At 53.6% G+C, this 54,091-nt stretch carries 63 protein-coding genes, 1 tRNA gene and 2 pseudogenes (1 of these 66 cut by a window edge); 10 read left to right on the plus strand and 56 right to left on the minus strand.

Annotated elements, in window-relative coordinates; translation table 11 throughout:
* A partial coding sequence (locus ACTQ3R_RS13220) for a hypothetical protein (protein WP_441779677.1) occupies positions 1–302 on the plus strand: 302 nt, incomplete at its 5' end.
* Between the two features lie 101 nt (positions 303–403).
* Here ACTQ3R_RS13220 and ACTQ3R_RS13225 read toward each other — a convergent pair.
* From ACTQ3R_RS13225 to ACTQ3R_RS13245, 5 genes and pseudogenes are all read right to left on the minus strand, one after another.
* Positions 404–1,975, minus strand: a complete 1,572-nt coding sequence (locus ACTQ3R_RS13225; RefSeq protein ID WP_441779678.1) for an ATP-dependent nuclease — start codon at positions 1,973–1,975, stop codon at positions 404–406.
* Between the two features lie 247 nt (positions 1,976–2,222).
* Positions 2,223–2,537 (minus strand): KilA-N domain-containing protein, encoded by a 315-nt coding sequence (locus ACTQ3R_RS13230; RefSeq protein ID WP_441779679.1) that lies wholly within the window; start codon positions 2,535–2,537, stop codon positions 2,223–2,225.
* A 4-nt stretch (positions 2,538–2,541) separates the two neighbouring features.
* Complete coding sequence (locus ACTQ3R_RS13235; protein WP_441779680.1) at positions 2,542–3,000, minus strand: low molecular weight protein-tyrosine-phosphatase; 459 nt, start codon at positions 2,998–3,000, stop codon at positions 2,542–2,544.
* Between the two features lie 88 nt (positions 3,001–3,088).
* Positions 3,089–3,481 (minus strand): annotated as a pseudogene (locus tag ACTQ3R_RS13240) (DUF1016 N-terminal domain-containing protein); the annotation flags it as partial.
* Between the two features lie 140 nt (positions 3,482–3,621).
* Positions 3,622–4,131, minus strand: a complete 510-nt coding sequence (locus ACTQ3R_RS13245) for an SLOG family protein (protein ID WP_441779681.1) — start codon at positions 4,129–4,131, stop codon at positions 3,622–3,624.
* A gap of 131 nt (positions 4,132–4,262) precedes the next feature.
* On the opposite strand from ACTQ3R_RS13245, the gene ACTQ3R_RS13250 reads away from it, so the two are divergent.
* Entirely contained in the window at positions 4,263–4,577 is a 315-nt protein-coding gene (locus tag ACTQ3R_RS13250) for a helix-turn-helix domain-containing protein (protein ID WP_441779682.1), read from the plus strand.
* A 107-nt stretch (positions 4,578–4,684) separates the two neighbouring features.
* Here ACTQ3R_RS13250 and ACTQ3R_RS13255 read toward each other — a convergent pair whose 3' ends face one another.
* From ACTQ3R_RS13255 to ACTQ3R_RS13430, 36 genes are all read right to left on the minus strand, one after another.
* A complete protein-coding gene (locus tag ACTQ3R_RS13255) occupies positions 4,685–5,431 on the minus strand; it encodes a metallophosphoesterase family protein (protein WP_441779683.1) in 747 nt (248 codons plus the stop codon).
* Positions 5,432–5,454: 23 nt separating this feature from the next.
* Positions 5,455–7,080, minus strand: a complete 1,626-nt coding sequence (locus ACTQ3R_RS13260; protein WP_441779684.1) for a recombinase family protein — start codon at positions 7,078–7,080, stop codon at positions 5,455–5,457.
* Positions 7,077–7,790, minus strand: a complete 714-nt coding sequence (locus tag ACTQ3R_RS13265) for a recombinase family protein (protein WP_441779685.1) — start codon at positions 7,788–7,790, stop codon at positions 7,077–7,079. Before ACTQ3R_RS13265 ends, ACTQ3R_RS13260 begins: the two co-directional genes overlap by 4 nt.
* Positions 7,791–7,828: 38 nt before the next feature.
* Entirely contained in the window at positions 7,829–9,430 is a 1,602-nt protein-coding gene (locus ACTQ3R_RS13270; RefSeq protein ID WP_441779686.1) for a recombinase family protein, read from the minus strand.
* Positions 9,431–9,503: 73 nt separating this feature from the next.
* Entirely contained in the window at positions 9,504–9,647 is a 144-nt protein-coding gene (locus ACTQ3R_RS13275) for a hypothetical protein (protein WP_441779687.1), read from the minus strand.
* 1,055 nt (positions 9,648–10,702) lie between these two features.
* Positions 10,703–11,347, minus strand: a complete 645-nt coding sequence (locus tag ACTQ3R_RS13280; RefSeq protein WP_441779688.1) for a hypothetical protein — start codon at positions 11,345–11,347, stop codon at positions 10,703–10,705.
* A gap of 160 nt (positions 11,348–11,507) precedes the next feature.
* A complete protein-coding gene (locus tag ACTQ3R_RS13285) occupies positions 11,508–12,704 on the minus strand; it encodes an antirestriction protein ArdA (protein WP_441779689.1) in 1,197 nt (398 codons plus the stop codon).
* 3 nt (positions 12,705–12,707) lie between these two features.
* On the minus strand, positions 12,708–13,397 hold the full coding sequence (locus ACTQ3R_RS13290; RefSeq protein WP_441779690.1) for a hypothetical protein: 690 nt from the start codon (positions 13,395–13,397) through the stop codon (positions 12,708–12,710).
* A gap of 72 nt (positions 13,398–13,469) precedes the next feature.
* Positions 13,470–14,144: a hypothetical protein gene (locus ACTQ3R_RS13295; protein WP_441779691.1), complete on the minus strand. Its 675-nt coding sequence runs from the start codon at positions 14,142–14,144 to the stop codon at positions 13,470–13,472.
* Between the two features lie 533 nt (positions 14,145–14,677).
* Positions 14,678–15,466, minus strand: a complete 789-nt coding sequence (locus tag ACTQ3R_RS13300) for an N-acetylmuramoyl-L-alanine amidase (RefSeq protein ID WP_441779692.1) — start codon at positions 15,464–15,466, stop codon at positions 14,678–14,680.
* Positions 15,467–15,469: 3 nt separating this feature from the next.
* Positions 15,470–15,826: a hypothetical protein gene (locus ACTQ3R_RS13305; protein ID WP_441779693.1), complete on the minus strand. Its 357-nt coding sequence runs from the start codon at positions 15,824–15,826 to the stop codon at positions 15,470–15,472.
* A gap of 47 nt (positions 15,827–15,873) precedes the next feature.
* A complete protein-coding gene (locus tag ACTQ3R_RS13310) occupies positions 15,874–16,353 on the minus strand; it encodes a phage holin family protein (RefSeq protein WP_441779694.1) in 480 nt (159 codons plus the stop codon).
* Positions 16,350–16,499: a hypothetical protein gene (locus tag ACTQ3R_RS13315; RefSeq protein ID WP_441779695.1), complete on the minus strand. Its 150-nt coding sequence runs from the start codon at positions 16,497–16,499 to the stop codon at positions 16,350–16,352. The genes ACTQ3R_RS13310 and ACTQ3R_RS13315 overlap by 4 nt, the downstream gene beginning before the upstream one ends.
* 366 nt (positions 16,500–16,865) lie before the next feature.
* Entirely contained in the window at positions 16,866–17,804 is a 939-nt protein-coding gene (locus tag ACTQ3R_RS13320) for an XkdQ/YqbQ family protein (protein WP_441779696.1), read from the minus strand.
* A complete protein-coding gene (locus ACTQ3R_RS13325) occupies positions 17,801–18,463 on the minus strand; it encodes a LysM peptidoglycan-binding domain-containing protein (RefSeq protein WP_441779697.1) in 663 nt (220 codons plus the stop codon). Before ACTQ3R_RS13325 ends, ACTQ3R_RS13320 begins: the two co-directional genes overlap by 4 nt.
* Entirely contained in the window at positions 18,460–20,526 is a 2,067-nt protein-coding gene (locus ACTQ3R_RS13330; protein WP_441779698.1) for a tape measure protein, read from the minus strand. Before ACTQ3R_RS13330 ends, ACTQ3R_RS13325 begins: the two co-directional genes overlap by 4 nt.
* Positions 20,527–20,718: 192 nt before the next feature.
* Positions 20,719–21,138, minus strand: coding sequence for a phage tail assembly chaperone (locus ACTQ3R_RS13335; RefSeq protein WP_441779699.1), 420 nt, complete (start codon positions 21,136–21,138; stop codon positions 20,719–20,721).
* A 12-nt stretch (positions 21,139–21,150) separates the two neighbouring features.
* A complete protein-coding gene (locus tag ACTQ3R_RS13340) occupies positions 21,151–21,582 on the minus strand; it encodes a phage tail tube protein (protein ID WP_441779700.1) in 432 nt (143 codons plus the stop codon).
* Entirely contained in the window at positions 21,579–22,661 is a 1,083-nt protein-coding gene (locus tag ACTQ3R_RS13345; RefSeq protein WP_441779701.1) for a phage tail sheath subtilisin-like domain-containing protein, read from the minus strand. The genes ACTQ3R_RS13340 and ACTQ3R_RS13345 overlap by 4 nt, the downstream gene beginning before the upstream one ends.
* A gap of 2 nt (positions 22,662–22,663) precedes the next feature.
* Complete coding sequence (locus ACTQ3R_RS13350; protein ID WP_441779702.1) at positions 22,664–23,128, minus strand: phage tail terminator family protein; 465 nt, start codon at positions 23,126–23,128, stop codon at positions 22,664–22,666.
* 3 nt (positions 23,129–23,131) lie between these two features.
* A complete protein-coding gene (locus ACTQ3R_RS13355; protein ID WP_441779703.1) occupies positions 23,132–23,587 on the minus strand; it encodes a hypothetical protein in 456 nt (151 codons plus the stop codon).
* On the minus strand, positions 23,587–24,150 hold the full coding sequence (locus ACTQ3R_RS13360; RefSeq protein WP_441779704.1) for a hypothetical protein: 564 nt from the start codon (positions 24,148–24,150) through the stop codon (positions 23,587–23,589). The genes ACTQ3R_RS13355 and ACTQ3R_RS13360 overlap by 1 nt, the downstream gene beginning before the upstream one ends.
* On the minus strand, positions 24,147–24,497 hold the full coding sequence (locus ACTQ3R_RS13365; RefSeq protein WP_441779705.1) for a head-tail connector protein: 351 nt from the start codon (positions 24,495–24,497) through the stop codon (positions 24,147–24,149). The genes ACTQ3R_RS13360 and ACTQ3R_RS13365 overlap by 4 nt, the downstream gene beginning before the upstream one ends.
* 2 nt (positions 24,498–24,499) lie before the next feature.
* The gene (locus ACTQ3R_RS13370) at positions 24,500–24,865 is read right to left on the minus strand and encodes an SH3 domain-containing protein (RefSeq protein WP_441779706.1); all 366 of its coding nucleotides are present in this window, start codon (positions 24,863–24,865) and stop codon (positions 24,500–24,502) included.
* 22 nt (positions 24,866–24,887) lie between these two features.
* Entirely contained in the window at positions 24,888–26,123 is a 1,236-nt protein-coding gene (locus ACTQ3R_RS13375) for a phage major capsid protein (RefSeq protein WP_441779707.1), read from the minus strand.
* The gene (locus tag ACTQ3R_RS13380; protein ID WP_441779708.1) at positions 26,120–26,812 is read right to left on the minus strand and encodes a hypothetical protein; all 693 of its coding nucleotides are present in this window, start codon (positions 26,810–26,812) and stop codon (positions 26,120–26,122) included. Before ACTQ3R_RS13380 ends, ACTQ3R_RS13375 begins: the two co-directional genes overlap by 4 nt.
* Positions 26,805–28,196, minus strand: coding sequence for a phage portal protein (locus ACTQ3R_RS13385; protein WP_441779709.1), 1,392 nt, complete (start codon positions 28,194–28,196; stop codon positions 26,805–26,807). The genes ACTQ3R_RS13380 and ACTQ3R_RS13385 overlap by 8 nt, the downstream gene beginning before the upstream one ends.
* Positions 28,193–28,372 carry a hypothetical protein gene (locus tag ACTQ3R_RS13390; protein ID WP_441779710.1) on the minus strand — a complete coding sequence of 60 codons (180 nt, stop codon included), beginning with the start codon at positions 28,370–28,372 and terminating at the stop codon, positions 28,193–28,195. Before ACTQ3R_RS13390 ends, ACTQ3R_RS13385 begins: the two co-directional genes overlap by 4 nt.
* A gap of 24 nt (positions 28,373–28,396) precedes the next feature.
* Positions 28,397–29,671, minus strand: coding sequence for a terminase TerL endonuclease subunit (locus ACTQ3R_RS13395; RefSeq protein ID WP_441779711.1), 1,275 nt, complete (start codon positions 29,669–29,671; stop codon positions 28,397–28,399).
* Positions 29,658–30,443: a ParA family protein gene (locus ACTQ3R_RS13400; RefSeq protein WP_441779712.1), complete on the minus strand. Its 786-nt coding sequence runs from the start codon at positions 30,441–30,443 to the stop codon at positions 29,658–29,660. The genes ACTQ3R_RS13395 and ACTQ3R_RS13400 overlap by 14 nt, the downstream gene beginning before the upstream one ends.
* Positions 30,444–30,460: 17 nt before the next feature.
* On the minus strand, positions 30,461–31,783 hold the full coding sequence (locus ACTQ3R_RS13405; protein ID WP_441779713.1) for a replicative DNA helicase: 1,323 nt from the start codon (positions 31,781–31,783) through the stop codon (positions 30,461–30,463).
* Positions 31,780–32,607, minus strand: a complete 828-nt coding sequence (locus ACTQ3R_RS13410; protein WP_441779714.1) for a helix-turn-helix domain-containing protein — start codon at positions 32,605–32,607, stop codon at positions 31,780–31,782. The genes ACTQ3R_RS13405 and ACTQ3R_RS13410 overlap by 4 nt, the downstream gene beginning before the upstream one ends.
* A gap of 213 nt (positions 32,608–32,820) precedes the next feature.
* Positions 32,821–33,090 carry a hypothetical protein gene (locus ACTQ3R_RS13415; RefSeq protein ID WP_441779715.1) on the minus strand — a complete coding sequence of 90 codons (270 nt, stop codon included), beginning with the start codon at positions 33,088–33,090 and terminating at the stop codon, positions 32,821–32,823.
* Between the two features lie 290 nt (positions 33,091–33,380).
* On the minus strand, positions 33,381–33,821 hold the full coding sequence (locus ACTQ3R_RS13420; protein WP_441779716.1) for a helix-turn-helix domain-containing protein: 441 nt from the start codon (positions 33,819–33,821) through the stop codon (positions 33,381–33,383).
* A gap of 21 nt (positions 33,822–33,842) precedes the next feature.
* Positions 33,843–34,283 carry a helix-turn-helix domain-containing protein gene (locus ACTQ3R_RS13425; RefSeq protein WP_441779717.1) on the minus strand — a complete coding sequence of 147 codons (441 nt, stop codon included), beginning with the start codon at positions 34,281–34,283 and terminating at the stop codon, positions 33,843–33,845.
* Between the two features lie 31 nt (positions 34,284–34,314).
* The gene (locus ACTQ3R_RS13430; protein ID WP_441779718.1) at positions 34,315–34,524 is read right to left on the minus strand and encodes a helix-turn-helix domain-containing protein; all 210 of its coding nucleotides are present in this window, start codon (positions 34,522–34,524) and stop codon (positions 34,315–34,317) included.
* 396 nt (positions 34,525–34,920) lie between these two features.
* Here ACTQ3R_RS13430 and ACTQ3R_RS13435 point away from each other — a divergent pair, with 396 nt between their 5' ends.
* The 6 genes from ACTQ3R_RS13435 to ACTQ3R_RS13460 all read left to right on the plus strand — a co-directional run bounded on the left by ACTQ3R_RS13435 (position 34,921) and on the right by ACTQ3R_RS13460 (position 40,310).
* On the plus strand, positions 34,921–35,259 hold the full coding sequence (locus ACTQ3R_RS13435) for a helix-turn-helix domain-containing protein (RefSeq protein WP_441779719.1): 339 nt from the start codon (positions 34,921–34,923) through the stop codon (positions 35,257–35,259).
* A 3-nt stretch (positions 35,260–35,262) separates the two neighbouring features.
* Positions 35,263–35,439, plus strand: a complete 177-nt coding sequence (locus ACTQ3R_RS13440; protein ID WP_441779720.1) for a hypothetical protein — start codon at positions 35,263–35,265, stop codon at positions 35,437–35,439.
* Between the two features lie 18 nt (positions 35,440–35,457).
* Positions 35,458–36,549, plus strand: a complete 1,092-nt coding sequence (locus ACTQ3R_RS13445; protein WP_441779721.1) for a 3'-5' exonuclease — start codon at positions 35,458–35,460, stop codon at positions 36,547–36,549.
* 1,406 nt (positions 36,550–37,955) lie between these two features.
* The gene (locus tag ACTQ3R_RS13450) at positions 37,956–38,849 is read left to right on the plus strand and encodes a tyrosine-type recombinase/integrase (RefSeq protein WP_441779722.1); all 894 of its coding nucleotides are present in this window, start codon (positions 37,956–37,958) and stop codon (positions 38,847–38,849) included.
* Complete coding sequence (locus ACTQ3R_RS13455; protein ID WP_441779723.1) at positions 38,842–39,063, plus strand: helix-turn-helix domain-containing protein; 222 nt, start codon at positions 38,842–38,844, stop codon at positions 39,061–39,063. Before ACTQ3R_RS13450 ends, ACTQ3R_RS13455 begins: the two co-directional genes overlap by 8 nt.
* A 56-nt stretch (positions 39,064–39,119) precedes the next feature.
* Positions 39,120–40,310, plus strand: coding sequence for a tyrosine-type recombinase/integrase (locus tag ACTQ3R_RS13460; RefSeq protein ID WP_441779724.1), 1,191 nt, complete (start codon positions 39,120–39,122; stop codon positions 40,308–40,310).
* Positions 40,311–40,397: 87 nt separating this feature from the next.
* On the opposite strand, the gene ACTQ3R_RS13465 is transcribed toward ACTQ3R_RS13460, so the two are convergent.
* The 7 genes from ACTQ3R_RS13465 to ACTQ3R_RS13495 all read right to left on the minus strand — a co-directional run bounded on the left by ACTQ3R_RS13465 (position 40,398) and on the right by ACTQ3R_RS13495 (position 45,567).
* Positions 40,398–40,484: transfer RNA gene (locus ACTQ3R_RS13465), tRNA-Leu, on the minus strand.
* Positions 40,485–40,564: 80 nt separating this feature from the next.
* Positions 40,565–40,969: a DUF3783 domain-containing protein gene (locus ACTQ3R_RS13470; RefSeq protein ID WP_441779725.1), complete on the minus strand. Its 405-nt coding sequence runs from the start codon at positions 40,967–40,969 to the stop codon at positions 40,565–40,567.
* Positions 40,970–41,025: 56 nt separating this feature from the next.
* Positions 41,026–42,309, minus strand: coding sequence for an O-acetylhomoserine aminocarboxypropyltransferase/cysteine synthase family protein (locus tag ACTQ3R_RS13475; protein ID WP_441779726.1), 1,284 nt, complete (start codon positions 42,307–42,309; stop codon positions 41,026–41,028).
* A gap of 116 nt (positions 42,310–42,425) precedes the next feature.
* Positions 42,426–42,941, minus strand: a complete 516-nt coding sequence (locus ACTQ3R_RS13480) for a GerMN domain-containing protein (RefSeq protein WP_441779727.1) — start codon at positions 42,939–42,941, stop codon at positions 42,426–42,428.
* Positions 42,942–42,943: 2 nt separating this feature from the next.
* A complete protein-coding gene (locus ACTQ3R_RS13485; protein ID WP_441779728.1) occupies positions 42,944–44,419 on the minus strand; it encodes a sensor histidine kinase in 1,476 nt (491 codons plus the stop codon).
* Between the two features lie 32 nt (positions 44,420–44,451).
* Complete coding sequence (locus ACTQ3R_RS13490; protein ID WP_441779729.1) at positions 44,452–45,147, minus strand: response regulator transcription factor; 696 nt, start codon at positions 45,145–45,147, stop codon at positions 44,452–44,454.
* Positions 45,148–45,168: 21 nt separating this feature from the next.
* A complete protein-coding gene (locus ACTQ3R_RS13495) occupies positions 45,169–45,567 on the minus strand; it encodes a ComEA family DNA-binding protein (protein ID WP_441779730.1) in 399 nt (132 codons plus the stop codon).
* A 101-nt stretch (positions 45,568–45,668) separates the two neighbouring features.
* On the opposite strand from ACTQ3R_RS13495, the gene ACTQ3R_RS13500 reads away from it, so the two are divergent.
* On the plus strand, positions 45,669–47,039 hold the full coding sequence (locus tag ACTQ3R_RS13500; protein ID WP_441779731.1) for a D-alanyl-D-alanine carboxypeptidase family protein: 1,371 nt from the start codon (positions 45,669–45,671) through the stop codon (positions 47,037–47,039).
* Positions 47,040–47,119: 80 nt separating this feature from the next.
* Here ACTQ3R_RS13500 and ACTQ3R_RS13505 read toward each other — a convergent pair whose 3' ends face one another.
* The 6 genes and pseudogenes from ACTQ3R_RS13505 to ACTQ3R_RS13530 all read right to left on the minus strand — a co-directional run bounded on the left by ACTQ3R_RS13505 (position 47,120) and on the right by ACTQ3R_RS13530 (position 52,771).
* The gene (locus ACTQ3R_RS13505) at positions 47,120–47,362 is read right to left on the minus strand and encodes a TIGR03905 family TSCPD domain-containing protein (RefSeq protein WP_441779732.1); all 243 of its coding nucleotides are present in this window, start codon (positions 47,360–47,362) and stop codon (positions 47,120–47,122) included.
* 101 nt (positions 47,363–47,463) lie between these two features.
* Positions 47,464–48,228 carry a sporulation transcription factor Spo0A gene (gene spo0A / locus ACTQ3R_RS13510; RefSeq protein WP_441779733.1) on the minus strand — a complete coding sequence of 255 codons (765 nt, stop codon included), beginning with the start codon at positions 48,226–48,228 and terminating at the stop codon, positions 47,464–47,466.
* A gap of 358 nt (positions 48,229–48,586) precedes the next feature.
* A complete protein-coding gene (locus tag ACTQ3R_RS13515) occupies positions 48,587–50,125 on the minus strand; it encodes a recombinase family protein (RefSeq protein WP_441779734.1) in 1,539 nt (512 codons plus the stop codon).
* Positions 50,126–50,935: 810 nt separating this feature from the next.
* Entirely contained in the window at positions 50,936–51,097 is a 162-nt protein-coding gene (locus ACTQ3R_RS13520) for a sigma factor-like helix-turn-helix DNA-binding protein (RefSeq protein ID WP_441779739.1), read from the minus strand.
* Between the two features lie 9 nt (positions 51,098–51,106).
* Positions 51,107–52,225: pseudogene (locus ACTQ3R_RS13525) on the minus strand (relaxase/mobilization nuclease domain-containing protein); the annotation flags it as partial.
* A gap of 60 nt (positions 52,226–52,285) precedes the next feature.
* Positions 52,286–52,771, minus strand: a complete 486-nt coding sequence (locus ACTQ3R_RS13530; RefSeq protein WP_441779735.1) for a hypothetical protein — start codon at positions 52,769–52,771, stop codon at positions 52,286–52,288.
* Positions 52,772–52,948: 177 nt separating this feature from the next.
* Here ACTQ3R_RS13530 and ACTQ3R_RS13535 point away from each other — a divergent pair, with 177 nt between their 5' ends.
* Positions 52,949–53,275, plus strand: coding sequence for a helix-turn-helix domain-containing protein (locus ACTQ3R_RS13535; RefSeq protein ID WP_441779736.1), 327 nt, complete (start codon positions 52,949–52,951; stop codon positions 53,273–53,275).
* A gap of 49 nt (positions 53,276–53,324) precedes the next feature.
* Here ACTQ3R_RS13535 and ACTQ3R_RS13540 read toward each other — a convergent pair whose 3' ends face one another.
* Both ACTQ3R_RS13540 and ACTQ3R_RS13545 read right to left on the minus strand, forming a co-directional pair.
* Positions 53,325–53,627, minus strand: coding sequence for a CD1845 family protein (locus ACTQ3R_RS13540; protein ID WP_441779740.1), 303 nt, complete (start codon positions 53,625–53,627; stop codon positions 53,325–53,327).
* Between the two features lie 153 nt (positions 53,628–53,780).
* On the minus strand, positions 53,781–54,091 hold the 3' portion of the coding sequence (locus ACTQ3R_RS13545; RefSeq protein ID WP_441779737.1) for a plasmid mobilization protein. Its footprint extends 34 nt past the window's final position; 311 of the gene's 345 nt are visible here — the last part of the coding sequence; its start codon lies off the right edge, out of view — the gene reads right to left on this strand; its stop codon occupies positions 53,781–53,783.

The following is a 54,091-nucleotide window of genomic DNA, read 5'->3' on the forward strand; positions in this document are numbered from 1 at the left end:
TGCTTGCTCCTTTCGAATGTTTGTGTGGTAACTTCATTCTACCAGAGCCTGCAAGCTATGTCTTCTTTTATGCGATTTTCAATTTGCGCAACTTATTGTACCTTATCGGCAACTTTTGCCCACTCCCTTATATTTTTCCCACACTCAATGATACATTTGTACCACACTTAAATGTGACTGCAAACCCTTGCAAGAGTAAGAAAAAACCCTGGAACCGTTACAGTTCCAGGGTTTCTCATTTGGAACATCGCAACACTATAGATGCCGCCATTTTCAAGTTCATATCTGAGACTAATTTATAATTTAGAACTGCAAATCGATTGAAGAAGAAAGAGTATATCGGGTTTTGCTTCATTAGAAACGGAATGCTAAGATTAATATACCAAGAAATCAGATTGGAATATTAGCGTCTTAACCGTTTCATTGTTGGAGCAAGTAACTGACGAGTATTGATTACCCCATCCGCCTCATATTTATCAACGGCGATCTTAAAAATGAATCTGTAAATTTCGTTGGAAGATTGATTAACTTGGTCAGCAAGAGATTCTACGATACGCTCCGCTTCTTTTTTGCATAAAGATCTAAATGTTCCTCGCTGTCCAATAAATTGATTATATTCTTCTTGCGAGTTGAAATCGGGAAAAGCGGTTTCATACAAAGCAAAATCAAACTGTTCCTGAAAATTATATTGCAGTTGCTGATTATCATATTCAGAGATTAACTTACGCAGTAAATCCGTCTTATTCTCATACAGCATTTTTATAAGCAGGACTTCTGGGGTATAAGGAAGGAAATGCAGATATTGGGAGTTCTCATGATAGCATCTAATTATCTCCTGATTCCCATATTGCGGATAAGGCACTATATCGGTTTCAACATCTTTGTCCATATAGGCCGCAACATAGACATTATCATAGAAAATGTAATTATTTGCTTCTTCATAAAAATGCACTATATTTGAAAAGCCGCCTAATTCCAGAATGCGTATATCCAAATAATTAGATTCATTTTGCAGTACGCAATATTTTTGCTTAAGTGCATGGAATAAACTTCTGGCCATCTTGTCTTCAACAAGAACAATAATGTCTGGATTTGTGTCTTCACGCATGCCGATAGCGCCGATAGCTTTTGCTGGGGGGCAATTATAAATTATATCAATATTTCCGTTGGACAAGGCATCTAAAAAAATAACATTTTTTTGAGATTTAATAATGCTCGAAGAGTGCGTTGAAATTAGAATTGTTAATCCTTTTTCAGCAGCTAATTCTTTGAGTGCAGATATTAAACGGATTTGTGCAGCAGGATGTAATGCCAATTCTAATTCATCAATGAGAATTAGAGAGCCGTTCATGGCATTTTTTACATCGTGAAGCAGATTGATTAAAACAATTTCACCAAAACTGAAATTTTGCTCCGTGTAATACTGATTATTGCCTACTGGTATGGCATATGCTGTATTACGACGTCGATAAGCAGCATCTCGTCCTCTGCCGCGACGCAAATCCCCGGTTGTAATCCGTATCATTGAATCAAATTTTGTGGTATCAAATATTAAGTTCAACTTATTGTTTAGCCACAAATCAGGCGCCAAGCGATTCCTTGGAGTTATTCTTTCTTGAATAAACAACCGGTCATTTTTTGTAGTAATATTAATAATTTGTGGGTATCCGAATTCTTGGAACACTACTGAATTCTTTACATTAGGACGCCACTCACCGTTGCTTCGTTTCCAATATTTAACGGAACCGTTTTCGTTAGAATATGTGATTGATCCTGAAAAGACATCTAAGGTTTCCGAATCTGATGTAGAAAACCCAAGACGATATGCATTGTTGTTACAAATGCGGCTAATACATGTAAATAAGGTTGTCTTCCCGCTACCATTTGTTCCAGTTAATATATGTAGTCCGGGGTTAGGAATATCAAAAGATAGCTGTCCAATATTTTTTATATTCTCAATTAGTATATTTTTCATATCTACGCCCTCGCTTGCACAAAGCCCCCCAAAAGGCACCGTGTCTTAAAACTCTATTTTTGTATAGGAATATCCATATGATTTAATTTCATTATATCATAGGATTGATTTGGTTGGTAGGGCATACTTAAACTTTGGGATTTCATTTCGTTGACAATGAGACTCCACATTTTGATTTATCTATCAGATTATTTCTGTCTAAACTGTAAGTAGCTACAATTATAGTATCACCTACAAGGAGTTGATACTATCGACCCGCTTTTGAGACGATTCCGATAGCGCCGGTTGCATCTATCCACTTTTGGGGAGTCATCACAAAGCTGTTCAGACCGGCCTGACTTCTAAACGCATCGAATTCGACACGGTTAAATTCCGGGTTGTAGAGGGATTCCCAAACACCGAGAAACTCAATGGTATTCCGATTGCGAAGCCAGTTTTGAATAATGTATCGGGGATTGTCACTGTCTTTGAGCTTGGCGATGTCCGTCAAGCTGATAAAGTCATCCCGGCTGGAATTCCATTGTACACTGATCTCGGTTCCCCTGACAACCAGTTTTTCCACGCACTTACACCTTGTTGATTATTTTTTGAAGAAGTCCCTGGCAGCCTTCCTCCACATCCCGCCAGGTCGTATCGAAATCGCCGGTGTACCACGGATCGGCTACTTCGCCGGGGTAGTCTGTAAAATCCATCAGGAGGTGCATTTTGTCGGCAAAGTCGCCGCCGCAGATCTGGTACATTCTCCGCAGGTTGGCATTGTCCATACCAATCAGGAGGTCGTATTTCTCGTAGTCGCTGTTCAGCAGTTGGCAGGCTCTCTTTCCGGAGCAATCGATGCCATGCTCGGACAGCTTGCGGCGAACCGGCGGATACACCGGATTGCCAATCTCCTCGGTGCTGGTGGCTGCTGACTCGATCTGAATGCTCTGCTCCAGACCGGCCTTCTTCACCAGATCCTTCATAATAAACTCGGCCATCGGGCTTCTGCAAATGTTGCCGTGGCAGAGGAAAAGTATCTTGATCATGCTTTGAACACTCCAATTTGCTGTCTTCGCATTCAGTATAGCACGGAACCTCTGATTCGTCGAGGAGGACTTCCAGATGGGCCTCTGCCGCAATCTTTTTCTGAAGGTCAGCCTTTGACCACCTGAATTGCCGGGCAGCGCACAAGTACCAGTGCCGTTCTTCCAGATTCAGTTCTGCTTCAAGAATGACCACATTGTGTGTCCAGCTGATCTCCATGGCCAGCTTCAGCAGTTCCGGCTTCCCACCATACATCCGGTAGAAGTCCCGCATCCGACGCAGGTTGCGGGGAGAGAAGCCGGAAGCATCCTGGTAATGGCTTTTCAGGTATTCGGCCGCTGCGACAGCGGCGCCCTTTTCTGGTCGGTCACAGATCAAAGCCCCCAGCTTGCAGTACAGCTCCATCTGAGACCTTGCTGTGGCCATTGCCGTATCCATAGCGGAAAACATGGCAGAGTAATCGATGTTTTTGCGGACGTTCATGGCTTTCTCCTTTCCGGCAGAACCTGCCTAATTCAGAAACAGGCCAAAGAGAAACGCAGGAGTATCTCTTGTGCTTCTCTTTGGCCTGTTTTGGGTTTATCTAATCCATTTGTTATTATTCAGAAATTAAATGGATTCTGTTAGGGGTCAATTGCGTGATCTAAAACATTATGGACAGGAATTCCACATTGTCTGGCATAAGCGATTGTGTTTCTCGTTCCGCCAGATTCTCCGTTGTATGCTGCAATGACCAGTCCTGAATGGGCTACCATCCATTCATTCCGTCGCTGAAAACAGCCACGGTCATATTGGGAACTTATCGCCACCTTATAATCCGCATGAGAAGCAATTAGAGAATATAATGCTTGCCAGTGTGAGTTCCAACGACGTTCAAAACCTATGAACGGGGTCGCACAAACAAGGTTTATTTCAGGACAACTTTTTTTCTTTTGAAGTACGATTTCTCCTGCCCACAAATCAACTCCACGAGCCATTCCGCAGATAAATGTTAGGATGCCTTTGCTGAGTGCGAGGTCAACAGCCATGTCAATCTTTTGGCAAATAAAATTTTCCGATACGCCAAGTTTTTCGGGCCTATGGCCAGTGAAGCAACACCTTTTCAACCTTTTTTCAGTTTCTAATATTGCCATTTTATTACCGCCTTTCTCACCCTCATTTGTCGGGTAAATACAGTTTAACATAACGGTACTACAACGACAAGTTGCAGGTATCATGCCGCTTGATTGTCGGGTAGACTGATAATGTAAAGGCGGGTGATAAAATGGATGTATTGGAAAAGCTGCGGAGTTTATTGAATGAACGAGGCTGGAGTGAATATCGTCTCGCACAACAGGCTGGATTAAATGAGTCAACAATTTCAAATATCTACCGCAGAAATACAGTGCCGACTATTGCGACTTTAAAAGCTGTTTGCGATGCCTTTGGAATTACGCTGTCACAATTCTTTGCAGATAGCGACTCGGATATGGTTGAAGTAACTCCGGAACTGAAAGAATTGTTAGATGCATGGCAACCGCTGACTCCTGAACAGCGTGCTACCATTTTGCAAGTGGCAAAATCATATCATATGAAGTAAAAGGACTGGGTATGGAGGATGAAACTCCAAACCCAGCCCTTTGTTGTTTGTGGTAATAACTGGGCGGAGAGAAGCGCAGGACTTTTCCTGCGTTTCTCTCCAGCCGGTTATACCACTTGTACCATCTGCTCCCAGAGCAGAACGAAGCGGTCGTCGATGATTCTGTTGTCGTGGTAATGTCCGAACAGCCAGTAGTGGAACTTAGCTCGTTCTCTGACTTCCTCCAAGAAGTCGGTCAGGTGGTCGTGGACATATCCGCCGTTCCCCAATATATCCACGATGCTGTTTGGGGCGCAGTGGGTGATCACATAGTCCACCTCATAGTGAATGCATTCCAGATTGCGCCGAGCTTCTTCATACTCGGACTTACTGGGAAGCTCCTGTTTCCACCAGGAGTGGTGGTTGACCCGGAAGCGGGCGCCCATTCTTCGGAGAGCCCAATACTGTTCTTCAAAATCCGTCGCATTGGGATTCAGAATACCATCGTCAATATCGTGACTCCTGGCACCGCCCATGGTGAAGAAGGAATATCCCTGCAGGTCGAAGACCTGCCCGCGCATCAGATGGATTACATGGGGCCGAATGCGCTGGATTTTCCCGCCGTTCCATTCCTCTACGGGGTATTTCCCCAGCAGGTCGAAGTTTTCGTGGTTGCCGCTGACAAACAGCGTGGTGAACGGCAGCTTTTCCTGCCGGTCCAGGCTGCGGGCATCCTTTTTGCCGCCTTCCCATATACCGCCGAAGTCGCCGCAGATGATCATAAAATCATCCCTGGTCATTCGAGCCTGCTCTGGGAAGTGTTCTGGATCAAATCGCTGAAAGTTACCGTGGGTATCATCTGTGGCATAGATCATGTTGATTCACCTTCTTTCACTTATTATATCATATCCTGATCGACTTGAACGCCGCCCCGGAGGTATACCGTGATTTTTTGGGCTGAGTGGACTTTGACCGTATCCACCAGCTGCCGGATGAGGGCTTCGTCCCATTCGCAAATGTGGCAGGATGCCTGTTCCATAGCGGCTGCCGCATCCTCTATGCGCCGGACTGCCTGTGCGTTATTTTGCCGCTGTTCTTCTATGTAGGCTCGCTTTTCTTTTAATTCCGCAGCCTCATTCATAATTTCTCGCAGCTGGGCGGCGTATGCGTCGGCATTCTTAGTTCGTGCGGCTTCTGCCACCAGCTCTCGTGTCAGGCTGTTCAGCTCGTTCAGCCGCTGTTCGATTGACGCAAGGCTCATGCTCTCACCGGGTACCGGGGCCAGCTCCACCTCCATGGCGGATGTGATTTGCCGGATAAGATCGCTCTTTTGACTCATGACGGAATTGATAGCAGCGAGGATAGAACGCTGGAGGGGTTCCTCATCCAGCGTAGGTGAGTTGTGGCAGTATTTTGTTCCATAGTCCAAACGGCTGACACAGCGCCATACCACACGCTTTTTGCCGCCCTTGGACCAGGTGCATCTGCGGTACAGCGTTCCGCATTCACCGCAGACCAGCCGCTCCGAGAGGGCATATTTGCTGGCGTAGGATGTCATGCCGGTGGGTGCATTCTTTTTGGAAGGGCTCTTTCCGGCACTGCGCCGTGCCATCTCTGCCTGTACCGCATCGAAGGTTTTGCGATCTACAATCCCATCATGGTGATTCTGTACCAGATACATGGGGAGCTGTCCGGTATTGCGAATAACCTTTCGGCTGATGCAGTCGCTGATATAGGTTTTCTGCAGAAGGACATCTCCACAGTATTTCTCGTTTCGCAAGATACTGCGGATAGTTGTGATGGTCCATTGAGCTTTTCCTGACACATTGGGGATCTGTTCAGTCTCCAGCCGCTCCTTGATCATCCGAAGGCTGGCGCCGGTCAGGTATTGATGGTAGATTGACCGCACCACCTCGGCCTGCTCCGGGATGATTTTAGGATTTCCGTCCTCGCCCTTTTCGTAGGCATAGAGGCGGTCGTACTGAATGATAGCTTTTCCTTCCCGCATGGCCTGGCGCTTGCCCCAGCGGACATTGGCGCTGATGCTCTCACTTTCAGCCTGGGCGAAAGCTCCCAGCATGGTAATGAGGATCTCACTGTCTGCTTCCAGGGTATTGATGTTTTCTTTTTCGAAGATCACTGCGATGCCAAGCTCCCGCAGGGCGCGAATGTAGTTCAGGCAGTCCACCGTATTTCTGGCGAAGCGGGAGATGGATTTGGTCAGGACGATGTCGATTTTCTTTTGCTTGCACATCCGGATCATCTTCAGGAATTCAGGCCGTTTTCGGGCCGAGGTGCCTGTGATGCCCTCGTCGGCAAAGATCCCGGCCATAGTCCAGTCACAGTTGGTCATGATCTTGTCGGTGTAGTAGTTCTGCTGGGCTTCATAGCTGGTGAGCTGTTCCTCATCGTCGGTGGAGACACGGCAGTATGCAGCCACACGAAGCTGCCGCTTGATGGTCTGCTGGGCTGCGGCCTCCGGCTTTGCGGGAATGGTAATCACTTTAGGCGGGCTTTCTCTCATACTGTTTCACTCCTTCCTATCACTTGATGATTTTTTAATCGGATATCCATGGTTCCATCTCTGTAGCACAGGATGGCTGAGACGGAACTTTGAAGCAGTTCAGCGTCCAGCTCGGTCATAAGCTCATGCTTGGAGAACAGTCTGCAGAGCCGTATGGTTTCGTACTGGTTCGGATCTATGGCACTGTATTGTGCTGCGGCGATAGCCAGGATGAGTTTTTGAGCGGCATCCTCGTCAATTGGCTGTTGCTCCATCACGGTATCCAATTCCCTTTGCAACGCCTGCTCTGGGGCTTGGGGCAGATGTTCCGGTTTTGGAAGCGTGATGCGTTCCGGTGATATAATCAGACCATTGAGCAGGTTCAGCACCTGCTGTTCCATCTGTTCTGTGGCGGTATGGCCGCTGAGCCGGCGCAGGAGCTTTTGCGCTTCTGTTTTTTGTACAGGAGCTTGTTTCGCACTCCGCTTTTCAAGAACTCTATTCAATGTCTCCTGATCGGTAATAGCGGGATAACCACCTTCTCCAGTGTAGCGATGATCCTCCAAAATACGGGCGACCATGTTTTTGTTCCATAGCTTCCCCTCGTCATAGGGAATTGGCTGCTCCCGCAGTTGGGCCACTAATGCGTTGAAGGAGACACCGGAAAGATACTGTTGGAAGATATACTCCACCAGCTTTGCTTCTTGGGTGTGGAGAACAACTTCCCCCATTTCCACCCGATACCCAAAGGGCTGCTTTCGATTGCCCATTACCGCACCGTCCTCTCTATGGTTTCGACCAACTCCAATCCGTTTTTCAGGCGGAAGCGGATCTGTTCGTTGCTGTCCACGATAATTTTTTCAACGAGTTCACCGAACAGCTCCGCATCGAAGTAGTCCAGGAAATCCGGCCCTGCATCCAATATTTCCATCAGTTCCCTTGTTTGGGTGATGGTGCTGTCGCCGTCAGCGACCAGCAGGCGTTCCTTTTTCAGCTTTACGGTACGGAGCTGTTCGGTCAGCTCATTGTTCTGGGATATAAAAATGTCAGGATCAATGAGGCCCTGCTGTTTTAGCGTGGTCAACATTTGATTCTGACTGGTTAATTCGGATATTTGCTTGTTGAGTTCAATGACATCCAAACTCCAGAGCATCCGGCGGTTGCGAATTGTCTGGAGCGAGGTGAGCATTGTGCTTAAGACAGGATTTCCGTGGTGCTTAAGATTGTAATAGAGACGGCAGAAAGCACTGTAGAATGATGCTTGCGGAATCTGCGTTATCGCACACTTTTCTTTCGCAATTTCGTGTGTACGACAATTCCAGTACACTTCACCGTGATGTAGTTTTTTCTTGAATAACGCACCACAACAACCACATTGGAGCTTAATTGCCAGCGGTAATGAAGCCTCTGTCCCCGTTACTATTTTTTGAGCACGCTTACGCATTAATGACTGTGCGGCATCGAATACCTCTTGGCTGATAATGGGTTGATTACTTCCCGTGACAAAGTATTGATCTTTTTCGCCGTTGTTTCTTTTTTTCTGATATGGCAGGGTATTTGTTGTATATTTCTTTTGCAGCAAGGCATTTCCTGAGTATCGTTCATTCTGAAGAACATAGCTTATAGTGGTTTGTTGCCAATATGTATTTCCGTCCCTGGTTGGTACACCAAGTTTTGTGATTTCACCGGCGATATCCGCTTTGCTATATCCTGACAAATACATATCAAATATCTGTCGGACGATTTTTGCTTCGGATTCCTCAATTTCAAGGGTTCCATTCTTCAACCGATATCCAAAAGGTGCTTTGCAAGTAATGAATTTGCCACTTTGCATTCTTCTCTGGTAGCTCCATCGCATATTGCCGGAGATGGACTCGCTTTCGGCTTGGGCGAAGGATGCGAACAGAGCGGTCATCATTTCACCGGACATGGTTGCAGTGTCGATGTTCTCTTTTTCGAAGCACACCCCAACCCCCAGCGATTTCAGCTCTCGAATTGCCTCCAGACATTCCTTGGTGTTGCGGGCAAATCGGGAGATGGACTTTACCAGCACCCGGTCGATCAGGCCTCTGCGGCAGTCTGCGAGGAGTCGTTGAAAGTCCTCGCGCTTCTCAGCCGATGTGCCGGTGATGCCTTCGTCGGCATATATGTCCACCATGCTCCAATTTTCTTTGCTGGAGATCAGGCTGGTGTAGTACTGATTCTGTGCGGCGAAGGAGTTGAGCTGGTCATCCGAAGCCGAACTGACACGGGCGTAGGCAGCGACCCGCAGTTTCACATCCTTTGGCTTTTCCGTAGCCTCGATGGTTATGATCCGATACTTTTTTTCCTGCAGCGCCATGCTGCCGTCCGTCATTCGCTTTTCTGCCATATCAGTTCACCTCCTTCGGCAACACAAACAATACCACAACACCCTTGAAATAGCTATTGAAAAGAGCAGCAATTCAGAAGGAAATAACAATGCTCGCACCGGTCTGTGCGGCGATTCGGGACAATATCTTCCGGGCCTCTTTTTCCGTCGCTTTCTTCTGCGCTACCAACGAACGGAGCAGTTGGATGACGCCGCACAAATCAATATTTTCCATCATGATCCCTCGCTTTCCTGTACTGCTTTTGATAGCAGAAATATGGGAACCAATATATTCAATTCCCATATTTCTACTATCAAAGGAAACAGAAGGCCGCTCCCAAAGGTCAGAAGAGCACGCATAGGCTCCAAGTCTGGAGCGGCCTTCTGTTCTTTGACAATAACTTGGTTGCCTGTATTCGACACTACTTCCCCAGGCAGGGCGGCAACTTGAACTGTGCTGGCACACATCATGGGACTCTCACCCCTCCGAGGATCTCTCCGAGCTGCGTAAACAGAAGTATCATTGTAGGCTGACGGGGTCGTGGCGAAACAGCGTGCCAAGGCTGTCCTGGCCTAAGTGGGTATCGCTCTGCACCTTATATGGCCGTCCTTTGATGCGGAATGCTCCGCACAGGTGGTCTTCGCGCACTCGGCCTGACGCTCTCTCCGTCAGCTAACGTATTCAAGTTGCCGGATATGACCGCCGATAGTGCGGTGTTTTTCAAGGTCCAATGAAGGTATCTAAAAACCCCTTCACTTTACAGCGGACATTTTTTTATTAAAATACACCGCCTCTCCTCAAAATACTTAATTTTTGTTGGCATTATCCAGCTATCACTATACCATTTTGTGTATATTGCATAAAATATCTTTTTTAGTTTAATGCCAGCTGGCGTGCCACTCCCCTCAGCACTTGTACTTCTCACCGCAAATATAGGCTTTATATCATTGTATAGGTAAGAAACTTGTGCCGAAGACTACGCTGTATATGAAGTATATAAATCAGTTTCCAAGTCGTTTAAAGAAATTCTGGAGAAGTAAAAATCCGAAATCTTTTAAACTGTTACAGTTCAAAAGATCTCGGATTTTCTTCGTTGTTTAAGCAGCCTGCTTTGCAACATATTTAGATGTTTTTGTGAGTGTTATTGCACAAAGCAGTACCAACTCGTTTATTTTTATTGATAGGACAACTTTCGAGCCCTTGAGCGGCGTTGCGCTGCTGCGTTGGCACACTGGGGACAACAATATTCTTTATTTGTAGTCGTAGCGTTTACAAGGAAGTACACATCTCTCTTACAGGTAGGGTTTTTGCATCTCTTGTAAATCTCCACGCCCGGCTTCATATAGAAAATGGAAAAGTAGAGCGCTTGAATAAGGTAATTCTTCCTGAATGGCCGCCAGATATGTTTCTCCATCCAGATACTCCATCTGCTCGCCGCTGGCGAATGTCACTCGGCCAACCGGTTTGTTCCGATAGGCCATCTGCTGCTGACGCAGGTCATAGCAGTAGAGATACCCTTGGTAGTCGCCGGGGGACGGGGTGCAGCGCAGGCAGTAACGGTAATGCCTCGTTTCTGCGATGTAACCATAACTCCGGCCGTCCTGCGTAATTGCTCCACCATTCTGATGACAGTAGGTACTCATTGCGGACAGATCCTTCAGCGGGCCATCCGCACGAAGGGTATCCACAACTTCCTGAAGGTCGTCCTTAAATTCCCCGGTGTTGAATTGGTTTTCGTTATGAGGCCACCAAGTATGGAAAAATTCTTTCCCGCCAGAGCCAAAGTCCATACGGAGATGTCCCACCGTACCCAGCGCCTCATCCAGCGCCTGATCCGGCGCTGAATAAAAGAGACCCGCCTCCTCACGAGAAGCGGGCCTGAATTGGCTGAACTGTTTATGGTGCTCCAAAAACTCGGCAATCGTTTTGTTGCTCATTTTCTCACTCCCTTCGTGCTGGTATAGCTACACAACATACCACAGCTCAGTGGAGATAGCTATGGCCAAAAGGCGTTTTGCCGGAAAAGTGGAGATAGCCCGCAACGGCCGCTCCCACCGCAGCCACAGATGCCAGTGTGATCACGATTTTCTTTTTCATTTACATTCCTCCCATCTGCAATCCGTATTCCGCTCCGTGTGCTTCTGTCGGATCTTCCATCATCAATTCCTCCAGACTCAGCGTACCCTGGTAGGCGATATAGCCGCGGTTGGTGAACATGCCGGACTCCTGATTCATGTGCTGCAGGCCGTATCTTCCGTAATCATAGAACTCGTCCAGATTGGGGTCGTACTCAAAATGGCCAGATTCTTGGATCATGTATTTTCCGTATTCGGCAGGGGTGTGAGCGCCAGGGGCAAACTCAAAGAGATCCAGATTCTCGGCCAGATGACGGATCTGACTGGCACACTCCGGTCCGGCTATACTCACAGCAGCACCCAGTTTGATACAGTCATCATGAGAGAGTTTACCCACGGCCTGCGCCAGATCGTTGAGTTCATAGATGTCTTCACAGCGAAAGTCCAGTGCCACATCCACTTCCTCCGGGAACATGCTGTCTCCCATGCGGAAATACATATCCTTGGGATCGATAATGCCGCTTCTCTGTATGGCACGCTCGATCTGTCCTTTGGATGCGGGGAGGTATATCCAGGTGACATTTTTGGTATTCTCCGGTTCCTGCCGGGAAACCAATCCCACCATGATCATATCCGCTTCATAGTGGTAGCCGGGGAGATGCTTTCCATCGTAGAGCTGCGAGAGCTGCATACCGTTGTCATAAACCACGCCGTAGCGTGTGACGGTACCTTCGCTGCCTTCAATCAGAAGAATTGCCGTTTCCTCACCATCCAGATGTTCCAACTTCTCAGTGCTGGCACATCCACCGTGGGTATTCAGATAGTGGCTGCGGCCAATGTTTGCCAGGTCAGAAAAATCCGTAATGACTGTTGCCTGCTGGCAGCAGAAGGTCAGGTTGATCAGATCCTTCATACTGGTGAGATCCAGCTTTTCGGCCATGGCCTGGAATTGTGCGTACTCGCCGACATCGAAGCTCTCCAGCCGCTTTGCCAGATAATCCAGCTCGTCCAGATTTACCTGCATGCCCTCCAGACGATAAAATACCGGCCACCCTTTGCAGATCTCATTGACATGGCAGTCGGGGGCAACAACACTTCCAATTTCAAGTGCATTCACCAGCTCTATGCAGTGGTCGTATTGTTCCCTGGGGATGGGAAGCGGAATGGTCACTTCTCCGAACTCCGGATGGTCCGAATTGCTTAAAACTGCTTCCATCATGCTTTAGGAATCACCCTTTCTTTCTAAATTTGAAATCGCATCACCGTACTTGGCCAGAAGCAGAGCGCAGATAATCAGTTGGAACGCCTCATCTGTGACCAGTTCACGGGATGCGAGATCAGCAATAGTAATGTTTTGGCTGCCAATGGAAATTGCCTTTGCTGCCTGATAAACGCTGTAAAGCTCCGGCTGGATGCCGGCGAGCCGGACGGAGTCAAAATCGAAGCCATTATCTTCAACTTTACAGATCACCCTGCGCCAGATATCATCGTAGGCTGTCAGGAGAAACAGCGCTGCCTGGTTGCGTTGCGACAATCGACGGTAGCGTGTTCGCCAGTGCATCCAGCGTCTGCGGTGTTCGTCAGTACGGAATAATTGCAGAGGATATGAGTATATCTCCTGTGCCAACCGTCTCCAAAGCCGCATTTTCAGCTTGCCACGGAGACAGTCTCGGAGCAATTCCTCAAGACTGAGAGCCCCAGCTTCAATCCGTTCCTTCAGACAAACGCACTGGTCCAGAGAACAGGGATTCCTACGAGAGTAGTTCATGCAGTATTCGCATTTCACATCCTTGGCCTGATACTGGAATCCAGAGCAGCGCTGGCCATGACCTCTGGGCTTGAAATGAGGCGGTGTCATCATCATCTGCTCCATCTGGTACAATGGGGTATCTCTTATAAAGTGGCGCGTCATGGGTAGTGATCTCCTTTCGGTGAAATAAAAAAGCGCCGGAGTCTTGCTTCTAAAACTCCGGCGCTCGGTATATTACATTGTCAGTTCCTGGCTTTGAGAATCCATAGAGTGCTGCCCTCGCTCATTGATGTGATTCAGGATATTGGGCATTCCGCCCAGGATCTGTTCCTGAACGCCTTTGATGCATTGTTGCTGGTCATAGGTCAAATCAAATCCGGCATCCAGTGTGTCGGCGCAGCATCGGTAAATTTCGGTGAGCTGTACCTCGTTGAAGATCTGCTGTTTAGAGATGAGACCAGACCGGGTGGCGAAGTCCTGCTTGGCGTCCGAATAGTTTTCCTGAAAGTAGCGTCCGTAGTTAAGACCTGTGCGGTCAAAGTTCCAGTCCCAGGTGACAAAGTGGACACCATATTGGGTCGGATGTCCGGCCAGAACCGTTCCGTTGAAATCAGCCAGCACCCTGAAATCTCCCGACAGCCCCTGAGCCTTCAGCGGGGGAGCCTGTTCCATCAAGGTCATGTACTCCTGCACCATGCAGGCCAGATTGGTGGCCCGCTCACAGGCCTGGTCCCGTTCCGAAGTGGCCACATCCTCTTGCCAGTAGCGAACACCTCCGCCCTCTGTGATTCGGCAGAGAGGACTGCCGTCCCATTCCACCGGGAGGAGGTCATCCTGCTCCGGCTGTGTGGTGAAACCTTCTCGTCCAAGCACCGTGCAAAGCTCTCGGAAAAATTGTTCTCTATCCATCTTGTGTTACCTCCTGAATCTTAGCGCCCTTTTTGAAATGGTCTGAAAATGAAAAAGGCCCCAATCGATTGGCCCATCACGACCAACAAATTGACGCCCCAAACTTTGTGTATTCTACTGGCAGAAAAATAGCGCCCTTTTTGAAAAATACTGCTTCAAAAAGGGCGCCACATGGTTTTGATTTTGCCAACCTCTGAGCAGAGGGGGGTTCGAGTCCCACCAGTTAGGGGAAAACAGTGGTTGGCATCTATGGAATCATCGGTGAATTTTCGAGGGGAAAAAGCCTGGAAACGGTTGATGCCACTGGCTTTTCGCCAGTGGCATCTATACCGTTTTGCTATTCTGGTGCGGCTGACGGGAGTCGAATTACTCAAGAAATAGGTGACATTCCTTAGTGAGTAAAATTATATCTTAAATCTATAATTTTTGCATCTTTTCAATGCAACTTTTTCTCTCCAGTCGTTATGAAATTTTCCCTTATAAAGGGTAAAAAAAGGGAAAAGTACACAAAATTCAATGCCGTACAGCTGCGATCAATTAAGATCCTTTTTTGCCGCCCTTACAGCGGCCCGGGCCATAACCATACCTTCCTCCCGAGTCATAAAATCTCCGGGGCGAGATCCGTCCGAAGAAATTCCCAATGCCACTGCATCGGCTACCAAGTCCGGCATGGTAGACTCTTCCGCCATCTCCTTGCGGTAGCGATCCATATACTCCACCCACTTCTCATACGATAGCATATTATCTGCCTCCTTCAGCTGATACTGCTCTACCAGAGCTGCCACAATTCCGTCGGCCAGCTTGTCGGCGTAGGCCTCGGTTATGATGATTGGGGTGTCGGTTGTGGAGTCCATAAAGCCAAACTCACCCAACACGGCGGGCATTTTAGTATAGAGCAACACATAGAAGTCCGCCTCCGCCAGAGGATGGGACCGATTGCCGCGGAGGCCCGTGGTGGCCACTGTGTGCTCGTATACGGCACGCTGGAGGCTGGTGGTATCCTCGCCCACCCCAGGGCAAACATAGACCACAATACCGCCTCCAGAGCCGCCGTTGATACCGGCGTTGTGGTGGATGGACAGGTAGACATCCGCCTTGGCCCGGTTGGCGGCCAGCACTCGGGAGACAAGGTCCACCTCATTCTGGCCCGTGGGGTCATCCACCCGCATAGTGGTGCAGTCGTAGGCAGTCAGCCGCACCTGCACCTTATGGGCCACTCGATTATTCAGAACCCATTCCCGGGTCTCCCCGGGGTCGATGCTCTTCAGGCACCGTTTCCCCGGGGTCCCTAAGTAGTGGCCTGCGTCAATGGCAATGAGCATGGCTTAGCCCTCTTCGCCCTCCTCGGGCGTGTCGGCGCCATCCTGGGGAGCAGACTCCTCCGCCGCTTTCTTGGCGGCCTCCCATTCGTCGTCGCTGATCTGCTGCGAAGTGCAGATCAGTTCAAAGAGGGACTTGCGACCCAGCTTGTAGGCCTCATTGAGACGATCATAGTTGCGGCCATAGATGGAATTGGCCTCCTGCTCAGTGAGCACGGCTCCGGTGGTGTCCGATACGATTACGGTGTCGCCGTTCTGCTGCATAGCCAGGCGCATCTCACCCTGCACACGCTCAGGACTGGCGTCCTTGGGCATGGCCGTGTCAAGCTGGATTCGCTTCCAAAGGTATTCGCTGCATTTCATAGTTTTTGTCTCCTTTTTAAGTAAATATTTGAATGACCATTTCTGACCTATTCATCATCAGTTGTGCCGGAAAGCTTTTCCCCGGCTTCGTCTATTGCGTCCTTACTCACTTTGAGCAATTTGGTCAACCAGGGTGGGACTGGAGCGCCCATGGCCACGGCATTTTCCGTGATACTGCCAAGCTCCGTGACCCCGTACCATACCAATACAATCGGACAAATCATACCGTTATATTCAAACGGGAGCTGCAGAGCGGGAATATTGGAGATTACCAGGATGATCAAGAGATCTGCGCCGGCGGATACCAATACAACTACAATCATCCCAGCTTTGTGCCAGATTCCCTCCCTGGCCTTTTCGCTGGACCATTCTCCCTGTTTTGCGGCTGCTGCAGATCCCGTGATGTAATCCACCACCATGCAGATTACCCAGCCAACCACAAGCCAGCCCATCCAGCCCCACAGCCCGGTGAGAGCACCAATGACGGCAATTACTGCTACCTTCCAGGTCTCCATGGTGTCCATCATTTTCTCGCCTCCTCCGTTAAATCAGAAGAATCCATGGTCCGTGCCTTCAGGGCAATGCTGGAAGTATCCAGAGTCCGAATAGCGCCTCGCATAACCACACCGCAAGGTCCTCCTTTGATCTTGATATTTGTGCTGTACATACTCATTTCTGTCCTCCTTGTAAAAAAGGCATTAAGTGTTTCGGCCTCACTCGACCTGCGTAGCGATACCCACGTCGTTGCGCCTCCTCTCGCCGTCTCCGCCGCTCTTCCTGGACGGTAGTGTCCTCCTTCTGCCCCCAGGGCAGCACATCCACAAGCTCTCCATTTGGGCCCGTTACCGGGTCACAGAAGGGATAGATTGTCCTTAGGCGCTTGGCCAGAGCACAATCGCTTGAGATCTCCCACCAGTCATCCGGATCCAGTTCTGGGAAATCCAACAGCTTGGCCTGCTTTTCTAACGGGATTTGAGCCCCATTCCTATCTCTCCGGTGCTGACCTGTCCAAATATACTCCAGCACCCCCATTGTCGCCTTATGCACCAGCACAACCAGTCACCAGCCTTTGCAGCTCGACATAGGTTTCCGGATTCAGCCGAGCGCCAATGTTATCTGGAGGCGGTAAGTGTCCAACTCGGACACCGTCATGCTTCAGACGCCCATAGGTAGACCTGACAGTTTGAACCTTCAGACCAAGTTCCTCTGCCACAACCTCCGGGGGCTCCCCGGACTCCCGTCGCCGAGATATTTCATACATGTAGCGGCTTAGTCCGCCGATCTTCTGCCCGCGGAAGCAGTACCGGTAGTAGAAATACAGGGGCATACCGGTCTGGATATCGTAGATTCCTACGCTGTTGCGCATATCCTCAATGGACTCCACTGTGCGGGAGGTCAGCAGGTTGGACTGAGGCTGGATCACCAGATTCTCCGATGACTCGCTGCGCACCGACACCACCAGTCTGTCCCATTCAAACCGAGCCATGTACTGCTGCCCAGTCTGCCTCGAAGCCAAAGTGTACAGACTGGTAAAAATGTTCCACAGCGAGGTTCGGACAAACTTACGCCGCACCACCACACCGGTGGTAGCCAGCTGACCCACTGGGATTTCATAGTCCCTGCAAATCCGGGCAATCGCCGCTTCCGGTGTCTCATCCCGAATTTTTACAGTGCCGTCGTTGCCGGCAAGAAATCGTCCCCGGTCGTGGGCTACAACAGGAATCATTGCTTCTGTATCCGCCAACTCACGGTTGACAACTTGCCCCTGAAAAATAGGCGCCTTATTATCATCCCAAAAGCTAACGGTAGCCCCAGCAGGGCACTCCACCGCAGGTAAATTTGGATCCGTCTGGCTGGTGGCCAGGTCAAAGGTCAGCGTGCGGGCGGCCCGTTGCTTATCGCCACTCCAGACCACGTTGCCAACCAGCCCCCAGGCATTTTCCACTGTGGTAGATCCACTGGTAATGGTCAGAATCATCCGCTCACCCCCAGCTGCGCCTTTGTAGGGATAGTCAAAACCTGCCCAGGAAAAATGAGGTGTGGATTTTTGATACCATTGTAGGCTGCCAAGGCGTTATAGTATAAAGCCGTACCATTTCCATAGAACCGGCGGCAGAGGACAGATAAACAGTCTCCAGGAACCACGGTATAGGTTTGGGCGGCTGTCGCCGCTTCAGGATCTCCCCGGCCGCTGTTGCCTTGCCCTGTGTTGGAACCAGACTGCGTAGTCACCGCCTTCAATTCCGGAGAAGCCTTCAGGTATATTGTTGCGTAGACATCACCGGTACCGTCCCGCTCCTCATAGACCACCTCTTCGATAATGACCCGCTCATTGATCACACCGGGTACTACATAGCGCACGATCTTTCGCCCTGTCACGCAAGCTTTCAGCTTATCGATGTAGTAATAGGGATCCAACGTAGCGCCAGCTGCCACAAATGGATAGTTCCGGGCTGGGAGTAAACACTCCAGCGGACTGGAATGGGCCGCCGGATCTCCGGGCAAATAGATCCGCCCGGTTCCATTGACAGTAATCTCACGGGCGGTCTGCCCGGCACCCCACCCAAAGGGTAGAGGCGGTACCGGGAGCTTCAGCTCCTCGCCGTCGATCAGGAATGAGAATGACAAGCTGCTCATCGGTACACCCCCGCCGTATCGGCCTGTATGAGCTTGTTCAGCAGTGCCTGTGCCACCCGGTCAATGTCGGCCTCCTCCCGGATCACTGTGCCGTTCATGACAATCTGCACACTTCTGGCGCCGCCCTGGTTGTAGCTGCGGGTCTCCGCTGCGGTGAGTACCCGCTCCCCCTCATGGAGTAGGGCTGGGAAGTTGTCGTATGGAACACGGCCAAGGCCAGTGGCATATCCTCGTGTCCCATCAGAGTAGAGCTTATAGCCGCCCCTCTGCAAATTTCCCACCACAATATAGTCGTTTTCTGCCGCTGTGCCGCCACGCTGAGGATTTGGACTGCTCTTAATAACCTCTGTCAACGCTTCTCCCATACCAGAGGCCAGACCCTTGCTGTATTCCTGTCCTTTCCGGTACCCGGCGTCCCAGTATGCGCTGTTGGTGGAGGCGTCCTCCCGGATCGTTTCAGCAAGGGACATTTCATACTCCAGCATCAGCTGGGCTCCTTCGCTGGCATTGTACTCATTCATGCCACGGACCTTGGCCTCCATGAGCATTCGTCCCGCTTCGGCATATCCTTCATCCGTGCCTTCCGCCATGGCTGCTTTGTAGTCATCGGAGTTGATCACCGCCTCCATGGCGTCCCGGACATACTGTTCCTTGCTGTTCTCCAGTTCCGCCTGCCATGCGCCCATGGCCCGGTTGGCCTCCTGGATGATTGCTCCGCTTTCACCGGACAGCCAGTTGATCTCCTCCTGCAGACCCTGCTTTCGGGTCTCGTTGTATCCCTCACCGTAAGCGTTATTCAGCTCGGCCTTGGCGTCAGACAAAGTGGATTCCAGACCACTGAAGGTCTTAGCCATCTCATCCATGGCCCCGGCGTACTGCTCAAGCCCCTGCTGGATGATGTCCACTGCCTGAGTGCCCGAGATACTGCCCTTGGAGATCATGTCGTAGATCCCGCCCTGATCCGTGTTCAGAGCGTTGGCCAGCATACCGATGACATCGATACCTCTCTCCTGGAACATGTTGAGATACTCCAGACTGGCCTTATTGCTGGACTGCATTCGACTTAGGGCCTGGGCCATAGCCGTCATGCCGGCGGAATCTGTCCCGACCGCGCTGCCGGCATTTCCAATCCCCGTCATCAGGGACAGAATACGGTCCGAATCACTTCTAAATCCAGGTGCCAGCGCCCTGGACATCACGGTCAGGTCGCTGTACTCCATGGGGGTGTCCGCCGCCATTGTGCGCAGGCGGGTCAAGAAATCATCGCCCGTTCCCTTTCCCAGCAACTTGTTAAAAGCAATGGAATCCAGTTCCCGCTGGGCTGCTGTGGCGCTGCCAGAAGAGATAGAGGAGTCCAAACCTTCCATCTGCTCCTGTGTTGCCTCCTGGACGTAACTTTTAAAGGCCTCATCCCGCTGTTGGAAGATCTCACTGCCACCGGTGGCCAACCCAATCGCACCACCGATCGCGGCACCGACCGCAGTACCAACAGGACCGGCTAAGCTGCCAATAGCTGCACCCTGGACGGCGCTGCTCAAGCCACTGGAGAAGACACTCCCCACATTGGAACCAAACGCGGATCCCACCAATGTGTTTGCCCATTGTCCGGCAGCTCCACCAACCATACTGAGGAGTCCGGCCTTCCCCAGAGTAGACAATATCCCCGCGCTCTGGGTCCCGTTACCGGAACTCATGCGGCTTCCCTGGTTTTCCAGTTCCCGCAACGCATTTTGGGTGTCTTTTGAAGCCTGTGCGGTCTCCTTCATCACCGCATTCAGCGATTCATACTTTTCCTTGGCTCTGGCCAGGGCGTCAGCGTCGGCGGCCTCTCCAGTTGCCTTATAGGCAGATTCCGCCTCTTTCAGCGCCTTCTTGGCGTCCACAAGCTGTACCTGCAGCTCGCCTTGCTGTTTCACCAGGCCGGCCAGCCTGGTCTGATAGGCCTGCGCCTTTTGCTGGGTCTCCTCCAGGCTTTTTCCAAAACCGGAGTTTGCGCTGCGCATGGCCTGGACGCCGGGGCTATATTGGTCTCGCAGAGTTACCAGGATACTGGCCTCCGGCATATCGTTCACCTCCTGGGGGGCATGGGCGGGGTCAGCTCCGCCGTTCCTCCGCTCTCTGCTTCAGCTCCCGGAACAGAAAGCTGCGTATCAGAGCCTTTTCTCCGGCGGGAAGGCCCCAGTACTGGCCTGGGGCCCATCCTTTATCCCGAAACAGAAGATACATGAGTGTCAGCTCGCTATCCCCGCCCTCGGTCAGTTTTTTTCAATGTCCTCAGACACCATCTCTTCGATGGAGGGCTGCGGATCATCCATAGGCCGCAGAACGGGTTTTCGGAAACCGGACAGCTGCTCCACCGCCACCGATACTGCCCGGATCTCCCCGGGCAGTAGCAGATGGGTCACCAGCTCCGCCGGGGTGGAAACTCCCTTCTCCCGCTGGAGCTCTTCAGACTTCCAGATCCCGCTGTCATCCCCCGCCAGTACGGTCTGCAGCTCACTGTTGGTCATGTCCTTAATCTCCAGGGCCCTGCCGTATGGCATACCCTTCAGCTGAAGTACAAATGGCTCCCCATACACCTCGCTCAGCCTGGGCAGTTCAAAGCGAGCCCGTGCCAGCTGTTTCTGCACGTCCGGTGTATCCGGACGGAGCAACAGATCCAAAATCTTACTCATCGTGTTTCCTCCTTACGCAGCTGTATCCAGGAACTTATGGGAAGTGAACGTAAAGGGTACCTCATCCTTAGAGATCGTCTTCCGTTCCCAGTTAACCAGCGGTACCTCGTCCAGCGACACATTGTAGATAGCCACTCGCTCAGAGCCATAGGCATCGGGATCATCCAGCTTGCTGACGAAGTTCCCCCGAACATCCTTCCCATCTCGTACCGCATCGGCATAGTCCTTAAAGCGGCTGTAAACCTTATAGAAGCCAATGGAGCCGGTTCCCTTGCTGCTCATCACCTTGCCATCCTCGATCATCTGGCGGGCCAGGTTTACGGGTTCTTTCGTTTGGGTATACTTGGCGGTAAACTTATAGCATTCGGCAATCAGTTCTCCATCCCACCAGAACTCCCCAAAGGTACCCGACATTACCCGCTTAGCGCTGTCAATGGTACTCATGCGGCATTACCTCCCATGTAATACTCAAGATCGAAGTCCTCCATAGAATCCAGGACTTCGCCACCCATTTTGATAAAAATCATGCTCCCGGTGTTTGCCTTCAGGATCTGAGCATCTGTCATGTTGACAACATCGACACCGTTTTCTTTGAGCCAGGCCCGTTGCTTCTTAAGATTGAGTTCAACATAGCTGGTGCCTAATTCGACAATGCCCTCGTTCTCCAGCTGGGTCAGGAACTCATGCAGGACGGTGACAACGAGCATTTTGGTATCGTAGCTGTTTCCCTTGCCCCGGAACCGATCGTCAATGAGCAGTTTGGACTGCTGGCGGATCAGATCCACCGCCTCAACAATTTTGATCTTTTTCAATGACTCACTCTGGTCCGGGGGCACGGTGGTAAGGCTATTCACTGCCCGGCTCAGCCGAACCTTACGACCATCATGGAACAGAAACAGTTTGCCGGCAGCAACGGCTGCATCGAGGTCTGCGATCTCGTCCACTGCCGTGACCTCATCCAAAGGAAACAAGGTGGCCGAGTTGCTGATCTCTGTTCCGGCCAACAGTCCGGCGATCCGGCTACAGTAGTCCGCCCCGGTAAAGGTCTCTTTTCCAGCCACGATACCGGAGGAAGAGAAGTTGATCACCGCCATATTGTCCGCCTCGTGGTCAGGGAGTACCGCCTTACCAATGCAGTACTTCTCCCGAGCTTTACCCAGCCAGGTGACCAAGGCAGTCATCTCCTCTTCGTCTACATCGGCGGGAGCCGACAAATAGTCAAAGTCTGCAGCCTCTAATAGCGCACAGCCCTTTGTTACCAGATCATCCTCCGCTCCGATAACCACCAAAAGCACCTTCTGTGGCCGCCGATCGCCTCCCAAAAAGGCCCGCTTAATATGGTCCTCCACAGTGGTGCCAAGGCCAGTGGGGATATCAACCTCCGAACCCAGCACATACAGTCCAGACGTGACCCCTGCATCCCGAACGATAACTGCCACAACGCCGTTTTTCATTCTGGTTGCCACGGTTTCCACAGCTTTTTTGATGGTAATGGTCAGGGAAGGCATTCCCAAAACTGCCATAGTTATTCCTCCTCTCTTCCGTCCGGTACGACGGAAATGTCGTAATCCTCCAGCGGAGGTACCTCCACAGGAGTAAGGTCCCGATCATCCTGCCAGGACAGGGTAAAAATCACCTGGGCGTAATCGTTAAAATAGTCCCCGTGAACTGCGGACAGGTCCAGATATCTGTCACCCACCTGGATCGCCGGGCAGGAGAACAGCTCCAGCGCCAGGGTGAGCCGGTCTCCCAGGGCCTCCACCTGGGAGTTGTGCCGGACGTCTACCTCCTCGAACAGGGTCACAGTCACCTCGGCCGTCCGTTCCACCAGATCCCGGGTAAAGGTCTCCATAGTCTGCTTGCCCATCTCCACCATGAAAGCGGGCCGCTTAAAGTCCTTGGGCGTCAGGTTACGGTAAGCGTCGCTGTTCGGGAACCGCTCCTTCATCAGCTCATCTACCGCATCCAGTATCTCGTTGATTCTCAGCACAGGTCATTCCTCCAGGTTTTGTGTCAGCCTCTCACCCAGACGGGCGGAAGCGGCGGATGCCGCGGCCTCCGGACTGCTCGATTGGTACATACGTTTGCCGGGCACTCTGGCCCGCCCGCTTTCATTGCGGAATTTATACCGCTTGTTCTTTCCGGTCGGGCTGGGGAACCTGTGGCCGGATTCAATCGCGTTGGTCACGGCCCCCACGGCCCGGCCATATTTGTCCGTTTCTTTCTCCTTCGCGTGGACCGCCACATAACCGCCGCCGGAGCCGGTGTGGACATGCTGCCATCTCCGCACCTTCCCCGAGCCGCCGATCTTGCTCTGCACCTGGGCCAGAAGATCCTCACCCACATCCTGCAGGACCTCCCGCTTGATCTCCGGGGTCCTGCGGGCGGCGGCCGCCAGGCGCTCGTCCAGTTTGGACAGGTCATGGTCGTCAAGATAAAAGGACTGCATCACAGATCCTCCGTCCGGCAGATCTCGTACTCGTTCTTGTACGGGTCCAGCACATGGGCCAGCTGTACGGCGTAGTCGGTCCCATTGACGGACACCACGCCGCCCCGCTGGAGCGTCACGGCCTTGGGCGTCACCAACACATAGGTGATTGTGTTGGTGGAATACGGGTTTTCCTGCTGGAATTTCATGTACTTCTCCGTCAGGACGCCCGGAAACTTCGCACCGCCGCCTTCGTCCATGTCCGCCTGGCATTGGGCGATCTCCACCAGCGCGGCCGACACGTTCCAGTGTAGCCGGCCCTCCGGCAGGATGGAAGTAAGGAACAGGTGCTGATCCCCCCAGCGCAGAGCATTGTGCAGAGTTAGTTCCTGCCGGCGGAGGATAATCCCCGCCCCCCGGGCGCCGATCCCCACCGAGCTGAAGAGATTGCTTCGGGTGCTCATCGTCACATTGGCCCGCGTCCTCCGGATGGGCTGCCAGCTCCACCGGTCTCCGATGCGCTTCAGCTCCAGCACCTCCATCCGTTGATCCAGCCTGCCGCCGTCAATGCTTACCTGGCTCATAGAACTCCCTCCTGGCCCCTGGTGTCCAACTTGGACACATTTGCCGCCGGCTTCGTCAGCTTCAGCTGGTTGAGCTTTCTCTGGAAGGATGGATTGTCCTGCAGCTTGCCGCCCTCCAGCTGGGCGCCCCGCTGGTCATACTCGTCCAGGGTCAGGGCGCAGGCTACACTGAGCCAGAGGGCGTGTCGATCCTCGCGGGAGGCCGGCGGCCGCTTCACTCCAGCCCCCCGCAGATAACCCAATGCGCTGTCCCAGGCTCGTTGGATGTTCCGCAGCGCCGTCTCATCGGGAGCTTCCTCATTGCAGTAGGCCAGCACGTCAGGCAGAAGTTCCTCTGGGACCGGCATGGTCACTCCTCCTCAGCCCGGACCAGATAGCGGGTATCTACCCAGCCCTCCAGCCCCTCCGCTTCAGCCTTCATCCATACGCCCACGCCGTCCGGGCGCCAGGTACGGAGATCCACCGTCACTGCCGTGCCGATGGGCAGCACCTTCAGCACCTCAGCCTCGAGGTTTGGCTCCTTCCTCAGCCGGAGCTGTTTATGAGCCACCCGGCACTCCCCCAGCAGCTGGGCCTCCGCACCTGCGGGGACCTGCGCAACCTCTGTTTCCGTTTTTGTGTCCAACTTGGACACATTGTTGGCCGCTTCCTTCTCCGCCGGCGCCTCCTGGACGGGGGCGGGCTTGGCGGCCGTGTCACTCTTTCGTCTGCTCATACTGTCCTCCTGTTCCGGCGGCTCAGCCGCCCACCTCGGCGGCCGGGTCGATCAGCGCTTTAAAGCCCGCGTTGGGGTCCATTGTCACGGCGTCCAGCCGGCACAGGCCGCGGATCTCATAGCTGTCGGTGGCCCAGGCGTCGCCGCCCACATCGGTGGCCGCCACCTCGATGCCCTTCCGGACAAACAGGGTACCCAGGGCCTTGAAATTGCCTACGTAGATGGGGTGCTTGGTGGTCTCGTCCGGGATCAGGTCGTTGTCCGCGTAGACCACCCGGCGCCCGCTCAGGCGGTACACATTGGGGTCCGCGGGGTTTGGCACCAGCAGGGACCGCCCGTTCTTATCCTCCCAGCCGTCCATCTCGGCATAGCCGTTCTGGTTGGTCAGCAGGGTGGCGGCGGAGCTGTGGGCCGTGTTCAGCTTGGTGATCAGCGCCTTCCGAAGTTCCTTGGCCTCGCTTCCGGCAGTCAGGGCCACCTCGGTGGTCAGGCCGGTCAGCAGGGCCAGGAGCAGGGTGTTCTTGGTCAGGATGTACTTGGGGCCGAACCAGTCGGCCAGATAGCGGAGCAGCCCGGCGGTGTTGTCGCTGAGCAGCTCGGAGGAGACAGGCAGCCGGTCGCCATACTTGTCCACCGTGTAGGTGACCTTGGTGAACTTGGGCTGGTCGTCCTTGCCGATGGTGCCCATCTCCGCGATCTTGGGCAGAGGCTTGCGCTTGCCCTGCTCCACGGCCCGCCAGCCGCTCAGGCCGCGTACATTTTCCACCGCGAAGAACTGGCTCAGATCCACATACTCCTTCTCGTACTCGTGGATCATGTCGTCAAAGTCCTGGGGCACCAGGAAGCCGCCGTCCGCCCCTTCAGGAGAGCCGCCAGTTTCGGTCAGGGCCTTGGCCAGAGGCTCGTAGCCCTCCATGCCCCACACCTTGTTGACCTTCACCCCGTTTCGCAGGGCCTTGACGAAGGCGGCAGCATACTCGTTGCTCCTCCGGATCTCGTCGATAGCCGCGCCCTTGGCCTTGTCCGCTTTCTGGTCCTGGAACGCCTTGTGGCGCAGCTTCATGCCATCGTCATCCTCGGCAAAACGGCCCTCCTCGGCCAGCTGGGCTTCAGCGGCGTCCAGCTCCTGGTTCATCTTGGCCACTTCGCCCATCAGGGCCTTGTGGCCGTCAAAGTCCTTCTTGGCCAGAAGGGCCTCGCCCTCCTTCAGCTTCCCGGCACGCTTGGCCTTCAGCTCCAGATATTCCTGATAAGTCATAGTTCGTTCCCTCCATATCGCATTTCTTCTTGTTCCTGTCTGGCCATCGCCAGTAGAAACACTTCATCGTCCCCGGACTCATCGGGGGACTCCCGGCCGCCGTACCGCTTACTTTTCACGATCCCGGCGCCCGGCTGAGCCGGAACGGGCAGAAGGGACACTTCGTAGGCATCCTTTGCCCCATCCAGCTCCATTACGCACAGCCTGCCGTCATACTCTCGGCCCGGCCAATGCTGGCAGCAGGTCTGCACCTGGTCGGCGCCGCAGATGGAGCAGAGCGCCCGCTCCACCGCGCAGCCCACGCTACACTCCCGCAGGATACCGCTCTCAATAGCGGTGATTGTGGAAGCTGTCTGCTCTGTCCTGGGCATATAGCACCGCAGGACCAGCCGGTGGACGTTCTCAGCTTTCTCCACGCCAGCGGCGTAAATCCGGGCGGTCTGGGTGCCGGCGGACCACTTGTGGTCCATCAGCACCGGCCGCCCCACAAACAGGCGCGCCAGGCCCTCCAGAGCCGCCAGGGTAAACCGTTCATAGTCCCGGTCCACCTGGTCGTCGCAGGCCGCCAAACGGAAGGTGAACACCTCGTCGGCGGTCAGCGCCCGCAGGGTTTGGGCGTTGATCAGGGCCAGTTCCTCCTCGCTCACCGCCTGCTTCTCCACATGGGCGGCTTTCAGGATCTCATTCATTGGTTTTCTCTCCTTCCTTTGCCGTGGGATCTTCCGCTCCCTCCGGGTCCTCGCCCAACGGCGGCTCCTCCAGGTCCGGCTCCTCCGGGACGCTGGCCGCTTTGCCCAGCGCCCGAATGATGCTCAGGATTCGCCACAGCTCCAGGGGGACATAGTTCAGGCTGGAGTAGTATTCCTTGCCGCCCGGGATGGCCGGCAAGTCGTCCAGCGCCCGGATCTCATTCGAGCAGTAAGCGCCGATTTCTCGCATGGCTTTGAGCCAGGCGGCCTGGGCGGCGGTATCGCCCCGCAGGAATACCTTCATCTCCCGCTTGATCCGCAGTCCTTTGGTCCGCTCCCCCGGGAGCAGCAGCTTGTAGGTGTCTTCCTGTCCCCATTGGGTATCGTAGCCCATCAGGGTGTAGGTCACATACTCGATTCCGTTCTGTTCGTTGCTCTGGTAGCTCTGCTTGCCTGCGTAGGCCAGGTGCAGGGGGACCCCGAAGAACCGGCACACATCCGCCACCCGGATCTCGCTGCTCTCCACGAACTGGGCGTCGGTGTTGTTCATGGAGATAGGCTGATACTTTAGGCCCAGGTCCAGCACCGCCACTTTAAAGGCGTTGCCCGGCCCGCTGTGGATCGCTTCCCAGGACTGCCTCAGCTGCTCCTTGGGATCTATCCTCACCGTGCTGCCGTCCTCCAGCTCCACCTCGTACTCGCCGCCCAGGTCTGTCTCCGTGGTCAGGATGCCACTGGGCTGGCCTCCGTTGCGCCAGATGCTGTTCTCATACAGCTGGGCCGCCCGGGCAGTGTCCAGGGTCAGGGAGGCCCGGCGCAGTACGCTGATCCCCTCCAGACCGTCCTCCGAATAGGCCTTGTAGTGCAGCATATCCTCGCACCGGATACGGGTCACCTCGCCGGTGACCGGATGGGTGAAGAGGTACCACACCTTGCCGGACAGGTCCAGGTGTATGGACACATAGTCCGGGGGCAGGGGGATCAGTTCCAGCGGCAGGCCGCTCCCGGCGTCCCGGTAGATCCAGGCGTAGGCGTTTCCCCGGAGGAGCTGGTTACACATCAGCAGACGCCGGAAATCGAAGGGGGTCATGGCCTCGTTGGGCCGCTCCCACAGCACCCGACCCAGATGGTGATCCGGCATCCGATTCTTGGTCCGCTCCTCTATGATGTAGACGGGCAGCACCGCCATGGAGGTGGACAGCAGCTCCACGCACCGGTTGACTGTGGAGATCTTCATGGCCCGGTCCCGGCTCAGGCCGACCAGCTCCTCGCCGCTCAGCCAGCCCTCCGGGTTGTCCAGGGTCAGAAGCCGGCCGACGCCGGCCAGCCCTTTCCGGACGGCACTTGACTTCCCTGCCCGCGCCAGTCCTTTCCGCAGGCTCATTTCTCCTCACCCGCTCCCCACAGGGACAGCACCGCGCCGGCGATGGCCAGGCCGCCCCCAGTGATCAGGCCCGCGGGCAGATAAATCATCCCCGCGCCCACCGCCACCACGGCGGCACCGCCCACCAGCACCAGCTCGCCCAGGTGCTTTACCAGACAGTTCACAAGATTCTTCATGTCTCCTCCTCTCCGGCCATCGGCCTACAGGTGATAGTTTCTCGTCCGCATTACCTCGGCCAGGTCCGGCTTCTGCTGCTCCTTCAGCATGGCCGCCGCCATGGCGATGATCCAGGCCACCGTGATGTCGATGCGGCCGCGGCTCTGGTTCTTCATGGGCTTCATGTTCTCATTGCCGTCCACCGCGCACCGCACGTTGCCGAAGCAGTACCGGGCGCAGGTGTTGTGTTCATGGAGCATTTTGTGTTCCCGGATCAGAAGCTCCAGTTTCTTGGTGGCGGGGGACATCCCCAGCATAGCGTTCCGCTCCGTCTCTTTCTGATACTTGCGGCCTGCTTTCACCATACGCTCATGCTCGGCCGCCTTCTTTTGGTCGGACTTTTCCTTCCGTACCGCTCTGGCCTTACTGCACATACGCTCGCACGGTGAATAGACCTGCCTTGCCATATCACAGTTCAGACAGCAGGTATTGCCGCCGCACATTCCTGACCATCCAGGGGATTCACAATCCCGCCGCAGAAAGGCGTCTCCACGTTTACAGCTCTTTCCGTCCGGGCAGGTCAGCTCAGGCTCCCAGCGCCACCCATCGTTGTACATCGCCAGCAGTTTCTCAGCTTTGGCACCGGAGGGCGGCTCGGCCAGCACCCTGTTCAGGCGCTCCTGGAACTCTCCCGGCAGACGGGCCAGCACGTAGGCCGTCTGTTCCGACAACTCGTCCTTCTCGAACAGCTCCATATAGGCCGGGATCAAGCCCTCCCGGATTACTTTCAATCGGGCCAGCTTAGACGCTGAGATCTTGCAGATCTCAGCCACACGGTCCCGCATCCGACCGGAGAATTGGTAGCCCTCCTCCTGAAGCCGGTATAGCAGCATCTCGATCTTCAGTGCCTGCTTGCTCTGCTCCGCCGCGGTCAGTTCCCGGCTGTCACTGTTGGCATAGATCAGCTTCAGCTCTTGGAGTGTGTCCGACCCTCCACCATCCCGGATGCAGGGGACCAGGCGGAACTCCTCATGGCCGCCATCAACCAGGAGGCGGAGTGCCGCCCGGCGCCGGTGGCCGGCCATGACGGTAAACCGTCCCGACATCTCTCCCGGCTTGACTCGGATGGGCTGGAGTAGACCACAGAGCAGGATATTTTCCGCCAGCTCCTCTAGGCCGTCCATGCTGTAAAAGTTCTCCGGGTCCGGGTCCAGCAGATCAATGTCAATCCGCTCGTACCGTTCCCTGCCGGCCGATGTGTCCAACTTGGACACAGTTTCTTGCTGGGCGAGGAAACTACCTAAATCAAACCCCTTCATAGCTGATCGCTTCCTGTTCCAGCAGCTCCACTACCCACGCCCGGTAATCCCGCGAGGCATTGCTCCAGGGGGACCACTGGGCCACCGCCTGACCTGCCCAGGTGGACTCCCGCACCTTGTCATCACTAGCCCGGATCACATGCTGGAAAATGTGGATAGGGCTTTCGTCCCGCAGGTAATTGATGGCATCCTCCGCCACATCCGACTTCTTCCAGCGAGTTACCAGACAGCCGGAGACCACCACATCGGGGCAGGCCTTCCGGATACTGTCGATCTGCTTGACCAGCTTGCCCATACCGCCGGTGGAGAAGCCGTCCGTATCGGTGGGGATGATGATCCGATCGGCGGCCATAATAGCGTTGACGCAGGACAGGCTGAAGTAGGGCGGACAATCAATGACAACCAAATCATACATGTCGTCCTCCGCCAGTACTTCCAAGAAATTACGCAGTGCAAAGAAAACTGGTTGCTTCAGGCCGGCCATGCACTGCAGATCCAGATCTGCCAGCTCATCAGTGGCAGGAAGTATGTCCAGGTTTGGAATGTCTGTGTGGTCAATCAGGTTTTCGTAGTGTGGCTCGTCGCCCTGGAGTACGGCTGCCAGTCCCGCCTCGTTGGGCTTGGTGACAATGCTGGAGGCATTGGCCTGGCTGTCCGCGTCGATCAGAAGGACACGCTTTTTACAGCTAGTGGCCAATATGTAGGATAAATTCACGGCGGTAGCGGTCTTTCCCACTCCACCCTTTCGATTCACGATGGCAAAAGTACGCATGGATTTCATCCTTTCGTTCAGAATGGGAGTTCAATGTCCTGGTCAGAAAGCTCCTCGAAGCTCGTCTGTTTATATTCCGGCTCGGTCTTTGGTTTTGGCTGTTTGCTTATCTGGGTCAGGCTTTCCTTGAATCGCTGGTGGGCGCCGTCAAAGACCAGGTAGCTGATCCCGCCGGCCTCGCCCTCTTTGTTTTTGGCGATCTTCAGAACGCGGAGACTCTTGGGATTTTTAGGCTCGTCCTTGTACAGCAGGATTACTCCATCCGCATCCTGTTCGATCTGGCCGGACTGACGCAGAGAATGCAGCCCCGGGGATTTTTCCTGTTCTCCGGACTTCTGGGGACGTGAGAGCTGGGACAAGGCACATATCGTGATGCCGGTGGTCTGTGCCATGGTGTGCAGGTCCCTGGAGATCTGCGTCACCTGTTCCACATCGCTCCGGCGGCGGTCCTCCGGTGCGATCAGCTGCAGGTAGTCGATGTAGATGATCTCATACCGGCCTGACAGCGCCAGGGACTGGATATCCACCACCGACAGCCCGCCGGCCTGAATGATCTCCAGCTTACGATTTACAAACGCGGTGGATTTGAGGGCGCAGTCGTTCCAGTCCTCCTCCGTCATGGTGTGGCCTTTAATCCGACCGAAGTCCACCCCGCACACAGCAGCTACCGTCCGGTCAATGATCTTTTCCGGCTTGGTCTCCAGAGAGAAATACCCTACCCGGTGATCCTTGGCCTGCTCCCAGGCCAGTTGGAGGGAAAACGCTGTTTTGCCCGCAGATGGGTAACCGCCCAGAACAATGAAGTCCCCGAGCTCTGTCCGGAATGCGTTGTCGAGCTTAGGTAACCCCCAGGGGATCAGCTTGGCCGACTTGCTCTGCCGGTCGTAGAAGTCTTTCAGTCCCTGTTCGGCTGTTACCACCCGGACGCTGGGGCGGTCCCCCATGATACGGTTGGCCTTGGACAGTAATTCCTTGGTCTCCTCGAAGTTGACGCACACAGGAAAGCCCAGTTCGGCCAGCTTTGCCATCTTGGACCGCTCAACGGTCAGATCCGCATAGATCTCCGCATTAGCTGCGGTCGGCGTCACTTGCATTAGCTCGTAGAGAAACTGCGTGTATTCAGCGCCCATCCTGTGCCGCACAGTCATTGCGTCAATGGGCTTACCCTCCAGATACAGTTCTCGACAGACCTGATAAACGCTCCGCATAGGGCCGGTATAATCATCTTCACGGGTCTTGTGGAAAATGATTCCTTCTACGGCCGGCGCATCGATCAGCAGAGAACCGATGGCGCCGCGCTGAGCGTCCAGATACTGTTCTCTCAGTTCTATTTCCGTCATAGCAGGTATGTCCCTTCTTCTTCCACCACCCTGGCCGGAGCGTCACTACCAATGCCTGGCGGCCTGTCCGCCTTCAGACTCTGGACGGTCTTTTTCTTCTCGGTCCACTTACGGTCACGGAGCCAACGGAAGGCATAGGGGATGCCTCGCCCCTCCCGCCAGTCCTCACAGTCCAGGTGGCGCTTCAGGCCCATGGACATCTCGTGCAGAAGCTCCTCCTCCGAAGCATACTGCGCCACAAGCTCCTGGTCCTGTGGGATAAGGTCCCACTGCTCCACCGCCTTGGCCCGGTCCTCGTCACGGGGATATGCGTTCCAGAAGCCCTCAAACCGATCCGGCTGCCACTCAGGTACCGCTTTTGGACGTCTCTTTTTTCTGCGACGATTCTCATCCCCCTTGGGGGGATTATAGGGGGGTATATTACTTGTATTATTATCTTGTATTATTCTGTCCTCAATTTTAAGGGGAGGGTCCCCGCAATTTTGAGGGGAGGTCCCCTTAATTTTAAGGGGAGGGGGTACACTGCTTCCAGGCGGGCCGCAGATCCAAATTTTACGCCTCAGGACTTCGTTGGTCTCCTCGCTTCGCTCCACCTCCAGATGGATGTGGCTACGGTCCTTCAGCTGCTTCAGCAGACCCTCCACCGTTTTGGCGGCGACACCCAGCTGCTCGGCCAGGTATGCGTTGGAGGCCCAGCAGTAGCCCTCGGCCTGTGCCAAAGCGGACAGCTCACCATACAACAGCTTGGCATTTGGCCGCAGGGTGTGGTCATCCCGCACCCGGGCCGGAATGACGGAGTACAAACTCCGAGAGATATCACCCATGCAGCCTACACCTCCTGTCACTCCTGTTTCTCTCGGAACTCTTGCATCATAGGGCAATCCTCGCACTCAAATTCGTCGACCTCATTGGGTTCGTTGTACCAAGGGCATTGGCAGTCTAAAAATGATACGCACTTCACGACTACACCTCCTCACTGTAGGGGCGGGTGATGACCACGTCCCAATACTGGATCAGTTCGCCCCGGCTGCTGCAGACTACTGCAATCGAGGGAACAGGTTTTCGTTGATTGGCAGACGCATCCACCAGAAATCATAAAACTTCTTCAGCCTGGCCGGGGAGAGAGTGCCGCTTTCGCCCTCAAACCAGCTTTTTCCCCGTTCGGTAAAGAACTTTCCGACCACATACCGTTCGGATCGGCTCCCGTTCTTGGGTACCATGTGCAGGACGATCCGCTCACCGTCATAAGGGCCGAAGCCCATGCTCCGGTGCCGCAGATCCAGCAATGCCCAGTTTTCAAAGCGCATAGTGATGCGCCTCCTTCCAGAATGGGGTTGCATTTTGTCTCAGGTATGCTATAATGATTTTATTCCTATGTCGTGGGCCAGGGTCCACATTGTTTCGCCGCTTGGGTGTTCCCGCACCTGGGCGGCTTTTTTATGCCTTTTTCTCATAGTTGGTCCTTTCTTGCTCTCACCACAAACGGCCGTGAGAGGACAGCAGGCGGAGGCTGTCCCAATGAGTCAAAGAGAGAGAGTACGAAGATGAACGGTGGGTACCCGCTGCCCTCTCACAGCCGCTCGTGGCTTGGTCAATATCAGGCGTAGACGTCCAGCTCCAGGCCGGACTGGATAATCTCCCGCAGGTCGGCCATGATGGCCTCAAACTCCGGCCGCTCCTTGTCATCGATCCTGCCGTCCTCGGCCATGGCCATCAGGCGCTCAACGCTGTGGGCCTGTTGGAACTGGCTCAAACGTAAGTACATCCGGACCGCCATTTCCAGTACGCTCCGTTCATGGAGCTGGGGGACAATCTGGAGGATCAGGCTGTTGGTTTCCTGAAGGTGCTGGTAGACCAGCTGCGAGGTTTGGTAATAGTGCGCCATCCGCTCCACGATGTCGTTCGGCGGAATCCGGTACCCGTTTTCATAGGCTCGGAGACTTTCCACGGAGACGGCTATCATTTCGGCGGCCGCTTCCTGGGTATAACCGGATTCCCGCCGCGCGGTTTTGTAGATATTACTTTGTTCTGCCGGCATAGACTTTTCCACCTCCCTGTGTTATTTTGAGGCTACATGGGACTCCGTTTCAGGCTCCTGGGCAGGCTCCTGTTTTATGAACGCCACCAGGTCCTGCTTGAAGATCCGGATCTGGTTGCCCACACGCACGCTCCGAAGCTGGCCGGAACGGATCAGCTCATAGACGGTAGGTTTCTTAACGCGGAGGATGGGCAGTACGCCCTCCACCCGCATCACCAGCGGAATGTCGTCGAAGGACAGGGGCGGTCCTCCGGGATCGGCCTGCGGCTGTATGTAGGTTCCGCCGGTGTCCAAGTAGGACACATCTTTTTCCGGGGCTGTTTGGACCATTCGGCACTGCCTCTCAAACTCACAGCCCTGGCAGACACCGCCGAAGCCCGCCGGCTTCTTGCCCAGGGTGATCTCATTGGCGGCGGCCAGGTGCCTCCCGGAGCAGACAATGGCTTCTCTTGGGATGTTCATGGTTGACCTCCTTTCAGTCGTTTTCGTAGGCTCATCCAGCCTGGGCGCTGGGCGGCCCCGTGCGGCCGAACAGCTCGTCGATGGTACAGTGCAGCACGTCGGCCAGGGTACTTAGCCGGGCAGTGATGGGTACCGCCTCACCAGTCTCCCAGCGGGAAACCGTGGCGACGGACACCCCCATCTTCTCGGCAAGCTCGTACATGGACATCCCCAGCCGCTCTCGCAGTTGACGAATTGGCATACTGATCCCCCTTTCAGATTGGGCTTGATTACTTGTGGCGTAAATGATATGATAAAGCAGATAATGATCCACCTTTACCTGATGTGCATTAGCTTTTTCCAGACGGACAGCGTGTAGGTGTGCAGTTCCTCGTCGCTCGGTAGATCATACCCTTTGTCCATCAGGTATCTCACTAGTGCCATTGTGCCTACCTTGCATAGCAGCCATTGGAGCGCACATACTGCAGCAAGGGTCCCTAAGATGACATAGCCCATCTTCCTCACCTCCCTTGCTTCGCCCTTGATTTACTTCACGGGTAAATCATAAATCCTTAAAAGTGGATTGTCAACGATGTTTTTCCTTTAAAGTAAATTATCGTGATATTGCCCTATTTCTTTTTTAGAGGAGGGATAGTGCTTGGACAAAGCAGTTTTTGTGCAAAACATAAAAAAATACTGTTCTGTCAAAGGTGTAAAACCAACTGTCGCCTGCCGTGAAAGTGGAGTGGGGAACAGTTTTATAAATAACATTGAAAGCCGTGGACAAGTTCCTTCCGTCGAAAAAGTTCAGCTCCTTGCCCAGTATCTCGGCGTTACCGTGAGCGAACTTCTGGGGGAGGACGCCTCGGAAATCTCCCAGGGCCCAGCCCAGCCCTATCTGGTCATGCGTTATAATCAGCTCTCCCAGGAGGGGCAGGAAAAGGTCATGGCCTTTGTGGAGTTCACAGCAATGCAGGAAAAGAAAGGGGATGAATAGACCGTGACCCCGGACCTCTCCCATCTGCTGTATCGCTATGTCGATGAATATGGCTACTCCTGGCCCACGGCCTGCCAGGTGGTCAACCGGATGCTGGGAAGCAATTACACCCAGGAGCAGTTGCTCACGCTCTACAGAAAAAATAAATGTGTCCAAGTTGGACACATTTGCAAGTCATGACGAGGGGGGCATTGATCAATGCCAGTATGTTGTAATTGCGGAAAGAAAGGTTTTTTTCTGCGCGTTATCAATGGCCTTTGTCCAACTTGCTTGAAAGAAGCTCAGGAGAAAGAATCGCTTGAATATCAAGCCGCCGCACAAAAATTTGATGAAACACTTGCCATCTATAAACAGTGCGAAGTTGATTTATCTACCTGTACCCTTAACGAATTGCGGCGTGCATTATCTTTAGGCAAAGAATGCTGTGGGCTACTGGCTAGCTGGAAAACCACTCCGCAGATGAATCGTGTGATAGAAGATCGAGGGATTCGCGATACTAACTCTCTTTTGGGACATTTTCTTCGTTTGGAGCAACAACTAGACAAAACAACCCTGCATACCGAAGATGTCATAAATGGAATTTCTGGTCGATGCGCAAAATATGAAAGTGTGTTGGAGAAGTCCTTGGCATTTGATACCCGGCTCAAAGATATTCCCCCAAGCCCGACGCCGCTGAAGAGCGGTGACAGGCTCCCTTTCACGCTTAATGTACCACCGCTAAAAGATGCTAATATTACAAAGAGAACTACTCCCACATCTGTTGGAAATTTTGTGGCGATAGATATAGAAACAACAGGATTGTCAATCCAGACTGCCGAGATCATTGAGGTGGCTGCAGTCAAATTTGTAAATTTTGAGCCCGTAGAGGTATTTTCTTCTTTTGTGAAACCCAAGGGATTTCTTAATGTTAGGGCACAGCAAGTAAATCATATTACCGACGCTGATCTGAGTAGCGCACCGGGTATTGAAGATGTTATGCCACTCTTTGATAGTTACTTAGGTTCTGTGCTTCCTATCGTAGGGCACAATTTGAATTTTGACTATAGCTTCCTTTTTGCATACGGGAGCCAAGTGATGCGCGATACCATGGTGGAAAAGAGAAAATTTTTTGACACATTGGCATTAGCTAAACGTACTTTCGACTGGCACAAAAACAGCCTTGACTTCCTCTGCAGGCGGGAACTTGGACTGATTCGGGACTCTGCCCACAGTGCATTGTCTGATGCGGTTTCGACCGGACTGCTATTTTCTCACATCTGTGCCCAGCGCATTGGGTTACCTGTAGGCTGAGATACTGATTATCCCATGTCTCAAAGTTTCTGTTGCGTTTTATTTCTAGGTCTGCCATACTGCCATTAACAGTATCAGATTTGCGCCAAGGCAGTATAGTAGCCGTGTTTCATAGTGTCCGGAGTTCCCAGGGGAACCCCGGACCTTTTTGCTTCTGGAGGCGGAAAATATCCACCTATGCAACGCCGCCGCTGTGTAGTAAAATGAACGTGTTATTAGGGCGGAATGGCAGGCGTACCTAGGATAAGTGCACCCATTTTCCGAAAAAACGAGATGAATACAAAATGTGGAACGAACTATTGACAGACGCAAGATATTGTGGTACAAAGAGCTTGTAATTGATTTCTGCACGCACTCGCTGAAATTGCGGGGGTAGGTGGTCTCCACCTTGCTCGTTGGGCTTAGACTCACATTGTGCACGTTGTTAGGTTTGTACGCGCGTCTTATGGGACGTGGCCTGGGTAGGGGAAGCTGTGCCCATTGGCCCCTTGAATTTGACGCATGATGAAAAAATACGTATAATAAAGCAAGAGAGTAAGGAAGTATATGATAGGCTGCGGCAGTCATGGCAAAAAGTGCAACTAGATAATGCATCTGCCAGGTGCTACCCTGTTATTGTGATTAGGTCAGATTTTGTAGGTCAGATTTTTACCCGTCGGGGGTATGTTGTTCCCGCCTGCCGGAGACTTGTCAGACCGTAAACCCTGATCGGACGGAAAACCGAATAGATTGATTCAGGTCCGAAAACGAGAAAGATGTTTTCGGGCCTTTTTGCATCTTTTTGGCGGAAGCGTCTGAGCGACCATCCCGGTGATTCGCCGGGGCATAAACACCGTATGGAGAGATTTCACGGCGAGAGGAGGACGCCATATGCCCCCGCCCTCGTTGAGAACAGCAAGCCCTCTGAGCTTGAACAATGACGCCTATGCTCTGTGGTCCCGGGGAATCTTCCCGGGCCGTGCGAGGCAGGAAAAGGAGATCTTCAACATGAAGCATCACAATGATCATTTGACAGCAATCTCTGGGCCGGAGAGCAACCCGGCCGGCGCGGCGCTCGGCAGAGCCGCGGCCACCTTCCACCCCCATCCCGTTCCACTGCCGGGGACGGACCACAGGACGCCAGCAGCACAGTCTGCACCTCGCCCCAGGGTGCGCGTCCGCCGCGGGAGACCGTCTCCCACCCGCTTTCAGCGGGATGCCGGCGATCATACTCAACTCCAAAAGACAACAGAGACAGGCTTCCGATCTTTGCCGTGCCTCCCTCGGAAAATATAGCCGCCCCAAGGCTTTCACCCCCTTCGGCAGAGGCTTGATACTGGGAGATCTCACGGAAAACGGCCGGAAACAGTGAGTATATGCCACCGGGCGAACTGCGTCCTTTTCAAATTTCAAGAAAGGACGATACTATGTCTAAGCAATATGAAAATCTACTCTCCCAGTTGGACCGCCTCCACCGCCACAACCGCCAGGGGAGCTACAAGACCCGCGCTCGGTATTATGAGGCCATGCAGCGGTTCTGTCGCTTCCTGGCTGACCGCTACCGCCTAGAACGTCTGGCCAACATCGCCCCCAAGCACATCTATGCCTACGTGATGTACCTGCAGGATAGCGGAAGGGCTCCATCCACAATCAAGACAGACCTGGCCGCAATCCGTTTTTTCCACGACCTGATGGATCGGCCCCGCTACCAGCTCCCGGGCAATGAGGTGCTGAGCCTTCAGCGCCGGATTCTGAAGGGGGTGGACCGCACCTGGAGCACTCCGGAGTTTAACCGTATGCTGGCCTATGCGCTGGAGGCAGACCGTGAGGACATCATCACCCTCCTCTACCTGGGGCGCTATGCTGCCCTCCGCATCCATGAGTGCTTCCGCATCGACACCGCAACCGCCAGCCGGGCCATCCGGGAACAGGCAATCACTATCAAGGGGAAGGGCGGCCTGGTCCGGACGGTGCCCCTGCATCCCATCCTGATCCCCCGTCTCCAATTTCATCTGAAGCGGACGCCCCGAGGCAAAAAGCTCTTTGTCCCTGACGGTGTGGAGACCCATCAGGCCATCAAAGAGCTTCAGGCCTTTATTTACATCCACCGTCCCTATGCCCAGGACCCGGATTCCACTCGCCCTATGACCTTCCATGGTCTCAGGCATACCTGTGTCACTGAGTGGTACTTTCAACGTATAGACGCCGGCGCCAGCCCCTACGAGGCCCGCAAGGAGTGCGCCAGGCTGCTCGGCCACGGGCGCGATGACGTAACCACCATTTATCTATCTTCCGGAAGAGGAGGTGCTGGCCATGACTAAGTATCCAACCTCGTTTGACGATCTCCCCCTGGTGCTGAAGGTGGAGGAGCTGATGCCGCTTTTATCCGTGGGCAAGAATACCGCCTATGAGCTGGTCAATTCCGGCCAGATCAAGCCCCTGTGGGTGGGCGGCCAGATCCGTGTCCTGAAATATGATGTGCAATCCTTCCTGGAGCACAGCTGCAACCCTTACACAGATGACCTGTCCAAATAATGAGAGTCCGGGTATCATGTGTAAGATCTCAGCTGTGCGGCGAAAGGAGGATTTGTATGCCGCGCGGAACAGAAAATAGTCGGGGCGCCTCTGGTGGCGGGTCGATCCGCAAAAAGATCATCAAGAGAAATGGAAAGGAATATCTCTACTGGGAGGCCCGCTATACCTCCGGGTATGACCCGAAAACGGGTAAGCAGATCCAGCATTCCATCACCGGCAAGACGCAGAGGGAGGTGGCCCAGCGGCTCCGCCAAGTCACTGCAGCCATTGACCAGGGTCTTTATAAAGAGCCCTCCAACCTCACGGTTGGCCAGTGGCTGGAGATCTGGATCAGCGATTATGTGGTCAATGTGAAGCCGAGGACGCTGGAGGCCTACCGCTGCCAGATCAAAAACCATATCCTGCCGGAGCTGGGCAGCATACAGCTGGAGAAGCTGCGTCCTCACGTCATCCAGCATTTTTATAACGACTGCCACAAGACGATCTCGGCCAAAAGCGTCAAGAATATCCACGGGATCCTTCACCGCGCCCTTCAGCAGGCTGTGGCCATCGGCTATCTAAGCAGCAACCCTACCGAATCCTGCGTGCTCCCCCGTGTAGAGAAGAAGCCGATCAAGCCCCTGGATGATGACGCGATCCGTCGTTTCATGGCAGCAGTCAAAGGGCACCGCTTTGAGTGCGTCTATCTGGTCACACTCTTTACCGGAATGCGCCGAGGCGAGGTTTTCGGACTGACCTGGGACTGCATAGACTTCCAGCACGGGACGCTCCTGATCAACAAGCAGCTCCAAAAGATCAAGGACGAAACCGGCCACACAGTGTATAGCCTGGTGACCACCAAAAACAGCAAAGCCCGCAAGATCACACCCGCAGCCTTTGTCATGGCGCTCCTTCGCCAGCAAAGAAGCCGGCAGACGGAGCAGCGGCTCCGAGCCGGGCCGGCCTGGGCAGATAAAAATCTTGTGTTCTCGGATGAACTTGGGGATTATCTGAAGCCCCACGTCGCTTATGACAGCTTCAAAAAGATCGTCGCCCAGATCGGGTGTCCAGAGGCCCGATTCCATGACCTGCGCCATTCATACGCCGTGGCTGCGATCAAAAGCGGGGACGACATTAAGACCATCCAGGGGAACCTGGGCCACGCTACCGCCGCCTTCACCCTGGACGTCTATGGCCATGTGACGGATCAGATGCAGCGCGACAGCGCCCAGCGGATGGAGGAGTATATCCACAAAATTTCCGGCTAAAGGGAAAACAAAGGGAAACTCCGATCTCCCCATAGACAAAAAATCCCCTGGGGCCTTGCAACGCAAAGCCCCAGGGGATTAGTTGAGTGGTGCGGCTGACGGGAGTCGAACCCGTACGCCCGTCCGGACACAAGCACCTCAAGCTTGCCAGTCTACCAATTCCAGCACAGCCGCAAAGAGCGGCCTCATTTAGACCGCTTGATTATTATAGCCTCTTCCGGCGGATTTGTCAACGGAATTTTTCCAGTCTGTGCTTATTTCTCCTCCAGCGCGGCATCCGGGGCCTGTTCTGCCTTCTGGGCAGCGATGGCCTCCCGCTCTTTCAGAAGCTCTTCATAGAGCTGCTGGGTATTCCACCCCTGGTTGGTATCCGTAAGCACCGCTTTCATGGCGATGGGAGGCAGCTGAGCCAGACGGAGGACCTCCAGCACCTGATGGAGCAGGGCACTGTTCAGCCCGCAGAACACCAGCATAGGCTCCGGGAGAATCTCAGCCGGTTCACCGGCCTCCCCCTTGCCCACAGCCAGCTCCCCCAGGGAGATATGATACTGCTCTGGGTTCACCACCCGCATACGCAGGCGGAGCATGGCAAAAATCTGGCGCATTTTTGAAAACTCCGGACCGGAGCAGTTATACATCAGAATCGTTCCAGCACGCACGATGATCCATCCTTTCCAATTGCCGGGCGGCTGCCAGCCGCCCGGCACAAATCAAATTAAACCTTGTCCAGGGCCTGGGCAATGTCGGCGATGAGGTCCTCAGCGTCCTCAATGCCGCAGGAGAAGCGAACCAGATCGGGGGTAATACCGGCGGCCACCAGCTCCTGGTCGTTCATCTGCCGGTGGGTGGCAGAGGCGGGGTGCAGACAGCAGGTACGGGCATCGGCCACATGGGTCTCGATGGCGGCCAGCTTCAGGTTCTTCATAAAGGTCTCAGCGGCAGCGCGGCCACCCTTGAAGCCGAAGGAAACCACACCACAGGTACCATTGGGCATATACTTCTGAGCCAGCTCATAGTACTTGTCCCCTTCCAGACCGGGATAGGTGACAAAGGAGATCTTGGGGTGGTTCTTCAGGAACTTGGCCACCGCAAGGCCATTCTCACAGTGGCGGGGCATACGCACATGGAGGCTCTCCAGGCCCAGGTTCAGCAGGAAAGCATTCTGGGGGGACTGGATGGAACCAAAGTCACGCATGAGCTGGGCGGTGCACTTGGTAATAAAGGCACCGGCCTGGCCGAACTTCTCCGCATAGGTGATGCCGTGGTAGCTGTCATCGGGAGTGGTGAGGCCGGGGAACTTGTCCGCATGGGCCATCCAGTCAAACTTGCCGCTGTCCACAATGCAGCCGCCCACACCCGCTCCATGGCCATCCATGTACTTGGTGGTGGAGTGGGTGACGATGTCGCAGCCCCACTCGATGGGCCGGCAGTTCACCGGGGTGGCAAAGGTGTTGTCGATGATAAGGGGCACCCCATGGGCATGGGCAGCCTTAGCAAACTTTTCAATGTCCAGCACGGTGAGGGCAGGGTTGGCAATGGTCTCACCGAACACAGCCTTGGTGTTGGGCTGGAAGGCAGCCTCCAGCTCCTCCTCGGAGCAGTCGGGCTCCACGAAGGTAAACTCAATGCCCATCTTCCGCATAGTCACGTGGAACAGGTTATAAGTGCCTCCATAAATGGTGGAAGAAGCCACCACATGGTCACCGCAGTTGGCAATGTTGAAGATGGCGTAAAAGTTAGCCGCCTGGCCGGAGGAAGTGAGCATAGCAGCGCTTCCGCCCTCCATGTCGCAGATCTTGGCCGCCACCATGTCGTTGGTGGGGTTCTGCAGGCGGGTATAGAAATAACCGCTGGCCTCCAGGTCAAACAGCTTGCCCATATCCTCGCTGGTGGCGTACTTAAAGGTAGTGGACTGGATGATGGGGATCTGGCGGGGCTCCCCGTTGCCGGGGGTGTAGCCGCCCTGGACGCACTTGGTATTGATTTTGTAGTCGCTCATGGAGTTTCCCTTCTTTCTGACGGTTGCAGGCGGACGGGCCGCCTATGGGTTACAGGAACTGCATTTCAAAAAATGCTACTCTAGATTACAGGGGGAGAGCAATTTTGTCAAGAGCCTTAGGAGGCCTGCTCGATCAGGCGATCTGCCAGCAGGGCCTCTTCCGCTTGAAGCAGCTGGTGGCTGCGGTAGTCGGAGCCGTAACCCCCTGAGCGGATCTCCACCCCTTCCACGTCCTCCAATTGAGACAAGGTCAGCACGATGCAGTAATCAGCCAAGGTCAGGGAGACGTCGGTCAGGGCCCCGTATTGTTCCGACAAGCTGACCACCAACACCCCAGGGCGTTCCTCATCCCAGACGCATTTGCGCAAAGTGACCCCTTTGGGGAACGGGGACGCCAGCTCCTCCAGGGTGGGACCAGCCAGCAGGGCATCCAGCAGCGCTTCGGGCTGGGCTTCTCCGTCATAGGGCTCCCAATCCAGGGCCGGACCATGCCCTGACTCTCCCGCTTTCAGAGAACCGGAGAGAAAATAGAGCACATAATCTCCCCGCTGTTTCTCTTCACTGCTCCGCCCGCAGGCACACAGCAGCACCAGGAGGGACAAAAGCCATGCCAGTACACATCTGCTTTTCATGGCTATTCCTCCTTCTCCAGGGCCCGCTCCGGGTCGCAGCGGGGGAAGCCCACCGTGAAAATGCTTCCCTCCGGATGTCTGGGCCGGGCCGTTACCCAGCCTCCATAGCGGCGAACGGTGTCCCGCACAATAGACAGCCCCAGGCCTGTGCCTCCGGCTGCACGGGAACGGGCCTTGTCCACCCGGTAGAAGCGGTTGAACACCTTGGGCAGATCCTCATCGGGAATGCCGATCCCCGTGTCCCCCACTTCCAGCAAAATCTGGTCCGCGTCCGGGTACACTTCCACAAAGACCTTCCCTCCAGAGAAATTATATTTAATGGCATTCTCCACCAAATTGTGACAGATCTGGTACATCTCGTCCTCCGTACCCAGGACGAAGCACCCCGGCTTCAAGTTCTGCTCAATGCTTACGCCGGCCGCATCGGCCACCGGCGCCAGCATAGCCGCCACCCGCTCGGTTACCTTCCCCAAATCCACCGGCTCCGTCTGACCGGCAGGCAGACTGTCCAGGCGGGTGAGCGCCAGCAGGTGCTCGGTAATGCGGGTGAGGCGTTCCGCCTCTTTACCGATGTCCGACACAAAGTCCCGGACCATCTCCGGGTCCATCTGGTCGGTCTGAAGGATCGAATCGCTGAGCAGGCGGATGGAAGCCAACGGAGTCTTCAGCTCGTGGCTGGCGTCAGAGACAAAGCGCCGACGCACCTCCTCCGTCGTCTGGAGGCGGTCAGTCAGGTGGTTAAACTCCTCTGCCAGCTGGGCCAGCTCGTCCCGTCCCACCGGCTGAAGGCGATGGCCATATTCCCCCTCCCCCACAATGCGGATGGCCCGGAGAAGGGCCGCCATGCGGGCGGTGAGCATCCGGGAGAAAAAGGTACTCATCACCAGCGTAACAGCTGCAATGACCAACGAGATGCTGCGCAGGTTCTGCTGCAGGTTCAGCAGAAGCGTTCCCTGGGCCTCATCTACCTCCAGAATATAGATAGCCCCAATGATGACACCCCGGTACATGATAGGGGCGGCGGCGGTGGAGATGAGTTTGCTGTCCTCATACCGGGAATAAAAGACGTCATTTCCCCACAGGGCAGAGACCACCTCCTGAAAGAGAGCGTACGCATAGCGCTCCTCCTGGGGCTGCTCTTCTTCCTCATCCTTCTGCTTTTGGGTGCTGTCATAGAGGATGAGACCGGAAGGGTCGGTCACTAAGATCCGGTCAAGTCCCATGCTGTCCAGCATAGTCATCACCCGTGACACCTGGTCGGCAGACAGGGTCTCCAGCTCCATCAGGGCCGAGCCCATCACGGCCGCCTGATTTTTCAGGGAATCTCGCTTTGAATTGACCAGCAGCTCCTGGGAAGCCACCACCGGGTAGGTGTTGAGCAGCACCAGCACCACGGCAAAGATGACCAGGTAGCTCATGGCATACTTTACCTGCAGCGAGGAAAAAAAGGGCACCTTATTTCGTTTTGGTCCGGCCATAGCCTCGCCCCCCTTCCGGTTTCATGCTGCGCTCAGCTCTCCTTGCGGCCGCTGAGGTAATATCCAACGCCCCACTTGGTGCGAATGTACTCCGGGTTGGCCGGGTCCAGTTCCAGCTTTTCCCGCAGGCGGCGGACATGGACGTCCACCGTGCGGTAGTCCCCAATATACTCATAGCCCCAGACTACATTGAGCAGGTTTTCCCGTGAATACACTCGCCCAGGGTTTCGCATGAGCAGCTCCATCAGGTCAAATTCCTTAGCCGTCAGCTCCACCGGCGTTCCGTCCCGCCAGGCTGCACGCTCCCCGGTATCCAGACGGATATGCCCCGCGGTCAGCTCACCGCCCCCCGCCTTCTGCACGGCGGCTCCTGAGCGGCGCAGCAGGGCCCGCACACGGGCCTTCAGCTCCAAAATGTTAAAGGGCTTTGTAATGTAATCATCCGCTCCGCACTCGAAGCCCATGATTTTGTCCGCATCCTCTCCCTTGGCGGTGAGCATAATCACCGGCACATTGGAAAATTCCCGAATGCGCATACAGGCCTGGAGGCCATCAATTTTCGGCATCATCAGGTCCAGCAAAATAAGGTCAAACCGCCCGTCTCGGGCCAGTTCCACCGCCTGCTCCCCGTCATATCCCACTTCTACCTGGTAGCCCTCATGCTCCAGATTAAATTTGATTCCCTTGACCAGCACCTGCTCGTCATCCACCACTAATATCTTTGCCATGTTGTTCTCCTTGCTTTTGCTTCAATCCACAGCGGCATAGTCCCGGAGACCATCCAAAATTCCCTGCCCGATCCCAGGCACTTCATCCAGCTCCTCCACCGTTTCAAAGGGGCCGTTGGCCTCCCGGTAAGCGATAATATCCGCCGCCCTCTTTTCTCCAATGCCGGGAAGGCGCTGGAGTTCATATTCGTCAGCGGTATTGAGATCGATCTTCTCTCCGGGCAGAAGGCTGTCCGGCCAGCTCTCCTCCACCTGAGGCAGCTGAATCAAACTGGATCCGCTCTCCTCCCGGCGCTCCATCACTGTCACCCGGAACTCCCCGTGGGAACGGTTCTGGTTCCACAGCCAGCCTCCGGTGAAGAGCACAAACCCGGCTGTCAATGCCGCCACTACCTTTTCATATGTGGGCACTTCCGCCATTTTTCTCCCCCTTTTGACACTTGCACAGGTCAGGCAGGTTTGTTATAATGTCTGTATCTGACCAATTAAGCTTAGTATAACATACCTGTGGAGAATTTCCTATGAAAAAATATTTTTCCCGTTTGTTCAGCCTCCTGCTTACATGCCCCATCCTGTTGTCCCTGTTTGCCCTCCCCGCGGCAGCGGAGGAGACCGATTTGAACCTCTTCTGCACCCATGCTATTTTGATGGATGCGAATTACAACGAAATCCTCTACGAGGACAGCGCCTATGAAAAGGCCTATCCCGCCAGCCTCACTAAAGTGCTCACCGCTCTGCTGGTCATTGAGGCCATTGAAGAAGGCACCATTTCCGCCGACACCATGGTCACCGCCGGAGATACCACCAATCAGGGCATGGTTGCCGGGGCCTCCACCGCCAATATTAAGGTGGGAGAAACCTTGTCTGTGGAGGAGCTGCTCTACTGCCTGCTTCTCCCTTCAGCCAACGAGGCGGCCAATATTTTGGCTGTGGCGGTGGACGGGTCCATCGAAACCTTTGTGGAGCACATGAACCGCCGGGCCAGCGAGCTGGGCTGCAAGGGAACTCACTTTACAAACCCCAACGGTCTCCATGAAGACGACCATTACACCACCGCCTATGACCTGGCCCTGATGATGTCGAAGGCCCTGGAATATGACCTCTTCCGCACCATCATCGGCAGCGTCAGCCACACGGTTCCCGCCACCAACCTGTCGGAGGAACGGGTCATCTACAACACCAACGGTCTCATTTCCAACTGGTACTACTCCGGCTATGTATACGACAAGTGCATCGGCGGCAAGACGGGCACCACTGACCAGGCCGGACGCTGCCTGGTGGCCGCAGCAGAAGATGGCGAAACCCTGCTGGTATCCGTTATCCTGGGCTCCGGGCCCATGGAACAGGAAGGCTATGACAAGCCCCGCCAGGGCCAATTGGTAGAGAGCTCCCGTCTTTTAAAGTGGGGCTTCAGCAACTTCCGTCGGGTGACCATCACCCAAAGTGATGAGCCGGTGGCCAAGGTCGCCGTGACGTTGTCCCGCGAGGCCGATGAAGTGAACCTCAAGCCCCAGGGCTCCATTACCCGCACGCTCCCCAAAGACATGGACCTGGATCAGATCGAAACACGCATTACCATCCCTTACGAGTCTGTGGAGGCTCCCGTGGAGGAAGGCCAGGTGCTTGGCACCATGACTCTCTCCTACGAGGGTGAGGTGTACGGCACCCTGGATCTGGTTGCCGTTACGTCGGTGGAGCGCTCCGACCTGCTCTATAAAAAGCAGCAGTTTATCGACTTCTTCCAGCACACCTGGGTCAGGCTGATCCTGGTCGTCATCGCAGTACTGGTAGTATTGGTCCTTCTGCGGCTGTTCGTATTCCGCAAGCGCCGGCGGTACACGGCCGGTGTCGGCGGCCGCCGCCGGGGCAATTACCGGGGCGGACGGAGATAAACAACATTTCAATATTTTAATTTCATCCATAAAAAAGAGGCACAGCCAATGGCTGTGCCTCTTTTTTATGGGCCTTTTTGTTAAAGACTGGTTTTCAGGGCCTGGGCAATCTGGTCCGGGCAGGAGGTCTGCTTAGCACCGCAGCGGATGCCGTCCAGGCGGGCGATAGCCTCCTCCACCTTCATCCCTTTCAGCAGGGAGGAGATCCCCTGCAGATTTCCGTGGCAGCCGCCCACCACCTGAACGGATTGGATGATGCCGTCCTCTACCTCAATGTGAAAAGCCCTGGAGCACACTCCACGGGGTACGTAATCAATGTGCATATCTTTCCCTCTGCTTTCGACGAAATCCGGCAGGTTATGACTCACTGCCTCGTTTATACTCGAAAAAGCATAGCAAATTCAGGAGGGAAAGTCAAGGCACATTATCCCGCCGCCCGGTCCCGCCGCTCCAGCTGGAGCCGGTCGGCAATCATGGCGATGAATTCACTGTTGGTGGGCTTACCCTTTGCGTTGGAGACGGTATAGCCAAAGTATTTCTGCAGCGTCTCCAGGTCTCCCCGGTCCCAGGCCACCTCAATAGCATGACGGATGGCCCGCTCCACGCGGCTGGCGGTGGTGCCGAAGGTTTTGGCCACCTCAGGGTAGAGCACCTTTGTCACCGCGTTGATGACATCCATATCCTCCACCGCGATCATAATGGCCTCTCTCAGATACTGATAGCCTTTGATATGGGCGGGAACTCCCACTTCATGGATGATGGCGGTCACCTGGCGCTCCAGATCAGCTCCGCTTTCCCGCTCCGATTCCAATCCCCCAGGGGACATCACCTGCCTTAACCGCTGGCTCACGGTGGACAATTTGCAGGGCTTTGCCAGAAAGAAATCCGCCCCTCTGGCGGCGGCTTCTCCAATGACATTGCCCCGGATGTAGCTGGACAGGACCAAAATCTTCGGCCGGTCCTTCAAAGCGGACAGCTCGTCCAGAACCTCAAGTCCATCCATGCCTGTGAGTACCATCTCCATAATGACCGCATCCGGCTTCAGCTCCCGGGCCAGGGCCACAAGCTCCGCCCCATCCGCTGTCTCGCCCACCACCTGAAGGTCGCTCTCCTTAGCCAGGGCGTCTGATAAAATGCCGCGAAATTCCACGCCGGTGTCAGCCAGCAGAATTCGTTTCATTGCGTCCATTTCTTCCTTCCTCCTTGTGCAAACCTGACATTCAGCCACCAACAGCCCCATCCTGTGCCAACCTGGGGCGTTTCGACTGACCAATTACAATTTAGCACACTCAGACCGGTTATGCAAGTCATTATTTGGAAATTATTGTAATACTTTTAGACACTAAAGACTATAATTCGACAAAATATCTAATATTTGTAAAAAATGTGGGGTTCGGGCCAACCGGTCCGAACCCCGTTTTTCCTTCCTCAGGAGGCCTGTGCCTGGCAGCCCGTGGCTTGCCGGAACATGTTTTCCGCCAAAATTCCATAGCCTCGTGCGGCATCGTTCACCAGCACATGGGTAAATCCATGATACCAACAAGCTCCTAAATTTTTGGGAGGCGTGGATACAGGTCAATGACGATCTGTCCATCGGCTCCCTTGTAATACTCTATCTTTTCAAGTATCTCTTTCAGAAGCTCATTTCGTTCTTCGTTGGTCATGTCATCATAACTGGAGAGCAGTTCTTCCGTCTGCGGGATGAGATTGGCCTGAGATACTTGGCTCGCTTCCAAGGTATCGAGCAACTTCTGAATCTCCGCTTTTTTGGCTTCATGCTCCTCCATAGCAACTGTCAGCTTTGCCCGCCTTTCTTGGAATACATCCAAGGTATATACTCCCTGTTCGACCAAGTTGAAGGCATTGTCCAGCTGCGTGGAGAGCTTTTTCAGCTCCTGATCTAACTTTGCCAGTTGCTTTTTGGCCACTTTAATATCATCCTCGTAACCAACGGTATCAATTTTGACTTTGTAGCCTTTCAGCCAAGTCCGCAGCGCACCAATAATTTCTTTCTCGACCACATCAAAATATGCGCTGCCATTGTGACAATTTCTCCCGTTGACACATCGTAGGCGCGGTGTGTTATTCCGCTTGCTTGACATTGTGGTTCGGCCAATCCGCTTTCCGCATTTCGCACAGAACAACAATCCCGAAAACGGATTCATCAACTTGAACTCGTCCCGAACCGGAGCAGATGGCTTTTTACCTACACGAATATCCTGGGCTTTCAGGAAATCTTCTTCGCTTACCAAAGCAGGATGGAGACCATCGTAGATGTCATAAGAACTCATATCTTTGTTTCGTTTGATACGCTTCTTAACTGCACCATTCTCAATGCTCTTGATCTGCTTGCTCCAGCCACGCCGGATTTTTCCCATATAAACAGGATTTGTGATTATTTGAGAAATCGTTGAGTAAGTCCAAAGATCACCGTGCCTTGTCGGAACATCGTGGTCATTCAAATAATTTGCAATTATTTTCGTCCCCTGGTTATTAAGGTACATTGCAAATATCTTTTGAATGATAGGTCCTTCCTCCGGGTGTGGCTCCAGGGTAAAACCCTTTTCGTGAGGAATTTTCACACGAGTGTAGCCATAAGGAGAAATACTGCTAATCCACTTTCCTTCAGAAGCGCTACTGTCACGCCCTCGAATCAGCCTTCGGTTAATGGTCTTATACTCACGGCGGCTCATAAACAGGCCGAACTCAAAGTATTCTTCATCGAACTCATTGGACGGGTCATAAATCTTTGTAGGGGTAATAATCTTTGTCCCGGAAAATTGGAAAACCTGACTGATATATGCTTGATCGGCTCCATTGCCTCTCGCCAAACGCTCCAGATCAACTACAAGAACACCAGCATAAATTCCAGCACTTACTTCTTCCAGCATCTTCTGAATTTCGGGTCTTGCAGCGATTGATTCACCAGAAACGACCTCATAGTATGTTTTAGCAATATAATACCCTCTGTCCGTAGCTACTCTGTCCAAGATGGCTTCGTGCCGCTTTAGTGTTTCCTCAATACTCAGCTCTGCGTAATCACGGTCAAATCGTGACTTGCGAAGGTACTTTACATATTGCTCCATGAAGGGCCTCCTTTCTGGCTTATTATATGGTTAGGGCAAACACATCGTCAACGATATGGAGCCGGCCAAATTATGGGAAATGCCGCAGCTCTTACTGCGGCACCGGAATTTCATCTTTATCATTCTGCGGCTCTGCGCTCATGCTTCTTCTCTTATAGGAGTTAGAAACAATCTGGTTCAAATGAGAGATGCACCCCTGTGTTGGAATAGCGCAGAACTCATCGTGTATTCGTACTGTCGAAGCAGTAGTTTTGATTTCAGCTGCTATCATACGCGCTCCTTTCTACAACGAGGATTCCTTGTAAAATTATTATGGACAGAATTTGTTGATCTATTCGTTGAAAAAGAAACAGCCGCACCAAATTGCACAAGCTGAAGAACAACTTATTGCCTCGGTGCGGCTGTCTAACTGTTTGTTTCTTATGTTATGTCATATTTGCCACGCCCCCTGACACTGGGGACATTTCCGGTCTCCGCTGGCGCGGCTGTCATAACTCCGCAGCGTCGTTTTTCTCGTGCGCCGCAGGGTTCCCCCCAAGTCTTTAGGAGGCCGTGAGGAAGTATCTTTAAGCCCCCATGCAGTCATCGCGCCCCAAAGTGCCAACTCCAGGTTTCAGGCTTGCGTTGATCGCTCCGAACAGCTTGTCCACCACCTCCTTAGCTGTCCATCTTCGCGCCGCGCCTGATTCGCTCGTACATAGGTTATGTACCGGAAATGCCGTCTATGCGGTTGTCAAGTTGCCATGAGCATGGTTCAAAAACCTTGCTTCTGACAACCCTGACCAATTCCGGTAGATTGTTCCCCCTGTCTTAAAACTTTTTCAAAATTTTTGAAAGTCGTTTCAGTCCGTACTTGATACTCTCACTGACCCTGCTCTTGCTCACTCCCTCGGCACGAGCTATCTCCGTAACACTCATTCCCAGGTAGTATCGAGCATAGATACGCTTTGCCTGCAATTCCGGCAAATCCATAACAGCAGAATAGGCCACATAGGTATCGCGGGTCTTGGCATAGTTGACAATATGGGTCCGCAGGACGGCGATCTCCGCCATGCGTTTCTCCGCCGCCTTAATTTTTGCAGACAGCTCATTATGGTGGGCCGTTGCTGCGGCTGCCTTTTCTTCCAGCACAGCATACTCCAGCAGGTTATGCTCCGTGAGATAATTCACGGTTTGTGCCATCTGTTTAAGATTAAAGACCTTGGCCCATCTCGCATATCCGGCACCTTTTCCGGCCTGGAGCTTTGCCTGGATGTCAACCAGCAGATTCACCTTCGGCGGATCTGCTTGCTTGACCGGCTTCCGACGGGGCGTATGCTCCTTTTGACCGGCGAGGACGGCCAGCAGGTCCTCCAGGGTGTAGCCATCGCCCAGGCTGTCCAGGCGGGACACTTTGCCCCAGCCGGGGAGCTTCAAACGGTAGGATTTTCCGCGCTTGGTCACTTCACAGCCGGATTCCCGGAGCAGCTTCAACAACTCGTTCAGGTCAGCAGGTTTTTGTGCCAGAGCTTTATCAATGGCAACTCGCAGCAATTCCCGATGGGACGGTTTCGCCTGGTCCCCCAGCCACTGATCGTAGCTTTTCCCATGTGGCTTTGGGTTCTCGACAATGGACAGTCCATTCTCAATGCAGATTGTGTCGCTCAAACGCCGGACGGCTTTTGTGCTACCCCAAAAGTTGCGGAACTTCCGGTCACAGTCCAGGTTGACCGAACTCCAAATGATATGATTATGGACATGGGCCTTGTCAATGTGGGTACAGACGATAAAGGCGTGTTTTCCCTTGGTGAACCGTTTGGCAAATTCCACGCCCAGCCGGTTGGCTTCCTCCGGGGTGATCTCCCCAGGACAGAAGGACTGGCGAACATGGTAGGCGATCACATCGTCTGCGCCACGGACCCGTCCGGTTGCGGCAATATACTGGCGCTTGGCCAGCATGAACTCGGCGTCGGCCACACGGCTGTCGCACTCATAGCCGGTGATAAGCCTGCCGTGGTCGGTTTTTTCGGGATTAGCCACATAGTCGATAATGTCGCAGATGGCGTGGCTCTCGCTTCGTCCCTTGCCGATATGCAATGGCATAATGCGTGTGGTTGCCATGAAATTTCCCTCCCTTCAACAAAAAGGCAGCCATAAATGGCTGCCCAAACGAAAAGTCTGCTATTTATTTGCGTGAGTTGCTCGAACCTCTTTATACAAATGACAAACAAATTCCATTTTACATAGTCCAGACGGCGAATTACTGATAAAAACATCATCTGACCACAGAATCAGCCTGGAAAATGTTTTGTTCAGAAAATTGTCATCCAGGGATGGCAACACAAAAGATTCCGCTTCCATTGTGATCTTTCCGAAACTATTGTCCTCATCTTCAACAACGATGTTGCACCCCAAAAATTTAGCTACACACAGGGCTTGCACAGATAATTCCTCAAACTGTTGCATCCGCTTCTTATCGGGAACTCTTTTCCATTTTTTTATATGTTCTTCGTACAGCCGATAAATTTCTTGTAGCTCCTGCTTTGTCTTTTCTTCCTCTATTTCTCGCTCTGCTGCTGTGAGACCTTCTTTTTCGGAGCGAATTTCTTCGGCAATTTCATCCCATTCAGATTTTGCTAAATCATAGTATCTTTTCTCAATCCTCATCTTTTTTTCCTCGTGCTTTCATGTATAGAACAGCTTTTTACACCTTCTCATGCAATTTCTGGTTAAAGCTGACAGCTTACAATACATAGTCTAACAGAAGCTATCACAGCTCGCAATCATAATGTAGTCTTAAAGTGCATAAAATAATCGCTAACAGCTAATAGATGGGTGTAGACTATGGAAGAAAACAAATTAGGAAAGCGCATCAATGAGGTGCGAAAATCCCGCTGTATGACAGCGGATAAGTTGTCGGAATTGTGCAATATCAATGCCACTTATCTTCGTCAAATTGAAGGTGGAGCAAAGATGCCGAGCCTGCCGGTATTCATTGACATCTGCAAAATGCTTCACATTTCTCCTGACTATTTGTTACAAGATGAATTGGCGGAAAATGAAATCACTAATATCCGAGAAATCGAACTGCTCTGGAAAAAAGCTCCGCTGCAAAAACAAGAGCTTGCACTTACTGTGATAAAGGCAGTCCTGGAGCATACAGAACAGTAAAACAGCCAGCCGATGGATCATACCGGCTGGCTGTCTTTTTATTGTGAAATTATCCATAGACCAAATCCTGTATGGCAAACTTCAAATCCTGCACCTTTCCAAGCAGCCAAAAGGCCAGTTTCGGAAGTCCAAAAGGACTAATAAGAAAAGCAATCACCAGCAGAATGAGGCCATTTTGCGGGGAGTATGTCACCAGGACGGCCACACCCAGTAGAGCAATCACCATACTGAGAAGCCCCAGCACCAGACCGGATACATAGACCAGACCCACGCAAATCCAGATGGCCAGTGTAAGAAGAAGCACCACCGGAGCAACCACGATTTTCAAAAGCAATTTCACCAATCCCAACATCATTCCCACAGAATCTTCACCTCCAGCTTTATTCTAAATCCATTATGAGATATTTTTTGTCAAACAGCAAGGATACGAGCAAAAAGAAAAAGCGGAGGAAGGCGCGGCGAAGAAACGCCGTTCCTCCCTCCGCAGATGGGGTAAATACCCCTGTTACGAAAGTTTTGCGAGCTGGGCCAGTATCTCTTTTACGCCATCCCATAGCTGTTCCTGCCGATGAGATATGTCCTCCAGATCAGCATCATAAACCCGCCCGGTTTCATGGAGCTTGCGGGTCAGCTGGTTCAAGTTGTTGCTGGAATATCTCATAAGAGAAACCAGTTCCTTCAGCTCCGGTAAATCCAGTTGCACCACATAGCCGTCCACAGCCATCTTCCGCAGGTAGGCACTCAGGTTTTTTGTGCCAAACTGCGCCATCTTCTGCTGGATTGCTTCCATCTCGGCAGAAGAAACCCAAAACAGGA

Origin of the sequence: Lawsonibacter sp. LCP25S3_E2 (assembly GCF_052117285.1) — a bacterium.
Taxonomy (GTDB): domain Bacteria; phylum Bacillota; class Clostridia; order Oscillospirales; family Oscillospiraceae; genus Lawsonibacter.

What these genes read in the sequence shown, in the direction of transcription:
- ACTQ3R_RS13335 (WP_441779699.1), bottom strand. Translation starts at nt 21,138, where the DNA reads ATGAGTAAGATTTTGGATCTGTTGCTCCGTCCGGATACACCGGACGTG.
- ACTQ3R_RS13300 (WP_441779692.1), bottom strand. Translation starts at nt 15,466, where the DNA reads ATGCTCATTGCCATTGACGCAGGCCACTACTTAGGGACCCCGGGGAAA.
- ACTQ3R_RS13245 (WP_441779681.1), bottom strand. Translation starts at nt 4,131, where the DNA reads ATGGCAATATTAGAAACTGAAAAAAGGTTGAAAAGGTGTTGCTTCACT.
- ACTQ3R_RS13455 (WP_441779723.1), top strand. Translation starts at nt 38,842, where the DNA reads ATGACTAAGTATCCAACCTCGTTTGACGATCTCCCCCTGGTGCTGAAG.
- ACTQ3R_RS13460 (WP_441779724.1), top strand. Translation starts at nt 39,120, where the DNA reads ATGCCGCGCGGAACAGAAAATAGTCGGGGCGCCTCTGGTGGCGGGTCG.
- ACTQ3R_RS13390 (WP_441779710.1), bottom strand. Translation starts at nt 28,372, where the DNA reads ATGAAGAATCTTGTGAACTGTCTGGTAAAGCACCTGGGCGAGCTGGTG.
- ACTQ3R_RS13410 (WP_441779714.1), bottom strand. Translation starts at nt 32,607, where the DNA reads ATGGGTGATATCTCTCGGAGTTTGTACTCCGTCATTCCGGCCCGGGTG.
- ACTQ3R_RS13255 (WP_441779683.1), bottom strand. Translation starts at nt 5,431, where the DNA reads ATGATCTATGCCACAGATGATACCCACGGTAACTTTCAGCGATTTGAT.
- ACTQ3R_RS13330 (WP_441779698.1), bottom strand. Translation starts at nt 20,526, where the DNA reads ATGCCGGAGGCCAGTATCCTGGTAACTCTGCGAGACCAATATAGCCCC.
- ACTQ3R_RS13375 (WP_441779707.1), bottom strand. Translation starts at nt 26,123, where the DNA reads ATGACTTATCAGGAATATCTGGAGCTGAAGGCCAAGCGTGCCGGGAAG.
- ACTQ3R_RS13225 (WP_441779678.1), bottom strand. Translation starts at nt 1,975, where the DNA reads ATGAAAAATATACTAATTGAGAATATAAAAAATATTGGACAGCTATCT.
- ACTQ3R_RS13380 (WP_441779708.1), bottom strand. Translation starts at nt 26,812, where the DNA reads ATGAATGAGATCCTGAAAGCCGCCCATGTGGAGAAGCAGGCGGTGAGC.
- ACTQ3R_RS13385 (WP_441779709.1), bottom strand. Translation starts at nt 28,196, where the DNA reads ATGAGCCTGCGGAAAGGACTGGCGCGGGCAGGGAAGTCAAGTGCCGTC.
- ACTQ3R_RS13535 (WP_441779736.1), top strand. Translation starts at nt 52,949, where the DNA reads ATGGAAGAAAACAAATTAGGAAAGCGCATCAATGAGGTGCGAAAATCC.
- spo0A (WP_441779733.1), bottom strand. Translation starts at nt 48,228, where the DNA reads ATGGACGCAATGAAACGAATTCTGCTGGCTGACACCGGCGTGGAATTT.
- ACTQ3R_RS13485 (WP_441779728.1), bottom strand. Translation starts at nt 44,419, where the DNA reads ATGGCCGGACCAAAACGAAATAAGGTGCCCTTTTTTTCCTCGCTGCAG.
- ACTQ3R_RS13345 (WP_441779701.1), bottom strand. Translation starts at nt 22,661, where the DNA reads ATGGCAGTTTTGGGAATGCCTTCCCTGACCATTACCATCAAAAAAGCT.
- ACTQ3R_RS13270 (WP_441779686.1), bottom strand. Translation starts at nt 9,430, where the DNA reads ATGGCAGAAAAGCGAATGACGGACGGCAGCATGGCGCTGCAGGAAAAA.
- ACTQ3R_RS13315 (WP_441779695.1), bottom strand. Translation starts at nt 16,499, where the DNA reads ATGAGTATGTACAGCACAAATATCAAGATCAAAGGAGGACCTTGCGGT.
- ACTQ3R_RS13540 (WP_441779740.1), bottom strand. Translation starts at nt 53,627, where the DNA reads ATGTTGGGATTGGTGAAATTGCTTTTGAAAATCGTGGTTGCTCCGGTG.
- ACTQ3R_RS13365 (WP_441779705.1), bottom strand. Translation starts at nt 24,497, where the DNA reads ATGCCGGTCCCAGAGGAACTTCTGCCTGACGTGCTGGCCTACTGCAAT.
- ACTQ3R_RS13310 (WP_441779694.1), bottom strand. Translation starts at nt 16,353, where the DNA reads ATGATGGACACCATGGAGACCTGGAAGGTAGCAGTAATTGCCGTCATT.
- ACTQ3R_RS13235 (WP_441779680.1), bottom strand. Translation starts at nt 3,000, where the DNA reads ATGATCAAGATACTTTTCCTCTGCCACGGCAACATTTGCAGAAGCCCG.
- ACTQ3R_RS13295 (WP_441779691.1), bottom strand. Translation starts at nt 14,144, where the DNA reads ATGGATAGAGAACAATTTTTCCGAGAGCTTTGCACGGTGCTTGGACGA.
- ACTQ3R_RS13480 (WP_441779727.1), bottom strand. Translation starts at nt 42,941, where the DNA reads ATGAAAAGCAGATGTGTACTGGCATGGCTTTTGTCCCTCCTGGTGCTG.
- ACTQ3R_RS13320 (WP_441779696.1), bottom strand. Translation starts at nt 17,804, where the DNA reads ATGATTCTGACCATTACCAGTGGATCTACCACAGTGGAAAATGCCTGG.
- ACTQ3R_RS13425 (WP_441779717.1), bottom strand. Translation starts at nt 34,283, where the DNA reads ATGAACATCCCAAGAGAAGCCATTGTCTGCTCCGGGAGGCACCTGGCC.
- ACTQ3R_RS13445 (WP_441779721.1), top strand. Translation starts at nt 35,458, where the DNA reads ATGCCAGTATGTTGTAATTGCGGAAAGAAAGGTTTTTTTCTGCGCGTT.
- ACTQ3R_RS13400 (WP_441779712.1), bottom strand. Translation starts at nt 30,443, where the DNA reads ATGCGTACTTTTGCCATCGTGAATCGAAAGGGTGGAGTGGGAAAGACC.
- ACTQ3R_RS13305 (WP_441779693.1), bottom strand. Translation starts at nt 15,826, where the DNA reads ATGAAATGCAGCGAATACCTTTGGAAGCGAATCCAGCTTGACACGGCC.
- ACTQ3R_RS13355 (WP_441779703.1), bottom strand. Translation starts at nt 23,587, where the DNA reads ATGCAGTCCTTTTATCTTGACGACCATGACCTGTCCAAACTGGACGAG.
- ACTQ3R_RS13515 (WP_441779734.1), bottom strand. Translation starts at nt 50,125, where the DNA reads ATGGAGCAATATGTAAAGTACCTTCGCAAGTCACGATTTGACCGTGAT.
- ACTQ3R_RS13260 (WP_441779684.1), bottom strand. Translation starts at nt 7,080, where the DNA reads ATGAGAGAAAGCCCGCCTAAAGTGATTACCATTCCCGCAAAGCCGGAG.
- ACTQ3R_RS13490 (WP_441779729.1), bottom strand. Translation starts at nt 45,147, where the DNA reads ATGGCAAAGATATTAGTGGTGGATGACGAGCAGGTGCTGGTCAAGGGA.
- ACTQ3R_RS13520 (WP_441779739.1), bottom strand. Translation starts at nt 51,097, where the DNA reads ATGGATTTGCCGGAATTGCAGGCAAAGCGTATCTATGCTCGATACTAC.
- ACTQ3R_RS13290 (WP_441779690.1), bottom strand. Translation starts at nt 13,397, where the DNA reads ATGACGCGCCACTTTATAAGAGATACCCCATTGTACCAGATGGAGCAG.
- ACTQ3R_RS13275 (WP_441779687.1), bottom strand. Translation starts at nt 9,647, where the DNA reads ATGATGGAAAATATTGATTTGTGCGGCGTCATCCAACTGCTCCGTTCG.
- ACTQ3R_RS13395 (WP_441779711.1), bottom strand. Translation starts at nt 29,671, where the DNA reads ATGAAGGGGTTTGATTTAGGTAGTTTCCTCGCCCAGCAAGAAACTGTG.
- ACTQ3R_RS13530 (WP_441779735.1), bottom strand. Translation starts at nt 52,771, where the DNA reads ATGAGGATTGAGAAAAGATACTATGATTTAGCAAAATCTGAATGGGAT.
- ACTQ3R_RS13475 (WP_441779726.1), bottom strand. Translation starts at nt 42,309, where the DNA reads ATGAGCGACTACAAAATCAATACCAAGTGCGTCCAGGGCGGCTACACC.
- ACTQ3R_RS13360 (WP_441779704.1), bottom strand. Translation starts at nt 24,150, where the DNA reads ATGAGCCAGGTAAGCATTGACGGCGGCAGGCTGGATCAACGGATGGAG.
- ACTQ3R_RS13265 (WP_441779685.1), bottom strand. Translation starts at nt 7,790, where the DNA reads ATGGGGGAAGTTGTTCTCCACACCCAAGAAGCAAAGCTGGTGGAGTAT.
- ACTQ3R_RS13450 (WP_441779722.1), top strand. Translation starts at nt 37,956, where the DNA reads ATGTCTAAGCAATATGAAAATCTACTCTCCCAGTTGGACCGCCTCCAC.
- ACTQ3R_RS13500 (WP_441779731.1), top strand. Translation starts at nt 45,669, where the DNA reads ATGAAAAAATATTTTTCCCGTTTGTTCAGCCTCCTGCTTACATGCCCC.
- ACTQ3R_RS13325 (WP_441779697.1), bottom strand. Translation starts at nt 18,463, where the DNA reads ATGAGCAGCTTGTCATTCTCATTCCTGATCGACGGCGAGGAGCTGAAG.
- ACTQ3R_RS13370 (WP_441779706.1), bottom strand. Translation starts at nt 24,865, where the DNA reads ATGAGCAGACGAAAGAGTGACACGGCCGCCAAGCCCGCCCCCGTCCAG.
- ACTQ3R_RS13495 (WP_441779730.1), bottom strand. Translation starts at nt 45,567, where the DNA reads ATGGCGGAAGTGCCCACATATGAAAAGGTAGTGGCGGCATTGACAGCC.
- ACTQ3R_RS13415 (WP_441779715.1), bottom strand. Translation starts at nt 33,090, where the DNA reads ATGCGCTTTGAAAACTGGGCATTGCTGGATCTGCGGCACCGGAGCATG.
- ACTQ3R_RS13405 (WP_441779713.1), bottom strand. Translation starts at nt 31,783, where the DNA reads ATGACGGAAATAGAACTGAGAGAACAGTATCTGGACGCTCAGCGCGGC.
- ACTQ3R_RS13505 (WP_441779732.1), bottom strand. Translation starts at nt 47,362, where the DNA reads ATGCACATTGATTACGTACCCCGTGGAGTGTGCTCCAGGGCTTTTCAC.
- ACTQ3R_RS13285 (WP_441779689.1), bottom strand. Translation starts at nt 12,704, where the DNA reads ATGATGGAAGCAGTTTTAAGCAATTCGGACCATCCGGAGTTCGGAGAA.
- ACTQ3R_RS13280 (WP_441779688.1), bottom strand. Translation starts at nt 11,347, where the DNA reads ATGAGCAACAAAACGATTGCCGAGTTTTTGGAGCACCATAAACAGTTC.
- ACTQ3R_RS13420 (WP_441779716.1), bottom strand. Translation starts at nt 33,821, where the DNA reads ATGCCGGCAGAACAAAGTAATATCTACAAAACCGCGCGGCGGGAATCC.
- ACTQ3R_RS13250 (WP_441779682.1), top strand. Translation starts at nt 4,263, where the DNA reads ATGGATGTATTGGAAAAGCTGCGGAGTTTATTGAATGAACGAGGCTGG.
- ACTQ3R_RS13340 (WP_441779700.1), bottom strand. Translation starts at nt 21,582, where the DNA reads ATGAGTACCATTGACAGCGCTAAGCGGGTAATGTCGGGTACCTTTGGG.
- ACTQ3R_RS13430 (WP_441779718.1), bottom strand. Translation starts at nt 34,524, where the DNA reads ATGCCAATTCGTCAACTGCGAGAGCGGCTGGGGATGTCCATGTACGAG.